The following is a 57,671-nucleotide window of genomic DNA, read 5'->3' as shown; positions in this document are numbered from 1 at the left end:
GATAATTCTAATGTACAAGATAACTGTGTATTACACGTAAGTAAAAATAAACCTGTAAAAATAGGAAAAAATGTATCAATTGGACATAATACAACAGTACATGGATGTACTATAGATGATGATGTGCTAATAGGAATGGGATCAACAATACTAAATGGTGCACATATACCTAAAAACTGCCTTGTAGGAGCAGGATCACTAGTAACTGAAAATAAAACATTTCCAGAAAAATCCCTAATTATAGGATCACCAGCAAAAGCAGTACGTGAACTAAAAGATGAAGAAATAGCAAGTATACGTGAAAATGCAGATGAATATGTACACTTAGCATTTGAAGAATATGAATAAAAGAAGTAGTATTTTATATTAAATTATACTACAATTATTTTTCTCCCCCCCCCCCATATTTAGAATTTTTTTAAATATTATTTTTTTTATTTAGTATAAAGTTTTTTTAGTTATAAAAAAGATAAGTTAAAAGTAGAATATAATAATAAAATTTTTTTTATGTGATTAATAATGGTAAAAACTCGAGCAATTATAGATGAATATGACACATATGTTCCAGGACGATCAAAAAAGGAAATTATGGAAAAATACGGTGTTAGTCCTGAAGATATTATAAAACTTGGATCAAATGAAAATCCATGGGGAGCATCACCAAAGGCAAAACAAGCAATTATTGATGCAATAGATGAAATAAACAGATATCCTGAATCTAATCATGAATACTTAAAAGAAAAAATAGCAGAATATGCAAATGTAAAACCAGAACAAGTAATTGTAACAGGTGATGGAGCAGATGAACTATTTGATGTTTTAGCTAAAACATTAATAGATCCAGGAGATGAATTTATAACACATCCACCAACATATACATACTATGAATATACATTTAAAGTATATGGTGCAAAGCCTGTATATGCAAAATGGGATCTTGAAAGTAATACACTTGATGTTGATTCTGTACTTGAAAATATAACTGATAAAACAAAAGCAATATTTTTATGTACTCCAAATAATCCTACAGGTGGACTTATAAGTCAAGATGATATTATTCGTATTATTGAAGCTACTGATGCACTTGTTGTTGTAGATGAAGCATACTGGGAATTTGCTGAGGTAAATAATATTAACTTACTTGATAAGTATGATAATGTATTAATTATCAGAACATTTTCTAAAATACTTGGTCTTGCAGGTCTTCGTATTGGATATGGTCTTTCAAATCCTGAACTTCTTGAGAAGATGTCAAGAATAAAACCTGTATTTAGTGTAACTGTACCATCACAAAAGGCTGTTATTGCAACACTTGATGATGAGGATTATATTAATAATTATATTAAAAAATCTATTGATGAACGTGAATACTTATATGAAAGTGTAAGTAATATTGATAATCTTCACATTTATCCATCAAAATCTAACTATCTTCTTGTAGATCTTCATGATAGTGGATTTACAGCAGCTCAACTTGCAGATGAGCTTATGAAACGTGGTGTAATTGTACGTGATTGTACAAGTTTCCGTGATCTTGATGAATATTATATGCGTATAAGTATTGAAACACATCCTAAAAATGAGAAATTCATTGAAATTCTTGATGAAATAGTAAATGGATAAAAAAGAGGATTTATTTATTTAAATTCCCCTTTTTAATATACCTTTTTTTTGGAATTATTTTTTACATATCCCCTTTTTTTTAGTATTTCTTTTTTTTAAAATAAGATAGCTCTTTTTTTTAGTAGTTTAAAAGTTTTTAACTAGTAAATTCATATTTTATGAAAAAAAGTAGTATGTTTAGAGGGTGGTTAAGTGTTTTATTTTTTTTTACTTTCTCTTAGTGTCTGATTGGATCATGATATATTAGTGCTGCTATTACGCTTGCTTTTTCTTTTACTGTGTGTGTTTGTGATATACATTCATATTCTATGATTTCAAGGTTTCTTTTTTCTACCATGTATTCTGCCATGAAGCGTGCTTCTTCTTCTAGTTGTTTTAGTGGTTTGTTTATTGCTTTGGTTTCTACTACACATCCCATTTCTTCTGTTAGAGCATATGCTATTACTGCTGTTATTTCATCTCCTGGGTTATCTGAGTATTGGTGTGATAGTACACAGTTTGTCATTTCAGCTGGTTTTAGTTCTGGCATTGGTATTTTTTCAACTTCTGCAGGTAGCATGCTTGATACTGGTATTAGATTTACATTTCCTATGTTTGCATCAAGTAGTGCATTGTCAAATGCATTTAGTTTAGTTGGTCCTTCGGATGCTCCTTTTGTTAGTGATATTTTCATTGTAAGTTTTTCTCCCCATTATTTTTTTTATTGTTATTTTTTAGGTTTGTTATTTGTTGTTTTTATAACTTTTTGAATTAATAATATAATTTAGTTACTTTTTGTTATTAAAATAGAAAAGTATATAAGTAACCTCTTATATATCATATTTTATGGAAACGAAAACTGAGAAAAAACTAGAAAAAACATTTAAAATTCTTAGTAATACTAATCGTTTAAAAATAATAAGCCTTCTTGCAAAGGGAAAAAAAGAAATAACAGTAAATGAAATAGCAGAAAAAAAAAATAACACAACCTGCAGCATCACAACATCTAAAAGTACTACGAACTGCAGAGTTAATAAAATCAGACAAGAAAGGCAATAACATATATTACTATATAAACACCCAACACATGATAAAACAAAAAGAAAATATCGACCAACTTTTCCACAATATAATAAACCCATAAAAAAAAATAAAATCTTTTCTAAAAAATTTAAAAAAAAAATAAACTAATTCCAATTAAGGAGATATGCGATAATTATGAAAAATAAAAAACTCTCATTTACACAAAAACTAAGAAAAGACGAAGAAATAATAAAACCGGAAGATATAAAACAAAACACAACAAAAGAAGAAATGACACAAGAAAATATGAACCAAAATAATGAAAAAAAACTACCAATCCTACTCATACCAAACACAATCCTACTACCACACACAGATATGGTAATAAACCTTGAAAAAAGTCAAGCTGAAAACGTGCTAAAAGTACTAAATGAAGAAGAAAACGGAATCATACTATCACCAAAAAACTTCCCACCAGAAAATGGAGAAGCTGTAGAATTCTATGATGTAGGAACAATACTAGAAATTAAAAACCTACAAGAAACAGAAGATCAATACCTACTAGAACTCCAAATAAAAGATAAAGTACACATAACACAAATCACAGACAACCATGGAATATACTTCGGAGAATATGAAGTAATACAAGAAGAAAACAACATAACAACAGATGAAGCATATACAATAAAAGAAAGTATAGATCAAGCATCCAAAGCAATATCACAACTAATACCAAACTCAGAATACATACTACAACAAATACTCCAAAAACAAAACGTAAATGAAAAAATAGCAGAAGTATTCCCATATCTTAAAGTAACAATAGACAAAAAACAAGAACTTCTAGAAATCAACTCAACAAAAATACGAGCATTTAAAATAATACAACTACTACTTGAACAAAAAGATGCAATGTATCTACAAGTAGACATAGCAAAAAAACTCTCAGACAACATGTCAGAAGCACACAAACAAAACCTACTTCGCGAACAAATGAAAATGATTCAAGAAGAACTAGACATGGTAGATGATGAAACATCACAAACATACACAGAAAAAATCAAAGAAGCAAACTTACCTGAAGAAGTTGAAAAAGTAGCACTAAAAGAAGCACGAAAACTTGAAAGACAAGGACAAAACAATGCTGAAGAAAACATCATACGAAACTATCTTGACACAATACTTGAACTTCCATGGGAAAAACCAGAAATCGAAGAAATAGACATACAAAAAGCAAAACAACAACTAGATAAAGACCACTACGGACTTGAAAAAATCAAACAAAGAATACTAGAACACCTAGCTGTACTTAAACTTAAAAACGAAAAACAAGGAAGTATACTACTATTTGTAGGACCACCAGGAACAGGAAAAACAAGTCTTGGAAAAAGTATAGCAAAAGCACTGAACCGACCATATATACGTGCAAGTCTTGGTGGAGTAAGTGATGAATCAGAAATCAGAGGACATAGAAGAACATATCTTGGAGCACTACCAGGTAGAATCATAAATGGAATGAAAAAAGCAGGAGCAAGAAATCCAGTATTCATACTTGATGAAATAGACAAACTCACAGAATCAATAAATGGAAATCCAAAAGGAGCACTACTTGAAGTATTAGATCCTGAACAAAACGACACATTCTCAGATCACTACCTAGAATTACCATATGACCTATCAGATGTATTCTTCATTGCAACAGCAAACAACCTTGAAACAATACCACCAGCATTACGTGACAGACTAGAAATCATAGAACTTGAAAGTTATACAAACACAGAAAAACAACACATAGCAGAAGAACACCTACTACCTGATGTACTAAAAGAACATGGACTAAAAGAAAATGATATAATACTAGAACCTGAAGTAATAGATAGAATAATAGAAAAATACACACGTGAAGCAGGAGTACGAGGACTTAAACGTGAAATTGCAAACATCACACGTAAAATTGCAGAAAAAATAGTAACAGAAAACATAGAACTACCATACAAAGTAACATGTAATGAAATACGAGAACTACTAGGACGTGAAAAAGCACACTACTCAAAAGTATCAGAATCCAACCCATCAGGAGTAGTAACAGGACTAGCATGGACACCAGTAGGAGGAGATGTACTATTTGTAGAATCACTCATGTCACCAGGAGCTGAAAAACTAAAACTCACAGGACAACTAGGAGATGTAATGAAAGAATCAGCACAAATAGCACAAAGCCTTGTAAAATCAAGATTCTCAAACCTACTTGAAGATACAGAAATTGAACATAAAGACATACACATCCACGTACCAGAAGGAGCAATACCAAAAGATGGACCATCAGCAGGAGTAACACTTGTTACAACAATAGCATCACTAATTACAGACATACCAGTAGACTCAACACTAGCAATGACAGGTGAAATATCACTACAAGGAAAAGTACTACCAGTAGGTGGAATTAAAGAAAAAGTAATAGCAGCACAAAGAGCAGGAATAAAAACAGTACTACTACCTGAAAAAAATATGAAAGATCTTGAAGATGTACCAGATGAAATAAAAGAACAACTAACATTCAAACCAATGAAAACAATTGACGAAGTAATCTATGAAGCACTAAAAATCAAACTACCAAAACCTGAAACACTACATATGAACCTAAAACAAATAACAAACCAACACTAAAACACTAAATAATGGAGAATACTAAATTATTCTCCCTTTAAATACCTATTTAACTATCTTACTTTTTTTTAATACATAAACTACTAGAATTATTACTCTATTTTAAAGAAATCTTTAAAAAAATAAAGTAAATTTAAGATTAAATGTAAAAAATACTTTAAAAATTTAAAATACTACTAAAATAATATATCTAAAGTACAAAAAACGGCTCTGTCAAAAATTGGGTTGGTTTTTTCAAACTTTGTTATTATCATTCCAATATTCTAATTTTATCTCAAATCTGTTTAAAACTCCATATTTCGTTTTCATTCTCTTTTTTTTTAATTGATTTTGGAAATACTTTTTGAAATAAATTTTCAATTTTATTACTTGTAAATGCTATATTTCTATTTTCAATTGCATATGTTAAGTTTTTAAAGTAAGGCTTAATAAATTCATTTAAAATATTGAAATAACATTTTTAATGTCTTTTGTAATATTTTTAAGTTCATTTAATTTCTTTTTATCTAAATTTATATTTTCACAATCAAATATTTTAAAAATATCTTTTTTACGTTTTTTAATTTCTTTTATATATTTTTTTGACAATTTATTTTCTTTTATTTCTTTTTTTATATTTCTATTTATCTTTTGTTTGGTGTTAAAATTACAAAATTAGTGTTTAAATCCTAATTGTGCTATTGGAAGTCTATATTCTTCTTTTAAATCTGTTATTATTGCTATTCTTTTTTGGTTACGTGTTGATTTATCTAAAAACTTTTTTTATTGTTTTTTTAGACTCATTCGAAGCTAAATCAAATGAAACCAATGTATTCTGTTTAACATCAAATAAAGCTAAAATATACTTCCACGAACTGTTAATTTTAGTCCAAAGACTATCAAATAAGTAATAACCTGAATAACTCCAAAATTCTACTTTATTTTATTTTTTATAGTTTTTAATAATGTTTTCTATATTTTAGTGTGAAATATCTACTTTAAACTGTTTTTTTAACTCATACTTAATTTTATAGATACTAAATCCATGAATTGAATAAATTCTTCGAATAATTTCTATTCCAGGAATTGTAATATTACAATTTGGTAAAATAAAATTAAATAAATCTGTATTAAATATTTTATTGTATATTTTACATTTATATCTTTGAATTTTAACTTCTACTTTTCTTTCATTTAAAATGACTAATTTTTTTCTTTTATATGCAAATTTTATAACTTTTTTTGATCCACAATGTGGACAAATATCTTTAACATTTTTTTAAATAATAATTACTCTCTTTTTCAACATTATTTTTTTTGTTTATTTGTTTTTTTAGAGTTATTTTCTGATTTAAATTCTAATTTTACTTTATTTTCAAAATTTTTTATAAAATCGAAAAGATTATAAAGAATTAAGTTAAATACACTACCAGGAGTATTTATTTTTTCTTTTAACATATAAAAATATCTACTCCTTATAATTATATTAATTTTACAGACTTATTTTCTAATTTTAAAACATTTAAAACAAAATCATTATCAAGTGTAAAAATAATACTTTTTTTTAAATAACCCAATTTTTGACAGAACCCAAAAAACAAACAATATAACAATCAATAGTGAAGTAAAATACAAACAATAAGAGTATGATCATATTTAATATGAATATTTATGAATAGCATAACTGATTATTAACTTTTTTTCTAATAATATTTACTAATTGAATATTTCCAATATAAAATTAGAAATTAGGATATAAAATTATAAAAATCAAAGTTAAAAAAAAATTAAAATAAATTAGATAAATTTAAATTATTTAAAAATAATAAAACCATATAAATAAAAAAAGTATCTCAATATATTTTTTTAAAAATCCTATCATAAAACATGTGAATTATTTGATAAATATGTTGTAAAATTCTTATATTAAACATAAATATAAAAAAAACTAGGAGATAAAATTTCAATGAAAAGTAATAAATTTATTATACTTTTAATTTGTTTAATATTACTTAGCCTTGGTAGTTGTTATGCTACATCTAATAATACTGATATTATTTCATCTGATGGTACTGATGACCTATCAATTCAAAGTAATATAAATACAAATGAAAAAAGTAATAATGAATATATCTTCATAGATGAAGATTCCACTTATCCTAAAATAGACACAGATAAATATGATACAACCTATGAAGAAAATGATAACATAGAAACTTCACAAGCTTCTATCCAAAATGTCAATGAACAAAAAATATTATATGTCGATGCAAATACTGGAAGTGATGAAAACAATGGAGATGAATCCAACCCATATAAAACACTACAAAAAGCAGTGACAAGCATAGAAAACAACTCAATAATTAATATGAAAAATGGTGAATATATTTTAGATCAACAAATTGTCATAAGCAAAAGTTTAACAATTAATGGAGAAAATAACCAACAAACAATAATTAACTGTAATAATAATGTTGGGTTTAATATAACAAATACAAAATTAACATTTGATAATTTAAAATTTATTAATGCAAATCAAAATGATGATGCTTCTTATCCAGGAGTAATTATGGCAAGATCCAATGTTATTCTGTTAATTAATAATTGTATTTTTTCAGATAATATTGGAAGAATGGGGTCAGTCTTATTTTCTAATGGTAAAGAAAATAAAATTAATATAACTAATTCACAATTTTATGATAATATCGCTACTCAAAGAGCTGGAGTTTTACATATTGGAGGTAAAGATAGTATAGGACACATATCAAATTGTAGTTTTAAAAATAATAAAGTTAATACTACAGATGTAACAGGAAATAAAGGATGTGGTGGAGCTATCTATCTTGGAAGTTCTAATTTAACATTGAAAGATTGTGATTTTATTAATAATAGTGCAGTGAATGGTAGTTGTATATATACATCTACTAGTTCAACTATTAATATTTCTAATTCTAACTTTGTTAATAATACTGCTAATAATAAAAATACTCTTAATAATGCAAGTCGTGGTGGAGCTATAACACTTGGAAGTGGTGGAGGAATTATAACAAATACAACATTTATTAATAATACTGCAACATTTGCTGGTGCTATTAGTATTAATAGTGGAAATATTACTAATATTACTGATTGTACTTTTATAAACAATTATGCAGGTAATCATGGAGGAGCAATTCATAGTTTTGGACAAACTACTATTAAAAATTCAATATTTGAAAATAACTCAGCAGTAAGACGTGGAGGAGCAGTAATAGGTGTTGGAACTGATGATATGATTATTATTGAAAATTGTCAGTTTATTAATAATTATTTAAATAAAACTTATTTAAATGGTAAGTTTTATTCACTAGGAGGAGCTTTAAGTGGTCATGGACAAAGTTCAAATTGGACTATCAAAAATAACTTATTTATAAATAACTCAGCTGCTTTTGGTGGAGTAATGTTTTGTACAAATGATATTGATTTCATAGACTTTGTAAACAATACTTACATTAATAACTCTGCAATGAGTGGAGGAGTGATAATGTTTAATACATCTGATTTAGGTGTGCATATTAATAATGACGTCTTTAATCATAATATTGCACAACTTGGAGGAGCAATATCATTTAATCAAAGTCATTTAACTGTAGCTATACATGATACAGTTTTCACAAATAATATAGCAGAAAATGGTGGAGCAATTTTTATTCCAGAATATCAACATTTATCAGTTGAAAATGTTACATTTACTGAAAATACTGCTAAGGAAAAAGGAGGAGCTTTATTTATTAATAATTCCACATTTTTAAGATTATTTAAATCAATTATATATAAAAACAAAGCAAACCTTGGTTCTGCAATATATTATAATAACATAAACTCTACAGAAAGAAATTTTGTAGAAATTCGCTCATCTAAAATATATGATAATATTGGAAATTATTCAATATATTCAACAACAAATAATACAGTTACTGCAAAATATAACTGGTGGGGAAGTAATCATGGAAATATCACAGCAAATAATAATGTAGATGCTACCTGTCCAATGGTACTATTATTTACACAATGGAGTAAAGTATGGAATAATAATCAAAGTATGGATTTTGTGATTAACATTAAACTATGTAATAAGACAAGCAGTAATGAATGTGGTATTTTTGATAGTGTATATTATCTTCCAAGTCAAAACTTTACAGTAATAACTTATTATGCAAATGAAACAAAAATACAAACATACGAAATATATAAAAGTGAAGTTATAACAATCCCAGCTCATGTTATAAAAGTAACATTAAAATTCGATAATGAGGAAATAACATATCAACCAGGAGATCCAAGACAATCATATATTAGACTAACTGCAACACAAAATCCTACAAATAAAAGTCAATACATTATACAAGCAGAAGTAGTGGATGGAAGATCACAAAATATTGAAGAAGGTAAATTCATATTTAAAATAAATGGAGTATCACAAGGTACTGCATCTAGTATTAAAGATGCAAATCTAACATTAAATGTAACTAATACAGGAAACTATTCTCATACATATTTAATAACATTTGTATATGGTGGAACTAGTCATTATACAGAATGTAGACAAAATATGACAATAACAATAGAGGGTGCAAAAAGTGCAAATACAAAATCACAAGAAAGTACTTATTGGAATGATACTAATAACACTGTTTATGTCACTGAGCGTTCTGAATGCTGAAAATCCAGATAATATAAGTTCAGATCAAATAACATCTCAAGACATAAACAATTATGATAATAGTATAGATCAAGGTACAATTTCAACAAATATAAATAAAGAAATAAAACAATCATCAAATAGTATAAAAAAAAATACTTCTCATATAATAAGTAATAATAATAATTCAAAAACCAAACAAAGTCAAGATAGATTAGAAAATAATAAAAATTCAACAGAAAAGGAAAATACTGGAAAATATAATATAGAATCAAATACTACAAAGAATATTAAAACAGCAGAAACACAAAATAAAATATACACAATTACAAATGGTACACAATTAAATGATACTCTTAATGATATTGTAGCAAATCAATCAGAAGACCATAATTATATACTTAATTTAGCAAATGACGGAATATATAATCTTTATAGTAGAAATAATAAATTAAACACACCAAAAAAATTAAATATTACAATTCAAGGAACTTCCAATAACGTTATTCTTCAAAATGGAAATTTTAAGATATCATCATCAGTTAATTTAAATATTTCAAATCTTGAAATTAGATGGTTTAGAATGCAAAATAAGGGAACAGTTATTTTAGATAATGTTGAAGGTTTAGTTGATTTATTAAATAATTCAGGAAAAATGAAGATTACAAACAGTAATTTAACAAGTGAGCAGCTCCAATACGAAGAACGTATAAATACTGAAGCTGGTAATGATTATGTAATTGAGCATAATGTTACTGATGATTTCTATATTCATGTAACTGGAGGATTATATAATACTGGATTACTTGAAATAGAAAATACTATATTTAATAACAGTTATTGTAGGGAAAAAACCAACTTCATAGATTACTGGAATCGTGATGAATATATAACAGGTGGTTCACCAACAACTAGTGGTGAATGTGATTGTAAAGGTGGAATACTTTATAATATAGGAACTGTTAAAATAAATAATACAAAATTTACAAATAATTACATACAATCATTAAGCCTACCTTCAGATGGATTTGGTGGATCAATATATAATAATGGAAATATGACAATAAATAATTCCTTATTTGAAAATAATACAGTAGAATCATGTGGAAAAAGTTATGGAGGAGCAATATATAATAATGGAAATTTAAATGTTACAAAAACCATATTTAGAAATACAAAAATTACTAACACATATGAAGGATATAAAGTATCATATTTTGATCCAAAAGGTCTTATAATATACAATAATGGAACATTAAATGTTACTAAATCAGCTTTTATTAAAAATAATAATGATACACTTGCATTAATTTATTCAGAAAACAACAATTCTACTCTAGAAGATAACTGGTGGAGTTCTAATACACCACAATGGAATGAACTACTTAGTAATGTAGATGCACCAGAAAAATGGATCTATCTTAAAACACAAATTGATACAGATAAATTAAATTCAACTCAAACAACTAAAATCAACTATGACTTTAACTACCTAACAGATGGAAACACTATAACTCAATCAACCGGTAACATGCCAGATAACACCATAGTATCAGGAAAATCAAACCTTGGAAGCATATCAGAAAATCAGACAAAAAATGGATATGTACAAAGCACATACACAGCAGTAAACCAGGGATTAGAAAATATAACAATAACAGTAGAAGAAAATAACATAACACAACTAGAAGTTACAATAAACCCAATAAATACACAAATAAAAATAAAAAACCTAACTCAAAATGTGTCAGTAAATGAAAACCTGAAAATACAATCAAACATCTTTGATGTAAATAATAAACCTGTAACAACAGGAGTTGTAACACTTAAAATTGATGGAATAACACAAAAAGACAACAACAATAAAACAATAGAAATACCAGTAAAAAACGGGACAATAACATATCAAATGAAAATGACAAATAACTATGATATCAAAGTACATAACTTAACCCTAGATTACCTATCTAACACACAATACATTGGAAGCACACAATCTGCTATCTTTAACTTATCTAAGCCAACACACCCAGTTAAAAATGTAAGTGGATACAAAGCATTAGTAGATGCAGTTAATAACTTCAAACAACAAACACTAAATCCATATAGTATAGCAACAGTAAACCTTACACGAGGAAACTATAACTGGACAGATCTAATAACATGGGGAAATTCAACATATAAAACACTAAGAATCTATGGAAATGGAAATCTCCTTGATGAAAATAATAAACAATTCATCATAGTAGACCCTGGTTATACTCTTGAATTATATAACTTTAAAATAAGATATGCAACAGCAACTCGTGGAGGCGTAATCTATAATAACAATGGAACAATAAACATTTATGATTCCATATTCTTAAATTGTACAGCAACCAAAAATGGTGGAGTAATATATAATGATCATGGAAAAGTTAAAATACTAAACTCATCATTTTCAAACAACAAAGCATTAAATGGAGCTATAATATACAACAACAATGGATTTGTAAATGAAACCAAATCATACTTCTCATTTAACACAGCAAACCGTGGTGGTGTAAACTATAACATTGGTGAAACTATCATTGTAAAATCCACATATAAAAACAATAATGCAAAAATAAATGGTGGAGTAAACTTTAACGATAAAAACAAACTTACAATTAACAATTCAAACTTCATAAACAACAAAGCATTAAACTATGGAGGAGTAAACTACAACAACAAAAACGCAAAACTTAACATAACAAGCTCACAAATCACAAACAACACAGCAACAAATGGTGGGGTAAATGCAAACTATGGTAGTATGATTATAAGATCATCCAATTTAAATCAAAACAACGCAACACGTGGAGGAGTAAATTACAATTACAAAGATCTAGAAATCATAAAATCCACATTCAAAGAAAATAAAGTAATAAACAATGCAGCAGTAAACTACAATGATCATGGAAATATAAATATAAATGATTCAACATTCAAAGAAAACAAAGCAAACTATGATGGAGGAGTAAACTACAACAATAATGGAAATATAACCATAAACAACACAAAAAACATGTACAACATAGCAAATCGTGGAAGTGTAAATTATAATCTAAAATCAATACTAACAATAGAAAACACAAACTCAACAACAAAATCAAGTAGCATAAACTACAATGAAAAAGGAATAATTAAAAACAGAAATACATACGAAACAGAACAATAAATATTCTACCTTTTTAGATTAAATATAATTTCAATCACCACCATTTATCCTTTTTTTTCAAATTAGATTTTAATATTATATCCTGAATTTTTTGATAATTTACTTATTTTATTACTAATATATTATTAATTATATTAACTTAAAAAAGAAAAAAAACTTAATTTTACAGAAAATAAAATTAGAATTATATTTTTTAAAATTTTAAATAAAGAACTTAGATTTTAGATGTGGGAATTAAATATGAATGATGATGTGATAAATTTTTGGCTTGAAGTTTCAGATACAATTGCTCTTAATGTTGAAAATGCAATAAAAAATGCAGCTAGTGATCCTGAAGTTGATACTATTACAAAAATAGGAGCTGATGGTACTCCTACTCATAAGATTGATGAATATGCTGAAAATGCTGCTATTAAGACACTTGAAAGTACAGGTCATTCACTGATTCTTATTAGTGAAGAAATTGGAACAATAAAGATTGGTGATGATGATCCTGAAATTATTCTTATCATGGATCCACTTGATGGTACAACTAATGCTTTAAAACAAATTCCATGTTATGGTATTTCCATTGCTATTGCTGAAATTAAGGATGATAAGGATATTAATAATATTACTCTTGGAAATATTGAAATTGGATTTGTTAAAAATTTTGCAAATGAAGATACATATATAGCTGTGAAAAATCAGGGAGCATTAAAGAATAATAAAAAAATGAGCATTTCAAATATTTCTAATCTTTCTGAGGCTACTGTTTGTAATTATATTTACAGAGAAGATAAAGAACGTGTTAACAAGTTGCTCTCATCAATACGTAGACTTCGTCTTATTGGAGCTATTTCTATTGAGCTTTGTTATGTTGCTGATGGAACATATGATGCATTTCTTGATACTGGTTCTGTACGTCTTCTTGATATTGCAGCAGCACAACTTATACTTAAGGAAAATAATGGTATTGTTACAGATAAACTTTCAAATGAACTTTCAAGTCAGCTTGATTTAATGGAGACAACATCCATTGTTGCTGTGGCAAATGAAAGTATTCATAAGAAAATTATAGACTTAATAAACTAAAAAATAAAAAAAAAGATAGTAAAAAAAAGGGGATAAGAATAAAAATGAAAATAGGAATTGTATCACGTACAGATAAAGAGGATGCTATTGAACTTGATTGTAGTATAATAAAATATCTTCTTGAAAATAATGTGGAAGTTGAAGTTGACTCATCATTAGTTGAAAAACTTCCTGAATTTAGTATGTATGATGTAGCACTTGATGATATGAGTTCAGATATTGTGTTGTGTGTTGGTGGAGATGGAACAGTTCTTAATGCACAGCATGTACTTTCTCCTAAGAAGATTCCAATTCTTAGTATTAACATGGGAACTGTGGGTTTTCTTACAGAAGTAGATCCTGAAAATGTTTTTGAATGTCTTGAAAAACTTTTAAATTATGATTTTTTCATTGAAGAACGTTTACAGCTTGATGTTTTATGTGATAATGAATGGCATACTGTTCTTAATGAACTTGTTATAATGACAAGTCAGCCTGCTAAGATGCTTAATTTACGTGTTCTTGTTGATGAGGAGGTTGTTGATGATGTTCGTGCTGATGGTCTTATTGTATCAACACCTAGTGGTTCAACAGCATATGCAATGTCTGCGGGTGGTCCTATTGTAGATCCTCGTGTTGATGCTGCAATTATCATACCAATATGTCCATTTAAGCTTAATACTCGTCCTAAAATTGTTCCAGCAGAAAGTCTTATAACTGTCCAGTTTCTTAAGGAAGGAAAACAAGGAGTGGCTGTACTTGATGGTATGCTTACAAGTAGATTTGATTTTCTTGAAGAAATTAAGGTTCGAAAATCTGATCATTCAGCATACTTTGTCAGATTTAAACAAAGCTTCTATAAGAGTGTAAATAGTAAACTTAATATAATATAAATTATTATTATTTTCACTTATTTTACTTATTTTTTTATTTTTTTCTTTACCAGTATATTATTTATCTTTAAAGATGATAATTTAAAAAAAACAGGGAGGACTAATATTTATGTTATTAGATACTCAGAATATTTTAATTTCTGATGCAAATCATGGAGGTCTTATTTTACTTGATGAATATTCAAAATATACTAATGATACAATTTACTTCTATGATACATATAATAAACTTACAACATCAATGAAAGATGAACTTAAGGAAAAATATATGGTTTGTTTTGTTGATCTTGAGTATGTAAAGGAGCATATTGATGAGTTTATCAGTATATGTCCTGTTCATATGAAGCCATTATTTAGGTGTGATTTTACACACCATGAATTTACAGGTTATTTAATTAATGAACATAAAAAATGTTATGGTTGGAATTTTCCTATTGTTGAGATAACTGGTGTTAAGGGTAAAACTACAACTGTAAATATTACATGTGATCTTCTTTCTGATTTTAATGTTTTATCATTAACATCTGAAGGTTTAATTTTTCATAAAAATAAAGATGATATTATATTAGATACATCCTTAAGCATTACACCTGCAAGTATAATTGTTGCACTAAATAAAGCACTAAATTATGATATACTTGATGAGATTGACTTTTTCATATGTGAAGTATCACTTGGTATTACAACAAATACAGATATTGGAGTTTTAACAAATATTCTTGAAAACTATCCTATAGCAGGAAAAACAAATAATGCAGCTAATGCTAAAAAAACAGTATTTAATGCTAAATTAGTAGTATGTGATATGATGACATATAATCAATACTACAAAGATAATATGAAAGATGATAATATTACACAAGTAAGTTTAGATAATATAAATTCTGATATCTATACAACAAATATTAATTATTCTCTTAAAAAAACAGAAATTACAATAAATAACAAATATCAGATTAATTGTTTTGCTTTATCTGACTTTTATGTTAAAAATATTCTTTTTGCAATAGCAATCACACAAAAGTTAGGCTTATCATGGAATGATATTAAAAGAAATATTAAAAATATTAAATCTATAAAAGGGCGTGGATCATATAAAAGTGTTAATGATAAGATAATATTTGAAGATATAAATCCAGGACTTAATACAACATCAATTAGTAAATGTATTGATAATATAAAAAGATACTCAGATAATTATATCATAATTCTAGGTGGAGATTATGGTATAACATGTGAAGAAATAGATGAAGAAAAACTAATTAAATACATGAAAAAACTTACAAAAATACCAATAATTATGGTTGGAGAACTTGGAAGATCATTAAATACTAAATTAAATAATAAATATGAACATTTCATGAAATTAGAAGATGCATATGAATATATTATTTCAAATTCAAGTTATGATATTATTCAAATTATCTATAGAAGTGAGTATAATAGTATAATTAATTATTAAACATGAATCATTATTTAAGTTATATTAAAGCTATTTTAAATGTATTATTAAAAACTTTATTAAATATAATAAATATATAATTATAAAGAGTTAAAAAATATTTTACAAAGGATAATAATAGGTTCTAATTTAACTTAGGAAATTTTTATACATTAAAAAATATAAGAACATAATAAGAAATTTCCAACAAGATAGAATCTAAAAAAAAGATTATAGGAAATTTCTAAATAAAAAAAAAGAAAAATTATTTTTACACACTCATATAATAATATAAAAAAAACTAAAAAAAATAAATAAATAAATGTGGTAGGAGGGTTTATTTTATATGATAGTTGGTACAAGGGGAAGTCAGCTTGCACGAACACAAACACAAACTGTTGTAAAAGCACTTGAAGAAATAATTGGTGAACCAATAGAAACAAAAATAATTAAAACAACAGGAGATAAAATTAAAGATACACAATTATATAACATTGATGCTAAAGGTATCTTTACAAAAGAACTCGACACAGCACTAATAGATCATGATATAGACTTTGCTGTACATAGTTTTAAGGATTTACCAAGCGAGCTTAATGACCAACTTACCATCGCTGCAATACCAGAAAGAGAATCACCAAATGAAGTATTAATATCAAAATACTCATGGGATGAACTACCAGATAATGCAACAATAGGAACAAGCAGCGTAAGACGAGAAGCATTCTGTAAATATCATGGAAAAAATGTTAAGACAATACCATTACGTGGAAATGTAGAAACACGTATAAGAAAAGTAGAAGAAGATGAAGTATGTGATGCAACAATAATGGCACAAGCAGGAATAAACAGACTCGGACTCCAAGATCACATAAAAGAAGTATTTAGCACAGACTACATAGTACCACCAGCAGGACAAGGAGCTCTTGCAATAATGACAAATAAAGATTCAGAATATAATGATATTATTGCACAGCTAAACGATGAAAATACCAGAATTGAAGCATTATGTGAAAAAACCATACTTGAAACTATAGGAGTAGGATGTCAATGGCCAGTTGGAATACTCTCACACATAGATGGTGAAAACATCACAATACATGCAAAACTTCTAACACCAGATGGTGAACTACTAGCTGATATAACCAACACAACAACAAAAGATAATGCCTTTAATAAAGCTAAGGAAATTGGATTAAAACTAAGAGAGGAATCTTTATGAAACAGACAAATGTAGGTGTTATTGGAGTAGGATCAATGGGATATAACCATGTAAGAATCTACTCAGAACTTGAAAATACTAATCTAATGGCAATATCAGACATGATGCGAGGAACACTAGATAAAGTATCAAAAGAATTTAACACAATAGGATATGTAGACTATGATAACATCCTAAAACTTGATGATATAGAAATTGTAAACATCTGTGTACCAACAGTATACCATTATAATGTAGTAATGGATGCAATAGAAGCAGGAAAAAATGTACTTGTTGAAAAACCAATAGCACTAGAAATATCAGAAGCACAAAAAATGATTGATGCTGCAAAAGATGCAGGAGTAACACTAGCAACAGGTCATGTTGAACGATTTAATCCAGCTGTACGTGTTGCAAAACAATTAATTGATGATGGAGAAATTGGTGAAATAGTAACTGCAAACTCAAAAAGACTCGGTCCTTTTCCACCAAGAATACGTGATGTAGGAGTTGCAATTGATCTTGCAATTCATGATATTGACATATTTAATTATATTTTTGAAAGTCATCCAACAACAGTATTTGCAAATATGAGTAGTAAACTTGCAAACTGTGAGTTTGAAGATCATGCAGAAATCATGACAAAATATGATAATGGTGCACTTAGTATACTTGAAACAAACTGGCTTACACCATATAAAAAACGACAATTAAACATTACAGGTGTAGATGGAATAATAAGTGTTGACTACGGAAATCAGACAGTAACACTATATAAGGAAAATAATCAAGTTAAAAATGTAAAAGTTAAAAATAAAGAACCTCTTAAAGAAGAACTTAAATCATTTGTAAATGCTGTTAATACAAAAACAGAACCTGAAGTATCAGGATTAGATGGATTTAAAGCACTTAAAATTGTAAAAGCAGCAATGAAATCATCAAAAGAACAAAGACTAGTACATCTAGACTAATTAGGAAAAAAAAAATAAAATTAATTAAAAAATATAAAAAGATGTGAAATAAGATGAACACCAAATTAATAGAAAAAGCTACAGAACTTAGAAATAAGGGACTTACCACTGGAGAAATTGCAGATGAACTAAACATCTCAAAAGATACAACCAACTGGCTTGTAATGCAAATGACACCAGTAAGTAAACAGAAAAACAAAAATAAAACAAGACCAGATGACTTTGCAATAAACTGGAAAAGTATTGGTTCAAGCTCATCAAGAATGCGTGATATCTCATCAGCACTAGCTGATTATGCACTAGAAGAAGGAGTTCCAGATACAATAGTAGGAATTTCAGTAAGTGGTGTTCCATTTGCAACAATAATAGCAGATATACTAGATGCAGAATTATCAGTTTTCCACCCAGTAAAACATATGAAAAATGAGGATTCAGCACAAGGAACAATAAGTAATAACTTTGCAACACTTAAAAATAAGACAATCTTCATAGTAGATGATGTAATAACAAGTGGTTCAACAATAAAAAATGCAATAGAAGTATGTAAAGCTCATGGTGGAAATCCTGTTGCTGCATGTGTACTTGTAGATAAGAAAGGATTAAATGATATTGATGATGTAGCTGTAAAATCATTAATTAAAATTAATAAAGTAGGATAAAACCTTTAAAAACCACACCACCTAACCCTTTTTTTAATATTTTTTTTCACATGATTTATCTTTTTTTAGCTTTAATAACTATTCTTTATTTAAATAAAATAATATATAGAAAAAACTATATATATTATAAATGCTATTAATTTTAATTTGTTTTTATTAAATAAATAAAAAGACAATACATGAGAAATAATAATACTAAAGATAATATAATTAATTCTTTTACAAAATTATAATACATTAAATTTAAAATTATAACCCTAAATAGCCAAGAAATGGAGGAACCATATTTTGAATAAAAATCATAAAAAAAACAATAACAACCATAACAATAACCAAAATGGAGAACAAAATATTCGTGTAAGATCACCAAGAAAAGGTGAAATTCCAGGAGTAGTAGAACAAATCCTAGGACATGGAAAACTAAAAGTAAGATGTAATGATAAAAATGTAAGATTATGTCGTATTCCAGGAAAAATGAAAAAAAGAATTTGGATACGTGAAGGTGATGTTGTACTTGTAAAACCATGGGATTTCCAAAGTGATGAAAAAGCAGATATTATTTGGAGATACACACGTACAGAGGCTAACTACCTTGAAAGAAGAGGATTCTTAAAAATATAATCCCCCCTAACTTAATTTTATAATCTAAAAAAAAGTATAGATCTAAGATAAATTTTTTTTTATATTCTTCTTTTTTTAATCATTATAATAAAAAAAAGAAAAAGAAGATTAACAGTAGAAATATTTTAATAATATATTTTACCCACCCTAAGGAGAGTTTGAGTAGTGAATAAACATTTTCATGATGCAGATGAGCAGATGCGTAAGCTTGAGGAAACTAAAAGACTTAAAAGTAGTGAAGATAAGCAGGTTTCAAGCGAAGTATTTGATGATAAAACATTAAAAGTTTTATATAAGCTTGCAAAACAAGGATATATTAACACACTTAATGGTGTTATAAGCACAGGAAAAGAAGCCAACGTATTTTATGGTTATGATGATGATATGATGCCTGTTGCTGTTAAAATATATCGTGTTGTTACACTTGATTTTAAGAAGATTAAAGAGTATATTGCAGGTGATCCTCGTTTTAAAACTCATGGAAATAAAACACGTCAAATTATTAACACATGGACTAATAAGGAATTTAAAAATCTTAGTCGTCTTTATAATCTTGGACTTAGAGTTCCAGAACCATATACTTCACTTGAAAATGTTCTTATAATGGAATATCTGGATAAATCAGAGGATGATCATAGTGCAGCACCTCCTCTTAATAAGGTTAAACTCAAAGATCCTAAGATTGTATTTGATGAAATAATTAATTTTATTGATAAATGCTATAATGAAGCAGATCTTGTTCATGGTGACTTATCACAATATAATATTCTTTTATCACATAATCATCCTTATGTAATTGATTTATCTCAAGCAACACTTAGAAGTAATCCTTCAAGTCGTATGCTTCTTGAACGTGATATTAAAAATATTATATATGATGCTAAAAAATATAAGCTTAATTTAAGTTATGATGATATTTTAAATAGAGTACTAAATGGTTAATCGATACTTAAATTATTATCATGTTTATTAGATAATCTGTTAATTTATCATATAGTTTTTTATAATAGCATTTACATAAATAAACACTAGATTTAAACATGAGATGATGTTATTTTATATTTTAAAAAATTTTTTTATTAAATAACATTTATGTTAATTTAAATACCACAAATTAAATAAAGTAAAAATAAACAATTAAACATTTAATAAACTAAAAAAAAAGTTGTATATTATTAGATGCTTATTTTTTATAAATACTTATTATCAAATTTATTTAATTAACTAGAGAATTTAGATATTATCTTATTAAATTAATAATAGAATAATGAATTTTTTTTATATTTATTAATTAAAAAAAAATAACATATTGGAAAAAAACAGAGGAGTATATCGAAAAAGATTAAAATCGAATACTATTGAAAGGAGATAAAAATTTTTCTAAAATCCTCATTATTTTAAAATAGAAAATTAAAGGAGCTTTTTTATAATGGTTAATACAGAATACCTAAAAATACCAAAAGACAGAGTTGGAGTTACAATAGGAAAAAATGGTAAAATTAAACATCAACTTGAGATTATTACAAAAACTGAACTAAAAATTGATAGTGAAACCGGAAATATTTCAATAAGTTCAACAGAAGAAACAGATGACCCATTAGCAATCTGGAAAGCAAGATATATGATAAAAGCAATAGGAAGAGGATTTAATCCAGATATTGCACTTAGTCTTGAAGATGATGATCTTATTTTAGAAATTATTAACCTACAAGATTACGTAGGAAAATCTAAAAAAGCACTTGTAAGACAAAAAGGAAGAATTATTGGAAAAGGTGGAAGAACCAGACAAATTATGCATGATATGCTAGATGTTGAAATTAGTATTTATGGAAAAACAGTATCATTAATTGGTAAAATAGAAAATATTCAAATGGCTCGTGAAGCTATTGAAATGATACTTGAAGGTTCAAGACAAAAAACTGTATATGCATATCTTGAAAAAATGCATGATAAACTTAAAAGACAAGAATTTGATGAAATGATTAATGGTAAACCTGATATGAAAGAAATTCTCCGTGAAGATCTTGATACAGATGAAGATTTTACAGATGCTGAGGATGAATATAATCAGGATGCTATTGATGCTGAAGAAAATGATGAAGATATTGATGATGTTGAGGAAGTAATTGAAGAAGAAGACTTTGAAACTGTTCCTGAAACATTATAAGATGAAAAGTTATTTTTTTTTTTTCATCAATAAAACTTTTTTTTTAGATGAGGATTAAATTTTTAGATTTGATCTTTTTATATAATCTTTTTTTTGAATTACTATAATTTTATAGATTTTTATTTTTTTTTATTATAATTTTTATTTATCTATAAATTTATTTAATTTTAAGCTTGTTTTTTAATGATTGTTTATTTTGTTTCATATGGTATTTTTAGGGATTTTTCTATTACTTGTCATGACCCCCCTAAAGTTGTTATTTTTTCATAAAATAGTATATATTCAATGGTTTTATATTGTATGTTTTACATAAATATTAAATAGAAAACACATGAATTTTTATATAATTCATGTATACTAAAAAGATAAAATCCATCATATTATCCTACAATAATAAGTTTGGCATACTGGATTTTTATCGAAATGCATGTTAACTAAAAAATATAAATAATACTATTAACTAATAAAAGTATTACAAATTTTAAAAATACTACAAAAAAAATACAACCACTATAACACATAATGAATGGAGGTTTGAAATATTTGGAACGAGATACATCCGAACTATTCGAAGAATTTAAAGAACTAACAGCATCAGAATTTTTTAGACGAAACAAACAAATGTTAGGATTTTCAGGAAAAATAAGATCCCTAACAATAGTATTCCACGAACTAATAACAAACAGCCTAGATGCATGTGAAGAAGCAGGAATACTACCAGACATAACAATAGAACTAAAAAGACTAGGAAAAGATCATTACCTACTAAAACACGCTGATAATGGACCTGGAATACCAGAAGACTACATAACAAAAGTATACTGTCAAATGTTTGCAGGAAGTAAATTCAGAAATATCCAATCAAGAGGACAACAAGGATTAGGATGTAGTGGATGTGTACTTCTTTCACAAATGACAACAGGACAACCTGTAACAATCAGATCACGATACAAAGATGGTGACCAAATTAAAGGAGTTGAAATGAAAGTAAAACTCGATGTAAAGAAAAACACAGGAATAATCCTAGATCGTAAAGAATTCGAAACAGAAAGAACTGGATCTGGAATAGAAATCGAATTTAAAGACGTATCATACTCAATGAGTGAACAAGGAGCATATGAATACATCAGACGAACAGTAATAGGAAATCCACACGCAAGAATAGTATTTAAAGACCCAACAGGAAGAAAATACACATTCGAACGTGCAACAGACAAAATACCACCACTACCACAAGAAGTACTACCACATCCAAAAGGTGTAACAGCAGATGATATAATATACCTTTGTAAAAGCACAAACAAAAAAAGATTCAAAAACCTACTAATGGACTCACTATCACGAGTATCACTCAAAAAAATCAAAGAAATCGAAGAAGCAACTGGAATTGACATGAACAAAAGACCAAAAAGCATCACATGGAAAGAAGCTGAAATGGTCGTAGAACAATTTGACAAAATAAAATTCATGGCACCACCTACAAATGGACTAAAACCAATAGGATCAGACCAAATAGAAAAAGGAATCAACGAAATACTACTACCAGAATTTTCAACAGCACTCACCCGTAAACCACAAGCATACCGTGGAGGAGTATCATTCATCGTAGAAGTAGGACTAGCATATGGTGGAAAATCAGGAAGAAAAGTAGGAAACTCACGAAAAGCAGAAATAATGAGATTTGCAAACCGTGTACCATTAACATTTGACCAGGGAAGCTGTGCAATAACCGAAGCATTAAAAAGTATCGACTGGAGAAGATATGGAATAGGAGAATTAGATAATGCACCAATATCCGTATTTGTAAATATTATCTCAACAAACGTACCATACCTATCAACAGGAAAACAAAGTGTAGCACCAGAAGAAGAAATAGTACGAGAAATCAGACAAGCAACAATGAAAATTGCAAGAAAACTCGAAAAATACCTACGTGCTAAAAAAGCTGCTAAAAACGAAGAAATGAGAGCAAAAATCTTCGAAGACATGGTTCCTGTTGTAATTAAACAATGTGCACTACTTGCTGAAAAAGAAATACCAGACTATGAAAAAGTAATGGATGAAGTAACACACAAAGCTAAAATCATGGACATGAAAAACCGCCTACAACAACCTGAAATTGAAGCAAAAGAAGTAATAGTTGAAGAACCAAAAATGCGAGTAAAAGAAGAAATACTAGAAGATGAACAACTACAATAAAAAAAAAAGAAACTTAAAGGAGGTTATGAAATAAAATGATGAAACACAAAGAAGAAGCACTAGCAAAACTACGAGGAATGGGAGATGAAGTACTTGAAAGTGTATTACATGAAAATGTACCAAACATAAAAATACCATCACGTGGAACAGGAAACATCATCTACAACCCAGATAAAAGATACTTTGAACTAGGAGATAGAAAAGGAACAAGATCACTAGGAAATGTAAAACAAATCAAGAAAATGGCACAAATGATGTGTGTAGGAAACTTCTGTAAAGAACTTGTAAACATCCAGAAAACCGCAACAATGAGGGAAATGTACTATGTATCAGAAGGATGGGATGTAGGATTTGACAACCAGCAAGAATCAAACAACATCACAGAAGATATAGAAGTAACACTAGGTGTATCAAGAGAAAACCTAGGACTACTACCTGAAGAAGATGGAGCATCAGTATTTGGAGATATAACACTACGTGATGATGATGTTGAATTTAATGCAAAAAAACTAGGAAAATCAGGATACACAATACCACCAACAGTAGATGATATTGAATTTGTAGATTCAAATGTTGATCGTATAATAGCTGTTGAAACCATGGGAATGTATCACCGTATGGTACAAGAAAAAGCATATGACAGATTTAACACACTCGTAATAGGACTTAAAGGACAAGCAGCACGTGCAACACGTCGATTTATTCGCCGTGCAAGTGATGAATTAAATGTACCTGTATATATCTGTAACGACGGAGATCCATGGGGATTCCACATTGCAATGGTAATTATATCAGGAAGTGCAAAATTAGCACACGTAAATCATGATCTTGCAACTCCTGATGCAAAATTCCTCGGTGTAACAGCATCAGACATTATCAACTATGACTTACCTACAGATGATCTTAAAGATGTGGATGTAAATCGTCTAAAAGAACTAGCACAAGATCCAAGATATAAAGGAGAATTCTGGCAAACAGAAATTAAGAAAATGCTAAAACTAGGTAAAAAAGCAGAACAACAATCATTCTCCAAATATGGACTTGAATATATTGTAGATACATACTTCCCAAATAAGATAAGTGCACTTGAAGGAAAACCAATAGAATGATCACATTCTTTATAAAACCTTATCTCCACCCCTTACTTAAACTTTTTTTTATCTACATTAAGAAACATCTATTTTACACAAACTTTTTCTCACGAGTAAGAAAAAATATTATATTCTCCAGGAAGATACTATAATAAAGAGGTTTAACTAATGGTTTTAAGTAAATTAATAAAAGTAAGTGAAAAAACATATAACTTATTAACTGAAATCTGTCCTAAAAATAAATCATACAATGATATAATTTATAATGCTTTAATTCAGCAATACACAGAAGAAGAATACTTAACTGATGAAGAAGCTGAATATTGTAATAAAATAATAGATAACATCGAAAAAGGAAATAATACTGATTCATACCCCATAGATACTGATAATTTAGACAAAAAGTTAGATAACTTAGAAAAACAAAAGATAATATGAACTACACAATACAATACACTAAACACAGCATAAAAAACTTGAGAAAAAAAGAAAAAACTTACATGCTTACTTCTAATCAATATTATCCTATTTTTTATAAAAAAAATTAGTAAAGATATTAAATAAACATCTTCTGGAGTAAACCCCTCTTATAAGTCTTCATAAGATCTATTTGATTGTTTAATAATTCTATTTTTTTATCTACATATGATAAGAATGATGCAATCTTTTCTTGAACTTTAAATGATGGTAACTTTACAGGAATTGAATTTAATGAATCATTATTCAATGTTACTCCTTTAACAGCCTGAGCACCATATTTCATTATATTAATTGAACTTAAATAATAGTACATGTACTCTGTTGATATATCCTCATTTTTCCATGTGAAATTACATATTGCCTCATTAGTATACATATCTTTTTTTAATATACTAAGTTTTCCAACAGATAACTTAAAACTCATAATAAGAGTTCCTTTCTTAATAATATCTTTATTTTTAGTACCTTCTTTGGTTATTGTCTTTTTTGAATCTATAATATATTTAGATTTATCATTTTCTGACATATCAGCTATAGATAACCATGAATACTCACCATTCCAAAAATCAGGATTATGAGTTGAAGGAGTAAAACCTTTACCAATAATAGCAATATCAGAAAGCTTTTTAACCATCCAATCATCAGATAAATTACTTTTAAATATTTTATTTAGTAAATATGATTTAAATTTAACTAATTTTCCTTGTTTTTGTTCCATTAAGGTAATTTTAGTATCCATAGTCAATAGAATGTTTGATACTTTTTTTTGATGGTCTAACTTATAATATGGTATCAATATTTCTGAAATATCTTTTGTATTAACTACTCCTTGAACTGAACCACCTACTTTAGCTTTTATTTGTCTTTGAACCATAGCACTGTTAAACATGTAGTATAAGTAATAATTATTCATTATTTCTTCATTAGGTTCTATTATAACAACATTTAAACATTGAGCCTTAAAATTATGTGTCCAAATTGATGCTAATCCATTATTTCCATGTCTTGCAATTAATATATCACCTTTATGCAATTGAGATTTTGGATTTTTATTAAAAAAATCTTCAGTTACATACTTAATATTTTCTAAATTAACACCACTATTTGTTAAATTGGTTGTTCTAATCATTGGAATCCTATTTTTTGAATCACAATAATATTTGTTACATGATCCAACAAATCCTACTTTTATTTTATTTACAAGTTCTTTTAAAGAATATTTTTGTCCTTCTTTAAAAGTAGAAGAAATATTTGATTGGGGTTTCGGATGTTTGGAGAATATTTTTATTTTTTTGTTTTTCAGAAGAAAATTTTTTCATTTTTAAAAGTCCCATCTTATTTTTCTAATATAAATATATAGGTTTCTAAATTAATAAAATATTTTAAATTATATTAATTTATTGATATTTTTTTTGCATATGTTTTTTTAAGAAGAAAAATAATATTTTAAATACGAAATTAAGAAATATAAATAATTGTGATTTCTCAAATAGAGAAAAAAAACGTATTTTAAAAGACTTATCATATTGTTCTTTAAACATCCAAAATTATATTTTAAGGATAAAAAATTAGATAAAAAAAAATTATCAGATATTGCTATTATTAAAACTGGATTTACACCTTCAACAACTAATCCCAAATATTGGAATGGTGAATTTCCCTGGTTATCAGTTGCAGATATGAACTCTAAATATATTAAAAATACAACAAAAACAATAACAGACACTGGTACAATGAAAAAAGAAATAGTTAAAAAAGGAACTCTTATTATGAGTTTCAAATTAACTATAGGAAAGTTAGGTATATTAACTAAAGATATGTATACAAATGAGGCAATATGCAATTTCACATGGAAAAATAAAAATATATCTACTGAATTTATGTATTATTATTTAAGTTCAATAAATATAGAAAAATATGGAGTACAGGCAGCAAAAGGAATTACATTGAATAAAAATTCATTAAGTTCTATTCCAGTGAAAATTCCATCAATTAATTCAAAAATTAAAATAGCATATTTCTTATCAGAAATAGATACTAAAATAGCCTTAATGGAACAGAAAAAATCCGAAATAATAAATCTGAAAAAGTGTTTTATTCATAAAATTTTTGATGATTTTTTGAAAAATAATAATGATTTTCCTTTAATGAATTTTTCTGATCTAACTAAGCAAATTATTGGTGGTAGTACTCCTCAGACAAAAAATTTACTATTTTGGAATGGTAATATTAATTGGTTTACTCCCTCTGAAGTTGGAGAATCAAAGTACTTATATGAAAGTAAAAGAAAGATTACAAAATTAGGTGTAGAAAAAAGTTCTGTTAAATTAATTCCAAAAAATTCTATTATTCTAACAACAAGAGCAACAATAGGAAGAAAAAGTATAACAACAGAAGAATCTACCACAAATCAAGGTTGTCATTCATTAATTCTTAAAGATAATGTTGATATTAATTTTATTTATTATTTACTTGATAGTATTCAAAATGAGTTAATTCGAAAATCAGTAGGTTCTACATTTATTGAAATAAATAAAAAGGAAATAGAAAATATATCAATAAAAGTTCCCCCATATAAAATACAACAAAAAATCGGTGATTTTCTAAGTAGTATTGATAAAAAAATTAAATTAACATCAAAACAGGTGGAATTAATGAAGATGTATAAAAATGGTTTGCTTCAGAAAATGTTTATCTAATTTTTAAGGGTTTAAGAAAAATCTTAAATATATAATTTTAAAGATATATAGTAATAGTAAAAAAATATTAAGAGGAGGCTAACTTTAAGTGAATTTACATGATAAATCAAAGGTTATACCACTTAGTATTCTTATTGTAGTAATTCTTGGTATAACAAGTGGATCATATCAATATCCTCTTTTAGTAGTAGCTGGAATAATTACAACATTAATGAATCCAGAGTCAAATAAGAAAATTATAATAAATATCCTCATATCATTTATTATTGGTGCAATTATTGTTGGAGTAATTAATTTAGTATATGCATATTATGGTCTTAATCCATTTCAGGCTATAGCATATGTTTCATATGCCCTACTTAACATACCAATGTATATAATATTTGGTCTTCTTGGTGGACTCATTGGCTATAATATTAATACAGTTGATGAAGATAAATAATAACAATAAAAGAAATTCAAAGGGAGGTAACCTAACAATGGATTTTAATGAAATAGTAAGTGGAAAATGTGTACCACTAGGAATATTATCAATAGTAATATTCTATCTAATAGGTGGAGCATCATCAAGTGTACTACCATTCATATTCCTAACATGTATAGCAGTAGGATACATTAAAAGTATCTCATTAACAGATACTATTGTAGCAGGACTACTTGTATCATTCATAGGCGGAATTATCAACCTACTTATCAGTGTAGGACTTGTATATGTATCATATGGTGCAACATATGCAATGTATATGTTTACTAGTGTATCATCAATAAACTTAATACTAAGTATAATTGTAGGAATCATTGGTGGAGCAATAGGATACTTCATAAAAGATGAAGTAATTAAAAACAATAACAACCAAATAAGAGAATAAAAAGAGAATTATACATTTTAATCTCTTAATTCTTTTCATAAACTTTTTTTATTATATTAAAAAATAATATTATTAAACATATTTAACTCTTTTTATCAAATTTTTATTAAACAACTTTAATAAATTATTAACTCTTTAAATACCAGATATATAATAATATATAAAAAGAAATTAGGAATTTAATAAAAATGAACTTAAAGACACTTACATACGATAAAATTAGTCTTATTGGAATTTTTACGATAATAATAGTCTTTCTTATTCCATATCTTTACCTTGTAACAACAATAACTTCAATATTTTTCATAACAATATTTCTAACAATATTTATGAATTATAATCTTGAAAATTCAATAAAAAAATGTGCAATAATAGCACCAGTTGGACTAATAATAGGAACAATTATAGAATATATAATATTTACAATATTAAACACATCATATCCACTAAAATATTTTATCATCACACTAATAATAAGTATAATTTTAGGTATACTTGGTGCAATTATAGGATATTACATGAATCAAGAAATAAAGAAATTTAACAAAGACCTTAACTATCAAGGAAAACTCTACTTAGTACTTGGAATTTTAATGATAATAATCACATTCATAATAGCTGCAATATATAACATACTAACAGATAAAATACTAAGCATTCCACTATTTATCTTCATAACAACAATACTAGTAGGATATGTAAGAAAAACACAAATATTAAACATAAAACATGTACAAAATCCAGATGTAGAACTTAATAAACATACCAAAAAAATGCAAAAAGTTAACAGACTAACAAAAACACTAGCTGTAGGAATTATTGGATATATTATAGGATCAGGAATAGTTCTCATCATATTTGGAGATAATATATTTGAAGCATTAACTAAAGATACCATATTAATCATAATTTTTTCACTAATAGGTAGTGTAATAGGATTTAAAATCAGACAACAAACACAAAAACAAGACATTAAAATTACACCAATACTTATTGCAATGCTATTTATCATGATGGGAATAATATGTACAAATGATTTAATAATTTCACTATACACACTTTTTGCATGTATATATGTAGGATATATGATGTCAAAATCACTACAAAGATCAATAATAACATCAGCAATAACAGGATCTATCTCTACTTTAATACCATTACTACTAGGAGCATGGTTAATTTCAATAATTGATCCTATCACGACATCCCAAATATATAATTTAATCAATCATATAATAATATCAACAATAATAGGAATTTGTGGAGGAATAATAGGATACTACCTAAAACATGAAACACAAGAAAAAATAACAATAATCACCTCATAATATCCCTTTTTTATTACTTTTTTTTAAAAAATAAAATTAATATAAACAAACTACCTGAAAATAGATAAACTAAAAACAAACATAAATAAACCATATAAAAAGAAAAAACAACATTACTTTTCAGGAGTAGATAGAAGAAAAATGGATTTAGAAAATTTAATAAAAAGAAAAAGCACTCTTGTTGGAATCTTGATAACAATAATTCTTTTTATTATACTATGCTGTTTCAATGGAAATTATTTCCTAACAGATGAAAATTTTGGTAGTATAGGACTTTTAATTTTAATAAGTATTATTGTAGGATTCATAAATAGTGATTCAATAGAAAACTCAATAATTTCAGGAATTATAATATCACTTCCTTACTACATACTTGGTATATTAATGATTATAATTAGTAATTATTATTTTATGAATTATATGATGATTATTATATGTTTGATAATAGTATCTGGTATTGGAGGTTTAATTGGGTATTATGCAAATTATATCAATAATTGTGATAAAGTTAATTTAAAAAATAAAAGTGAAATTCTTGGAATATTAACAATATCATTTATTTACATTTTATCTGGTTATAAATCTAATATATTTCCATTTATTTTAATTATAACCATATTTATTGGTTATATTAAACACAATACTAAAAGTGAAGCAATTCTTTCTGCAACTTTAACTTCTATTACAGGCTCTATTATTTGTTTATTTTTAGTATATTTAGGATATTGTTTAAATTTAATTGGTTACTATTATTATTTTGCTAATACATTATTTATGATAGTATCATTTACTTTAGTAGGTTTTATTGGAGGAATAATTGGATATTATCTTAAAAAAGAAGTTAATGATGTAAGTAATATCAGCAATAATATTACAGAAGGTAAGTATTTACAAATTAGTCTTCTAATAATCATATTTACAGCTATTATTGGAGAAAAAGCATTAACTACTGTTTCATACATTTTCATCATTTGTATTATTTTAAGTTATATGAAAAGAAATACATTAGAAAACTCAATTATATTCGGACTTATAATAGGTATTATATCAACCATTATAACTTTCATTATGGGCAACATCATATTTAATTACACATACCAGTATTATATAGATATTTTATTTTATTTATTAATTACCAGCATTATTTTTGCTGTTATTGGTTGTGTTCTTGGTCGTTATGTTCGTGAGAAGATGAAAGATGAAGAATCTATTAAGAACCATAGCCAGTACCATATGGATTCTCATAAGGAGTATTTCTAGATAAAAAAAAATAATTTCCCCACCTATCTTATTTTTTTAATTTTTATATGGATATTAATTTATAATTAATTGTCATATTTTTTAATAATATTTATTACCTATTATTATCTTATATATTATTATAAAATAATTTTAGAAGAAAAATTAAATTTTATAAATTTTCTTTTAATTTTCTAATTGGACGTATTAATATGGTAAAAAACATCGGAATTAATGGATACGGAACTATTGGTAAAAGAGTAGCAGATGCTGTATCTGCTCAAGATGATATGAAAATTGTTGGTGTAACTAAAAGATCACCCGACTATGAAGCTAAAAGTGCTGTTGAAAAAGGGTATGATTTATACATAAGTGTTCCTGAACGTGAAGCTGAATTTGAAGAAGCAGGAATAGAAGTTGCAGGAACAGCTGATGAATTATTTGAAAAACTAGACTTAGTTGTTGACTGTACACCCGGAGGTGTAGGTGCAGCTAATAAAACAGACATATATGAAAAAATAGGTCTTAAAGCTATCTTTGAAGGTGGAGAAGATCATGATGCTATAGGTTCATCATTTAATGCAGAAGCAAATTATGCTAGTAACATTGGAAAAGATTATGTTCGTGTTGTATCATGTAACACAACAGGTCTTTGTCGTACACTTAAACCTATAAAAGATATTGCTGGTATAAAAAATGTTAGAGCAGTAATGGTAAGACGTGGAGCAGATCCTAATGATGTAAAACGTGGACCTATTAATGCTATAGTGCCAACAACAGAAGTTCCATCACACCATGGACCTGATGTACAAACAATTATAGATGACATTAATGTTATGACAATGGCACTTATTGTTCCAACAACACTAATGCACACACATAACATAATGGTAGAATTAGAAGATGATTCAATAACAACAGATGATGTACTTGATGCATTCCAAAAAGCATACCGTGTACTTCCTGTTAAAAAATCATTAAATCTAGGATCAACCGCACAAATTATGGAATATGCAAAAGACCTTGGACGTTCACGTGGAGACATGTATGAAATTCCAGTATGGGAAGAATCAGTAAATGTTGAAAATGGAGAATTATTCTACATGCAAGCAGTACACCAAGAATCAGACGTTGTACCAGAAAACGTTGATGCAATACGTGCAATGCTTGAACTTGAAGATGATGCTGAAAAATCAATATTAAAAACAAATAAAGCAATGGGAATATTATAATAAAAAACCATGAAAAAATCTTCCCCCATCCAATCCCCCCTTTTTTCATACACTAAGGATCTTTTTTTTACACATATTGAAATCTTATATTTTATATAAAAAAAAATATAATCTGTTATAAAATTTTTTTAATTTAAAAATATGGATTATAATAATAGTTAAATAATACAAATTGTATAAAACTTATAATATAAGAGAGTAAATTAAATAAAATAACAAAATTTTTAACTAAAAAAAGAATGAATTTACATAGAGGATATTAAATGTTTAAAGAAAAATTAATTCTCACAGGACATATAATTGATTCACTTACTCTACCTAAAACACTCGATACAATAATGGAACAAGGTGGAGATTTTAAAATAGAAGAATTAAATGTGGGAAAACTAAAAACAGATAAAAGCAGTGCAATAATAGAAGTTACATCAGATGATGAAAAAGTATTTAACAGAATACTTGATGAAGTAACAGACTATGGAGCTGAAATACTAGAAGATAAAGAAGTACAACTAATAGAATCAGCTAAAGATAAAACAGTACCAGATAACTTCTACTCAACAACTAACTACAACACTAAAGTTAAATACAACGACACATGGCTACCAATAGAAAACATAGAAATGGACTGTGTTATTGTAGTAGATACAGATAACATGAAAGCAGAATGTAAACCATTAAATGTAGTTAAAAAAGGTGAAAAAGTTGTTGTAGGACGTGCAGGTGTTAAAGTTGAACCACTAGAAAGATCACGTGGAAAAGCTGAATTTGAATTTATGAACAGTGAAGCATCAGCAGAAAAACCAACACAAACAATTATCCATAAAATAGCAAAAGAAATGAAGGAAATAAAAGATAAAGGTGGAAAAATTGTAGTAGTAGGAGGACCTGCAGTAATACACACAGGATGTTCAAAAGTACTAGCAAGTTTAATACGTGAAGGATATGTAGATAAAATCTTTGCAGGAAATGCTCTAGCAACACACGATATTGAAAATGCATTATATGGAACATCACTAGGTGTAGATATAGAATCAGGAGAACTAGTAGCACATGGACATAAAAATCATATATCTGCAATTAACACTATAAATAAAGCTGGAAGTATTAAAGAAGCAGTAGATCAAGGAATACTAACAAGTGGTGTAATGTATGAATGTATTAAAAATGATGCACCATATGTACTAGCTGGTAGTATTCGTGATGATGGACCTTTACCTGATGTAATAACAGATTCACAAGTTGCACAACAAAGAATGCGTGAAGAAGTACAAGATGTTGACATGGTAATAATGATTGCAACACTACTTCACAGTGTAGCAACAGGAAACCTTATACCAGCACGTGTAAAAAGTGTATGTGTAGATATAAGTAATGCATCAGTAACCAAACTTTCAGATCGTGGAAGTGCACAGGTTATAAGTGTTGTAACAGATATAGGATCATTTTTACCTATACTTAAAAATGAACTTGAAAAACTAGAAGAAGAATAAAAGATATTATATTTTTTTCTTCTTTCTCCTCTCCTTTTTTTTTATTAAAAAAAAATAATTTTTATTGATCAAATATGAATATAGTAACAATTATAATGCTCCTTGTAGGATTTTTTCTTCTTGTGAAAGGTGCTGATCTTTTTGTTGAAGGAGCAAGTGATCTTGCAACAAAACTTAAAGTACCTGCAATGATTATAGGTCTTACAATTGTAGCATTTGGAACAAGTGCCCCTGAAACTGCAGTATCAATAACATCAGCACTTGAACATAGTAATGCAATAGCAATAAGTAATGTTGTAGGAAGTAACATATTTAACCTTCTTGCAGTTATTGGAGCTACATCTGTAATATGTAAAATAAAGCTTGATTATTCAATACTAAAACAAGATTATCTATTTTTAGTAATTGGAAGTGTACTATTTCTAATATTTATCCTATCTGGACGTGTTATAAGTTCACTTGAAGGATTTATATTTATATTAATAATCTGTGCTTATGTTGGAGCTATTATCTATAAAATAAAACATAAAAATAAAGATATGCCAGTAGGACATGTTCACTTATCTAATATGAGAATAATTCTTTATATTGTTCTTGGTCTTGTATTTATTCTTTATGGTAGTGATGTTGTTGTTGCATCAGCTAAGGAAATTGCACTAAGTCTTGGAATGTCTGAAACTCTTGTTGGTCTTACAATAGTATCAATTGGAACATCACTTCCAGAACTTATTACAAGTATAACTGCAGCATATCATAAAAATACAGATCTTGCACTTGGTAATGTCCTTGGAAGTTGTATATTTAACATATTTATGATTATTGGACTTACAACATTTATAACACCAATAGCTGTTACACCTGTTATGATTATAGATGTTATTATAATGCTTGTATGTGTAATTATAACATATGTTCTTGCATATGATAAAAGTGACTTTAACAAAAAAGATGGTATAATACTACTTATATTATTCATAATATACATGGCATATATTATCATACGAAACTAAGAAAAAAAAAATTATTCATCACCTTCCCTAATTTCATTTTTTTATACTTTTTTTTAAAATAAAAAATATTTTATTAATTTTCATAAATTTATTAATTTAATAATATTCAAGTTATATTTTTTAATAAAAAATAATTCATACTATATAAAACTATTTGGAAAAATATTAAATATTAAAATAAAGAAAAACTAGTAATTACGAAACGAAGAACAGAAATTTATATTTTTATTACAACTAGAGGTGATAATATTAATAAAAATAGAATTTTAAAAATATTTCCAATAATACTTGTTCTTCTAATACTTCTTACAATAAGCACAGCAGCAGCAACAAATGACACAACAACCAACACAGAAAATAACATTGTAAGTACACATGATGTATTAGATGAAAAGACAAGTGTTCAAAAAACCCAAACACAGACAAATAACATAGAAGATAATAATATTAATTCATATTCTCATAACAATGAAATACAATCATCTGATTATAAAAACACTAAAACAAATACAACAACAACTTCTTTAAATTCAACTACAACTTCTAAAAATATTAAAACAGAAACACAACCCCAAAAAGACATTTATGTAAGTACCAAAGGGAATGATAAAAATACAGGAAATAAAGATGCTCCAAAAGCAACAATAAAAAATGCACTTAGTACTGTAGCAAATGGTGGAACAATACATCTTACAGCAGGAGTCTATAAACAAAATGGAATATTCATAAATAAAAGTGTTACAATACTTGGTGATAGAACTCAAAATACTATAATAGATGCAAACCAGAAACATGCATTTACAATAAATGACAAGGTGAAAGTAACATTTCAAGCATTTACAATAATAAATGCAAAAGATACTAATGGAGCAGCAATATATAATAGAGGAACATTAAATCTTAAAGGTATGAAAATAGCAGAATCCACATCAACAAATGGAGCTATATATAATAAAGTATCACTTTATATAACAAAGACAAGCTTCTCATCAAACAAAGCAAAAAAAGGAGCTGCAATCTATAATTTAGGATATCTGAATTCACAATACTCAACATTTAATAAAAATCAAGTATCACACTTGGGATCTGCAATATACACAACAGAAACTGGAAAAATAGTGATATATGCAAATAACTTTACAGAAAACTATAACAGCAGTGTATATTTAGCATCCAGAAAAGATAATGAAATAAGAGCTACACAATTCATAAATAACACAGCAGTAAACGGTGCAGCAATCTATAATGATGGAATTCTAAGAGTAAATAAAACATACTTCTACAACAACAAAGCAACACAACATGGAGGAGCAATATACAACAAAAATCTAATGACAATACAAAACTCCACATTTACACAAAACTATGCAAAAATAAATGGAGGAGCAATAAACACACAATCATCAGCAAAGATAATATACTCCAAATTAAACGAAAACACAGCAAAATATGGTGGAGCTATATTTAACACACAAAATATTACAATACAAAATGATAAATTCAATACAAATCATGTATCAGATCATGGAGGAGCAATATTTAACAGTGTATCAAAAACTGGATATGTGAAAATAACAAATTCAGAATTTACAAAAAATACAGCATCACTTGGTGGAGGAGTATATGTACATGGAAAAGTAACAATAACCATAAACACATGTAGCTTTAATGAAAATAAAAACAATGCAATATACCTAAAAACAAGTGGAGATAAAAACACAATAACCAATACAAACTTCACAAAAAATAACTCCACAAAAAATGGAGGAGCAATATTTAATGAAGCAACAAAACTAACAATAACCAGATCAACATTTAAAGAAAATGGAAACACAGATGGAGGAGCAATATACAACTACAGAGGATATGTAACTGTAACAAACTCCATATTTAAAGCAAATAAACGCATAGATTTACATAATACTCAAGGAAAAATTATTGCAGATAAAAATTGGTGGGAAACAAACACAAAACCAGGATCAACACGTGCATTTAATGTAACAATAAACAACTAGATATATCTAAATTTAAACATGCCAACAAATACAAATACAACCAATATAACAACAATAATATCACTAAACAACTTATATGATGGAAAAACAATAACATCATACACACCAAATTTACAACCAATAACAGGTACATATTCAATATCAGGTTGTGGAGTAACAAAAACAAGTAGTATAACACTAAATAACAAGCCAATAACACTAAAGACAAGCTTTAAAAACAATGGAACAGCAACATTTAAAGTAAATCTTGACGCACAAACCACAACAAAAACAGTTAAAATACAAACATCAACACTAAATTCTAAAATAACATCACTCTTTGTACAAATAGATGCAAAAGTAACAGCATCAAATGTATCTGCTTGGAAAAAAGCAGGAGTTACAGATGTATATGTACAAGCACGAGCATCAACAAATAATGTAGCAAAACTAAAACAAGTAATAAGTCTATGTAAAGGTACAAATATCCGAGTACATGGATGGGTAATTTGTTTTTCAACAAGTAATGGATTTGACATAAGTACAAAACAACAAAATATGATACGAAACTTCATAACAAAAATAGTTAAATATGATGGAATATCAGGAATTTGTCTTGACTATGTACGATATAGTGGAACAAATCCAAGTATTGTAGATCCAACAAAAATTACAAACTTTGTAAAATCAGTAAATCAAATAGTTAAAAAACAAAGCCCATCATTACTACTATCAGCATGTATTTGCAGAAAAAGGTGGTACAAAAACCTATTATGGACAAGACTATGCAGCACTAAGTCCATATGTAGATGTACTACTACCAATGGCATATAAGTATGATTATAATGCAGGAAGAAACTGGCTTAAAGATGTAACAGAATATGTTGTAAAAAAAGCTAAATATTCTAAAGTTGTAACAGTACTTCAAACCTATAAAGGAAGTTCAACTACAAAACTTTCAAAATCAGAACTTGAAAGTGATGCTAAAGCAGTAATGAGTGTAGGATCATATGGATATTCACTCTTTAGATATGGACTTATAAGTTCATATCCAACATCAGCTGAAAAACTTACAAGCTAAAAAAAAATAAGAAGATAAAAAAATTATTAATATCTTCTTTTATTTCATTTTTTTTAATAAAACCTACTTTTTTTTTATTGAGTAATTTTTTTTCTAATTTTAACTTATTTTTTTAATAATCCTGCTTTCTAAAATATGAAAAATTATCTTTTTTTCTAATTTACTACTTTTAATGTTGTATACATGGTTACATGATGGTATATGTAAGTTTCTGATGATTGTATTAGTATTTCATAGATTCCTGGCTTAAAGTCTGAAGGTATCATGTATTTATAGTCTATTTTTCCTCGAGTTACATTCATTGTGCAGAGATTTTTTCGTGATAATTTTATGTTAACTTTGATTGTTTCATCTATATTTTTATTAGATAATTGAATATCAGCTTTTATGTGTATGGTGGTATTTGGTTTTACTGTTATGTTTTGTGATTTTATTTGTGGATATTGTTTGTTTATTATGAGTTTTACTGTTGTTTCTGATCGCTTATATTGTGTTGCTGATGCTACTATTGTTAGATTATGTGTTTTTGCTGAGTATTTACCTGTTAATTGGTATGTGTAGTTTATTATTCCATTTGATGTTTTTAGTGTGGTTATTGTTTTTCCATTAATTTTTATTGCTACATTTACTGCGGTGTTTATTTTATTATTTTTATCAAATAGTTGTGCGTTGATTGTTATTTTCTTTTTTACTAGTGTTTTTATGTTTTGTGATTGTATTTCTAGTTTTTTTATTGTGATGTTTATTGTTCCATTCCATGTTGATTTCATATACAATCCATTTTCTCCACTTATTATTGTTAGTGTGTAGATTTTTGGGTATGTGTTTGTGTATTTATATAGTATGTGTGCGTTTTGTGTTGTATTTTTTTTGTGTGTTACTTGGTTTATTTTTATTGCATATTGTACATTATGTGTTATTGGCTTGTTTGTCAGTTGGTCATATACTGTTGCATTTATTATTGCTGTATCTGTGCATGGTATTTGGATATTATTTGATCTTATGTAGGTTCGTCTTTTATTTAGTTTTAAAGTTATGTTTTTTTTCTGCTTGTTGATATTGGCTTGTTGGTTGTGTTTTTAGTGTTATCTGGTAGTTGTCATTGTAGAGTTCTTTTAGTGGAAGTGTTATTTGTAGTATTCCATCTGTGAAGTATGTTTGTTTTATTGTTTTTTGATTTATTTTGATTATTGTTAGTATTTTACCTTTTACTAGTTTTTGATTTGAATTTAGTGTTGCGTTGATTGTTATGTTTTCATCTTTTGTTGCATGGATATTTGTATTAGTATTTATGTATGTGGTGTTTCGTTGTGTTATTAGTGTTATGTTTCGATTTGTACTTTTGTAGTATGGCATTGGATTTATTATTATTGTTATTGTTGTATTTTCATCTTTGTTGTCTGTTTTGTATTGGTATGTTAGTATTCCATTTATGAATTGTGTTTGTATTTGTGTATTTTTTATTTGTATTGTTGCATTTAGTGTTTCATTTATAGGATTTGATTGATAGTCATTTAGTGTTGCATTGATTGTTATAATTTTATTTGGCTCACTTTGTATGGTGTTGTTTGTTTTTATGTAGATTGTTGTTTTATGTGGTGTGTAGTTAAATTGTGTTGTATTTGTTATTGGTTGATATTTGTTTGTTCCATTGTAGGTGGCTGTTATTGTATGATTGGTTATGGTTTCGTTTTTCATGTCATAAAATATGGAGTTTATGTTATTTTTTATTGATTGTATGTATATGATTTTATTATCTAATTTTATTTGTAGTGAACCTGAGGTTATATTTGAATAATCTTTTGCATATATTGTTGTTGTGATGTTTAGTATGTTTTTAGTCATTAGGTATTGTGATATTTTTAGGGTTGTGTTTATCTTTGATATATTGATTTGTTGATTTCGAGTTGTATCATTAAAACATGTTGAGTTATAATAAAATATCTTCATATTATAAGAATTTGGTGTTATGTTTTTATCAAATATGATACTTATAAGATTTGATGTAACATTAGCTGATGTAATATACTTATCATTAAGGTAAATATCTACTATACCATCTGTTATATTTTCTTTCATATAACTTGAAAGTTGAAGATTAACTTTGATATTTTCATTTTCATTAAATGTTGTATTTCTTATGTATATATTAAGAGGATATTTATGAATATTAAGATTTACTGTTAGATTTGATGAGTTATACCGATTTGTTCCATGATATAATATTAGAAGTTCATGTTTTCCATATTCCAGATTGTCAGATATTGGATAATTGAATGTTATTTTTGTATCATTTATCATCTGTGTTTTTATACTTTCATTTGCTAGTATAAATTCAACTATTCCATCTGCTTTATGATCAACATAGTTTGTAATTGATACTGTAAGATTTATTGTATTATTTTTATATGTTGTAATATTATTTGCATATAAACGTGTGTTTACTCGATTAACAGTTAATGTTGTATTATAGACTGAATCTGTGAAAATATTACTTCCTACATATTGTAGTTGAATATTATATCGTCCTTCAAGGTATTTTGTAAGATTAAAGTTTGCTGTTATTGTTTTTGATGTTACATTCATAGTTTGATATAATGTATCATCTATGTATATGTTTAAAAATCCATCATTCAAATTTCGTGTTGTATTAAATGTAATTGTTGAATTTATTATATCTTCATGATATCCACGTACACTTGGCATGAAAAGTGTTAGGTTATGTTTTTGAGCATAAATTAGTTGTGATATGTTAAGTGATTCTGAATATTTATCACCTGAGTATATGAGTGTTAAAACCTGGTAGTTATAACTTGCAGGTATTGTTATTTTGATATTATTCTCTGTTATATTATGAGTTATTACTTCTGTTGTATTATTATATAGTGTGATTGTTCCTGTATTTTTGTATTGATTATTTGATCTTAGATTAAATGTTATGTCAATGTTATTTTCATCATTAAGTATTATTTTCATATTTTCTGTCTGTATTGAATACTTATATACTCTAAGTGTTGTTGTTGTAAATGTTTTTATATACTTATCACTTGCTGTGTATTCAAGTTTTAAATCATAAGATCCTTCATCATAACCTGTAATATTATATGTAAAAAAGTCATGTTCATCTGATAAGTTCTGAATACCTATCATATTACGATTAATATAATATGTCATTATTCCATCATCTAATGGTTTTGTTGTTTCATATGGAATTTCAATTATATTATCAACATAAGCATCTACATCATGACATGTAAGTTCAACATTTTCACTTCCATCTTTTTTTATCATCTTAGTTTCTGTTGTATCTTCGATGATATGTTGTTTTTCTATGGGTGTTTCATAATTTATACTACTTGTAGGTGTTTCATGATGTGTTTGTAATTTTACATCATCTGTTATGTTATCTTCTGCATTTATTGTTGTAAGTGTTAAGATAACTACAAGAATTATGAGAAATTGAGTAATTATTAATTTCTTATTTGAAATTTCATTCTCCTCCATTAAAATTTTACTATTTGTAAAATAGAAAGATAAAAAAAAAGAATAAATTTTTTTTCTATCCTAAATAAATAATTTGATAGAAGTTTAAAAGTTTGTATAAAATTATGAAAATTTTTATTAATAATTAAATAATATTTATTAAAAAAGGATAAAAAAAGAGGAAAAAGGGTTATTTTCGTGAAAGATAAAAGTCATATATTGGTTTTCCAATATTTGATATAAACCATAGCATGTATTTAAATCCTGGAAATTCCATATCTTTTGATACTTCGCGTAGTGTTCTTGGTATTTGTATATGTTGTGGACATTTTGACAGACATATTCCACAGTTTCGACATTTACTTGCATATGATGATTTAGATCCTGTTATTCCAGATAATACCATCATATATTCATGACTATTTTTATTAAATATGTGCTTGTTGTTATATGTTTTAAAGCATGTTGGTATATCAACACCATATGGACATGGCATACAATATCCACAAGCTGTACATGGTATTTTAATAAGATCATCATATACCTTTTTAACCTTAGAATATACATCTAACATACTATCTGGTATTGAATTTATTGTTGTATTGTTTGTTGTATTAATATTTTCATCAACTTCACTTATCTTATTCATACCTGATAAAATACATGTGATTTCTTCATGATTAAGAAGCCACTTTAAAGCCCAGCTTGCAGGAGTATCAGTTATATTCTCCTGATTCATTATCTTTTGAACCTCACCGGGCACATTATTTGCAAGAAGACCTCCTTTAAGTGGTTCCATTATAAAAACACTTACATCATGATCATAAGCATAACGTATACCACGATATCCTGCCTGTGTATTTGTATCAATAAAATTATACTGAAGAAGACACATATCCCATGGATAACTATCTATAATAGTTTTAAATGGTTCATAATTATCATGATATGAAAATCCAACATGACGAATAAGACCCTCAGCTTTTATTTCATCAAGAAACTCAAAAATACCAAATTCTTTTAGTTGTTCAAATTTTTCAATATTTAAAGCATGTAAATAGTAAAAGTCAATATAATCAACTCCAAGTCTTTCAAGTTGTAAATTCAGATATTTTCTTAAATCTTCTTTTTTATTTACAAACATTACAGGAAGTTTTGTTGAAATAAGAATTTCATCACGTCTTTTTGATAAAATTTCTTTAAGAAATGTTTCACTCTCACCATTATGATAAAAATATGCTGTGTCAATATAATTAATACCATTATCAATTGCATGATTTATAAGTTTTAAAGCCTCATCATGATTAATATGACCACCTTTTGTTGGAAGACGCATAGCTCCAAATCCTAGTGCTGAAGTTTCTGTATTTGTTGATTTAATAATTCTTTTTTGCATAAGAAAAAAATACTCCTTGTTTTAGGGATAATGTAAAAAAAATTCCCTTTTTTTTAGTGTATATTTTTATATTTCATAATTAATAAAAATGCCAAAGAAAAGTTATCATTTTTTTTATAATATTTAATCATGTAAATTAATTTAAATGATAAAAAAAATAATACATAAATAAGAAACAAGATTAAAAAAAAACTTTTTGAAAATAATAATACTAATAATTGAAAAATATTTTTTTATAATAAATGGATGATGATTAAATATGGTAGAAATAGAAGTAAAAAAAATACCAGAACAAAAACTCGCATATGTACCCCACACAGATAGTTTCAGTAAACTTCCAGAATTCATAAAAGAAGTAGGAGAACTAATTGCTGAAAATAATCTTGAAGCTGTAGGACTTCCATATGGATCATATGAAAATGACATGGAAGAAAGAGCAGAAACAACACAAATGTTTGAAGTAGGAATGCCTGTAAAAAACTTTGATATTGATGGAAAACCAGCTGCAAGAATAGGAAAATTAGGACTTAAAGAACTTACAGAACATACAGTAATAGCAGCAAGACATAAAGGATCACATAAAAACTTCGATAAAACAATAAAAGCTATGGTAAATTATGCAATAGAAAATCATTATGATATCGTCGGACCAATAACAGAAATATACATACCAACACCAGAAGATGCACCAATTGAAGATGTAGAAACAGAAGTACATTTACCTGTAATATACATGGGTCCACGTGACTAAATTAATAACCACCCTTACATTTTTTTTAAACTCCTATTCTTTTTTTTTAAATAGATAATTAAAAATAAATTTAAGCAATTATTAAAAGTTTTTTAAGTGTAAAATAAATAAAAAATAAGGATAAAAAAAAGTTATGTAGTTTAATAGAATTTAAAGTATTCTATTTAATTTTAAATGTGTTATCATCAGCTATGAATATTACTTTTTTTTAGCTCAGGAGTTAATTTGAATTGTGTAGATTTATTTTCCCCTTTTGTAATATTTAAAGAAATGATTATAGGTTAGATATTTAAATATTAAAAATAAAAAAAATTATATTTGGTTATTCTCCAACTTTTTTCTTATCATAGTATTTTTTTTGTGTAAATTTTTTTTATAATAATAAAAATAGTTATAATAAAAAAAAATTTTGAAGAATTATACTATATATTAAATGTAACTTTGAATTTATTTCTTATTATTAATTTTAAATACTATATTCATTCCTAGTTATAGCTAATTAACTATTTAATATTTATATAATTCATCATATATATAACCATTATATTAGGTTTACCTAATATTCTGGAATTATTTTTGTTTAAAATTAGTTTTTTAGTTATTTGGTGTTTAAGAATTTTTATTTTTATTTAAAAAAAGATAAAAGGATGTGGAATTAGTTTCCACCTTTTGTTCTCATGATTTTCATGTTACCTAAAGCTTCGATGTATTCTACTTCTCTTCCTTCTGTAATTTCATCTTTAAGTTCTTCAGGTATTGGTAAATCAATTGTTTCGTATGTTTCTAAGTCCATTAGTTGAACTTCATTTCCCATAATAGCTAAAACTTGTCCTACTCTTTTATCAATGATAGGTATGTCTATTTTAGCGTTTACTGGTTTTACAAGGCTTCTTTTTTGGTTATCAAATATTCCTACAGCTTCAATACGTGCTTTTGCAGCTCCGTGTTTACCAGGTGATGATGTTGATATACTGGTAATTTTGGAAGCTTCACCATCTAATACTAAGTATTTTCCTTGTTTTAAAGTTTTAATTTCTGCTACTTTTGTTGCCATTATTTCCCTCGAATAAAAATTAATTAATGTTTTATTTTTTTTCATCTAGCATATTAAGTATGTAACAATTAATTATAAAAGGCTACATCTTCTTTTAAAATAAGAATAGAATATTTTTTCTATTTTTTTTACTAGATAATATTTATTTTGTGTTAAAAAAATTGTATAAAATTTTATACAAAATAGTATTATGATATAATTTATATTTTATCTAATTAATATAATTTATTATATAACAAGATAATAAAAACTATACCCCCTATGGTTTTCGATATTTTTAAATATGATGATTTAAAGAATATATATGGAATTATAAAATTCCTAAAATTAAACTAATATTTTAAAGATTTTAAAAAATAGTAATGGATATATTAAACATTGCTAAAAATTTAATGAAATTAATTTAAATTATAAAAAAAGATTATGTGAAAAAATACTATAGGATAATGAAAAAATATGTAATGATTATCTTAGGAGATCTTTTTTTTATGAACAAAGAAAGAATATTAAAAAATACAACACACTGGTATGAATGGAGACAAAAAGCTGATAAAAAAACCATGCTACTCTTATCACTATTATTTGCATGCTTAACTGGAATAATGGGACAAATAGTATTTACAATACCAGGAACAACAATTATTACCACACCACAAGTATTAGTAGTGCTAATGGCGGGAATTATACTTGGAGAGAAATATGGTGCAATAAGTATGGCACTATTTATGATAATAGGACTTCTTGGAGTTCCATGGTTTAGCTTTGGAAATGGAGGATTTAATGGAGCTGCGGAAAATATAGGATTTCTATCAGGATTTATATTTGCAGCAACATTCACAGGATATGTATTTGACAATTATCAAACATCACACAAACCACTCAAATGTTTCTTATTAATGCTATTTGCAGATATCATTCTTATTCATACATGTGGTTGTATAGGATTATTTATTGTTCTAATAACAAGAGGTGTGAAAATATCATTAATTAGCCTTCTTATAGTTAAATTTGTACCTAATATAGTACGAAATACTCTTGAAGCACTAATTACAACCCTAATAACATCATTAATAGCACCAAAAGATCCAACTAAACTAGATACTCAAAAAACAAAAATAATAAGAAGAAAAAAATAGTTAATTACAATCCTTTTTTTTAATTTAAAAACTGATCATTTAGGAGGATTAATATTTTGTTTATCAATATTAACAAAATCCATGAAATACAATCATCATGGTATAATTGGAGACAAAATGCAAGTACCATTACAATGACATTAATGGCACTTATATTTGCATGTTTCACAGGTTTAATGGCACAAGTATCAATAGCAGTACCATGGAGTCCAGTACTAATAACATTCCAAACATTTGCTGTACTTATGGCAGGAACATTACTAGGTGAAAAGTATGGTGGATTAAGTATGATTTTATATCTCATCATAGGAGTAGCAGGTGTTCCATGGTTTAGTGATGCAAATTCAGGAATATCAGCAGTACTATCAGCTAGTGGAGGTTACCTATTTGGATTTATAATAGCAGCAACATTCACAGGATATGTATTTGATCACTATGAAAATGCACGAAAACCTCTTCAATGTTTTGCACTAATGCTATTTGCAAACTGGGTACTAATATACATACCAGGACTAGTAGGTTTATACTTCTATATGACATCAACAGGAGCAACAGTAACATTAGCTAAACTTCTAATTGCAGGAGTAGTACCATTCATATTTGGAAATATATTTAAAATACTTCTTGCAACAGGAATATCAACATCAATACTACCAAAAGAAGACTAAATCTTCTTTTTTTTAACTTTTTTTAAAGTTAAATTTTTTTCTATTATCTAGATACTTTCTTTAATATTTTTTTTAATTTATATATTATAAACAACAAATAAAGTATTAGACTTTATAAACAAACAACAAAAAAAAGAATATAAATTTAATTTCTTTTTTTTAAATTAAATTAAATGGAGGATTAATATTTTGTTTATCAATATTAACAAAATCCATGAAATACAATCATCATGGTATAATTGGAGACAAAATGCAAATACCATTACAATGACATTAATGGCATTTATATTTGCATGTTTCACAGGTTTAATGGCACAAGTATCAATAGCAGTACCATGGAGTCCAGTACTAATAACATTCCAAACATTTGCAGCTCTTATGGCAGGAGCATTACTTGGTGAAAAGTATGGTGGACTAAGTATGATATTATACATGGTTATCGGAGTTCTTGGAGTTCCATGGTTTAGTCATGGTTTATCAGGAATTGCAACAATACTATCAGCTAGTGGAGGTTACCTTTTCGGATTTATAATAGCAGCAACATTCACAGGATATGTATTTGATAACTACAACAACGCACGTAAACCTCTTGCAACCATGGCTTTAATGCTATTTGCAAACTGGGTACTAATATACATACCAGGACTAGTAGGTTTATACTTCTATATGACATCAACAGGAGCAACAGTAACACTTTTAAGCCTTATTATGGCTGGTGTTGTACCATTCTTATTTGGAGATACATTAAAAGTATTACTTGCAACAGGAATATCAACATCAATATTACCAAAAGAAGACTAAATAAAGTCTTTTTTTATTTTAACTTTTTTTTTAAATTTAAATATAAATTTTCAAATTTCTACTAATTTTTTTTATAAAAAAAAGGATCTTATTTTTTTTAAAAGAGATGAAAAAAAAATGAATGATAAACAAGTACTTCTTAATAATATTCATAAATTACAATACAACAAAACTTGGAATTGATAGAATTAAAAAAAAATCTAGAATTAAATTCAGATAATATAGTGGATTATATAAAGAGTTTAATTTTAAATAAAAATTGTAATATTTATAAAAAGGGTAAGAATTTTTATTGTGAAGTTAATAATACTAAAATATGTATAAATTCATCAAGTTATACAATAATAACAGCACATAAAAATTAAAAGAAAAAAAAGAATTCATCACTCTTTTATAAGAAAAAAAGTTATTTAAAGAAATAAATTATTTTTAGTCTAAAATAATCATTTTTTTTAGAAGATTAAAATTTTACATCAGATTTAAAGTTTCTTCATTTTTTTTTATTCTGATGCTTGTTTTTTTAATTTATCATTTTTACGAATCCATGCATCATCATATGCATCTTTTAATGTTTTCATATCAACACTTGTATAAATTTGTGTTGTACTAAGACTATTATGTCCAAGAAGTTGTTGAATTGCACGAATATCAACACCATTTCGAAGTAAGTGAGTAGCGAAAGAATGACGTAAAATATGTGGTGTAACTTTTTTATTAATACCAGCTTTCTTAGCATACTTTTTAATCATAATTTGAATATTACGTGCTGAAATCATTTCATCATTCTGGTTAACAAATAATATGTCATTTATACTATTACGTTTATCTATGTATTCATCAATAAGTTTATGTGTTTCATCATCAAAGAGAACTATTCTATCCTTATTTCCTTTTCCACGTACACGAATAGTATGATTTTCAAAGTCTATATCATTAATATTAAGTTTTAATAGTTCTGATATCCTAAGTCCTGTTGAATATAATAATGTTAACATTAGCTTATTTCTAAGTTTTATTATATTACGATAATTTAAGTTATTTGGATCATATTCATTATCCATAACATGAAGTAAGTCATATACTTCTTGTTCATTTAATGATTTTGGAAGAGACTTTGTTCTTTTTGGAACTTTAATTTCCTCATATATAGATATATTTGATGTTTTAAGAAATATTCTGATAATAACAGTTACAAGACGCAGATAGTTTGCTGATACATTGTTATCTTTTTTTAAATGTTGTATGTATTTTTTAAATATGTGTAATATATCTTTTTCAGATTTAATTTTCTTTTTTTGTGTTTGAATAAATTTATTAAATCCATTTAATATTGCTTTGTATGTTTCTAGAGTATTTTCTGAATAGTTTTGAATATCAAGATCAAGTAGAAAGTCTTCTATTAAATCTTCAAAATCTAATGTTTCAATATCTATATTGTTCATATTAACAATCTCTTATTAATTAGTTTTGTATAACCTTTTTTTTAGAATTAGTTTTTTTATGTTTTATGGATTAGAAAAAAATATTATGAAAAAAAATGATTTTTTGTGAAAAAAGAGAATTGAGAAGTAAAAAAAAGATTTATTAATCTTCTATTTCCTCTTTTTTTTGTTTTTAAAATACTTATTAGTTTTTTTTCACATTACTTTTTGTGAATCATATTTCTTTTTTGATTTTATTGTTGTTGTCTTTTTGTTATAATTTTTATGGTTTCAGGTTTTTTTACAACTTCACTCATTTTTACTGCTGCTAGCTGTTCTATGTTTTTTTCTTTTGAAATATCAACTAGTCTTTGACTTATAATTCCATCAAATATTACTGTTTTTACATCATCAGTTATTTTGATTTCATCATATATTTGTTCTACTGGTACTTCTTTTAGTTCATTGAAGTTTTCATCATATAGTTTTCCCATATTTGTGTGTGCTAGTTGATTTAGTATTTTCTGATATTTATTAAGTTTCTTTGGCTTGTTTTTTGTATTTTCTTGTTTGTTTTCATGTTTTTTATGTTGTTTTTTGTTGTTTGTGTCTTTTTTGTTATCTTTTTGTTTTTCATGTATTTGTATTTCTGATGTGTTTTTATGATGATTAGTTGTTTGTTGTATATGATGATGTTCTGGTTCATTTTTGTATGTTTTTGGGCTTTTTTGTTTAAATGGATGTTCATCTGTTTTATATTCTGATACTGGTTGTTTCATATCATATACTTTAGTGTCTTTTTCATCATTATTGTAGGAATGTTTGTTGTTGTATCTGTAGTGATTGTGATTGTAGTTTACTTGATTTTTTAGTTTATCTACGCTTGTTTTATTTTTAAGTGCATATATTACCTGATCTTTATCTAGGTATTCTACTTCTTGACCTCTTGGTGCTCTGGTTACATAATCTATATTTCCAACTTGAAGTAGTTCTTTTAAGATCAGATCTCCTCCTCGATCTCCATCTAGAAATGCTGTTACTGTTTTATCCTTTGTTAAGTCGGCAACAGTTTTAGGTATGTTAACTCCTTCTACTGCTATTGTATTTTTGATTCCATATTTTAGGAGGTTTAATACATCTGATCTTCCCTCAACTATGAGTATTGCATCAGAGTCTGGGGTGTTTGGTCCTGCTGGAAGTTTATCTTCTCCAAATTCTATGATTTCAGGTATTCTTATTGATTCTTTTACCTCTTCAATCATACGTGAACTTTCTGGTGTGAAGTCTTCCATCATATCTTGATATAGTTCTTTTGCACGTTCTACTATTGTTCTTCTTTTAACAGCACGTACATCTTCTATTTTTGTTATTCGTAAACTTGCTTCACATGGTCCTACACGATTGATAGTTTCAAGTGATGCAGCAAGTATTGTTGTTTCAACACGATCAAGGCTTGATGGTATTATTACCTCACCTTTTGTTCGACCTGCCTTGTTTGTCATGTCAACCTTGATTCTTCCTATTCTTCCTGTTTTTTGTAGTTCTCGAAGATCAAGGCTATCTGATAATAGTCCTTCGGTTTGCCCAAATATTGCTCCTACAACATCTGGTTTTTCTACAAATCCTTTTGCATTTATTTGTGAGTGAATTAAGTATTTTGTTGTTGTAATTTCATCTTTAACCATATAATAATAATCTTCATCACTGAAGTATTTGGCATTTTTATGTGTCATTTAATCGCCTTTTTTTATTTTTATATAGTTTTTTTGTGTATTTTAATAAAATTTTTGTCTTTAATATAAGTTAATTAAGTTCCCAAATTTTAGTAGATAAAAAGTATTATTATTTTTTTTTGTAATTTCATAAATTATTATTTTATTTTTGGATTGTATGTTATTGTTTTTTTTAAGATATCTATTATTTTTTGTAAATTTATATTCAATTTTTAATATTTTTTCATTTTTTTTTTAGAATTAATAATCTCTATATCTTAATAGTTTTTCATACAAATTAAAAAAAAAATCCAATGTATTTTAAGTTTAATGAATTTTTTCGATAATTATAATAAAACTTTTTTTTAGCTATTTTTTTTCTTTTTTTTAAATAGATTAAGAATATTACTATATTCGAAGAAAAAAAAATGGAACTTTTTTTTTATTATTCTTTTATTTAAATTATTTAAAATTTTTAATGAAATTATTATAAAGATCTAATAAAGTTTATTAAATATTTTTATCATCATTTTAGATGAGCATTTTAAATATACTTAGAACTTTTTTATGATTTAAAATATTTTATTAAAGTGTTATTTTTAAATTTTCTTTAATACATTTTTTAAGTATGTTTTATATATTATATTAAGTTTTATCAAATTTTCATATCAACATAATTATAAAAAAAAAATGAAAAGAATATATTTCCTATAAATATAAGTTATATAAATGATAAATTATTTTATACAAAAAATTATTACAAAAAAAATAAAAGATTTTTAATCGGAGGAATGATTATAAATGGAAAACTCATTAATAAGAGTTGTTCTAGACATACTTAAACCCCACACACCAGCACTTCCATCATTTGCAATGTATCTAAGTGATCTTGATGGCGTAGATGGAGTAAATATTACTCTAATGGAAATTGATAAAGATACAGAAAATGTAAAAGTAACAATGGAAGGAACAGATCTTAACTATGAAAAAATACGTGAAGCTGTAGAACAATATGGTGCATCAATTCATAGTGTAGATGAAGTTGTAGCAGGAAAAAGATTAGTTGAAGAAGTAGAAACACACCAAGACTAAGATGAAAAGAACATGAATTCCAATAATAAAGAAGTATGATATTTTATTCTAATTGGAATTCTTTTTTTTACTTATTTATTTTTTAAAAACTTTTTTAACTATCTTAATTTAATTATTTTTTTTACTCAAATAAGAATAAAAATATTAATAATTTTAAACAAAAAAAAATTATTCTTATTTAAATTATTTTTTTAAAATCTTCACCTCCTCGAAAAAAAAATAGGAATTTTATTATTTATTTTTTTAAAAGAATTTCCATAAAAAAAAAATAGGATTTAATCTCCCCAAAAAAAAGGTGATAAAACATGGCTAAAATAACACCAAAAAGTATCTTAAAACAAAATAGAAAAGAAAAGAAAATTACAGAAAAAAATCTTGAACAAAAAGCAAGTAGTGATAATGTATCAGATGCAATGAAAAATATATTTAATATAAGTGGAGTAATAGAAGGTATTAAGCCAATAGATAATTCATTTAAAGTAGTAGGTAGAATAAGAACAGCACAAACAGATTCAAATGATTGGGGAACATTAATAAAAGCAATCTATGAATGTAAAGAAGATGAAATACTATTTGTTAAATGTTCAGATGATAAAAAAGCTGTATGGGGTGAAATGGCATCAACAGCAGCACTTAAAAATAAACTTAAAGCAACAGTAATATTTGGTGCATCACGTGATACAAATGAGATAAAAGATCTAGGATATAAAGTATTTTCAAAAACAACAAGATCAAATGCTGGACTTCCATCATATGAAGGTACTATAGGTGAAGATATTATAATAGATGATAGAATAATAAAAACAGGAGATCTTCTAATTGGAGATAGTGATGGTGTTGTTATAGTATCACAAGATGATGTGGATACTATCTTAAAAGAAGTTAATAATATCAAGAAGTTTGAAGATAAATGTATTAAAAAATTAGTTGACGAAGATCTTAATTTAGATGATATTTTAGGAATTTAAATAATTATTCTACTTCTTTTTTCTTTTTTTTATTAATCTAATTGAAATACATCTATTTTACTCTTTTTTTAGATAAATTAAAATTATGTTATATATAAAGATACCTAAAACTTTAAATAATAAGAAAAATAAAATTATTATTAAGAATTATAGTTAAGTATAAATAAAACTTAGCTACCATCAATAAAATTAAAAAAAAAATAATATAGTAAAAAAAATAATAACAGAATTTTTGTTTTAATAAATAATAAGTTAAATAGCCACCATAAAAAACAACAAACAACTACAAAATAAGAGATAAAAAAAAATAATATTACCTCCAAAAAAACAATAAAGTACACGATATAAAATAATAAAACTACTCATTTTTTAATACATAGAAACTACAATTTTCATATTTAACAAATAATCTATTTACTTAAATCTTATTAAGATGTAATAAACTCTAGAAATTAACACAATTACTATAATAATAAAACCCCCTAAAAATAAGATATAAAATGTCAAAAAAGAAAAACAAACCAAAAGAACTTGGTATGATAAGCCACATAACAAACACAAACAAACTAATCATACCAACAAAAATAACTCCAAAACTTGGCAGCACAATTATAAATAAACAAAACAAGCCAATAGGAAAAGTCAACGACATTTTCGGATCAACCAAAAAACCATACATCTCAATAAAAACAAATAACAAATACTACACAAAAGCCAAACCTGGAGAAGTAGTTTACTTATCAACTCAAAGAAGAAGAAAAAATAAGAGGAGGATGAAACAACGTCAGGCATACTAAAACGGAAAAAACGATATGGAAGACCTCATAAAACACTAAAATCAGAAAAACAAGCAAAAGCAAAAGAAGAACCAGAAACACCAGAACCAACACCAAAAATACCAAAAAAACGAGGACCAGGAAGACCACGTAAAACCAAAAAAGCAGAAGAAGAAACACAAAAAAGAAAACCAGGAAGACCAAGAAAAACAAGAAAAGAAGATGAAATAGAACATCACCACACAACAATCATCGAAAAACAAGAACCACCTAAAAAACGAGGACCAGGAAGACCACCAAAATCTAAAAACAAAAAGAAAGAAGAGGAAGAAGAAAAACCAAAACGAAGACCAGGAAGACCAAGAAAAAACAAAACAACAGACAGTAAACCAAAACGAGGACCAGGAAGACCACCAAAATCTAAAAACAAAAAGAAAACAACAAAAAAAGACGAAGAAAAAACCACAAACAAAAAAGCAAAGAAAACCAGACCTAAAAAACCAAATCCTCTACTTGAAATCATGGATAACTTCAGAGATGACAATAGCACAACAGATGATATAACAACAGAAACTGATGATATGGATATGATCATTTCAGATCCAAAAAGTGAAGCTGATATAATAATACCAGAAGAATCAGACATTGAACTAATGTCAACATCAGACCTAGATGTTGAAGAAATCATCAAAATCGACACAGCAGACACAGATGAACTAGAAGTAGAACTAGAAAACAACAACAGACTTTCAGAAAAAGAACAAATGAAAGAAGACGTTGCTGAAATGGAGAAAAAAGAAACACAATGTCCAGAATGTGGTTCAACTAAACTCATCAACGACCATGAACGTGGAGAAGTTGTATGTGGAAACTGTGGTCTTGTAATAGATGATAACATAGTAGATATGGGACCTGAATGGAGAGCATTCGACCATGAACAAAGAGATAAAAGAACAAGAGTAGGGGCTCCAATTACATACACAATACACGATAAAGGTCTTTCCACAATGATAGACTGGAGAAACAAGGATATCTACGGACGTGATATTCCAGCAAGAAATCGTGCACAATGGTATCGTTTAAGAAAATGGCAACGTAAAATCAGAATTAGTGGTGCAACAGAACGTAACTTAGCATTTGCACTAAGTGAACTTGACCGTGATTCATCCAGACTAGGACTACCAAGATCAGTACGTGAATCAGCATCAGTAGTATACCGTAATGCTGTTGAAAACAAACTTATCAGAGGACGAAGTATTGAAGGAGTAGTAGCAGCATCCCTATATGCAGCATGCCGAAGATGTAAAGTTCCAAGAACACTTGATGAAATAGCAGATGTATCACGTGTAAGTAAAAAAGAAGTAGGAAGAACCTATCGTTTCCTAACACGTGAATTACATATACGCTTACCACCAACCTCACCAATAGACTACGTTCCAAGATTTGCAAGTGAACTAAACCTATCAGGAGTAGTACAATCAAAAGCTATAGAAATCATCAACCAAGCAATGGAAAATGGATTAACAAGTGGACGAGGACCTACAGGAGTAGCAGCAGCAGCACTCTACATTGCAAGTGTACTTCTAGGTGAACGTAAAACACAACGTGATGTAGCTGACATTGCTGGAGTAACAGAAGTTACAATCAGAAACAGATACAAAGAACTAACCGAACAATTAGATATGGGAGTAAATCTATAAACACTCTCACATCTAATTCTTTTTTTACTAAAAAATAGTTATAACTTATAAGTTAGAACTTATAATTATTTAAAATAAAAAAAATATTCAAGTTATACTTTAAAATAATTTTCTTTAAAAAAAATGTAAAAAAAAAAATAAAATGTGAAGGTGAAGGTTTTATTTTAAATCTATTTTACTTTGTATCTTAATATTCCTGCAATTCCACCAAATGCTTTATCTAGTTGTGTTCCTTCTTCTGTTTCTATTGATATTACTTCTACATCTGTATTTACTTCATCTGCTAATTCAATTAGTTCTTCTGCTGTTTCTTCATTTTTGACTACTTTCATGATTTCATTACAGTTTGGACATCTTTCTTCTGGTATATCCTGATGTTGGCGTATTGTTTGTTGTGTTATTGTTCCACATGCTGGACATTCAAATGTGAGTCTTCTGGATTTTAGGTTTTCTGATATTATAAGTGTTTCTACAGCTCCCATTTGTAGGTTGTTTCGTACTTCATCTTCTCCATATGTTGATAGTCCACTTTCTGATATTAGTCCTGTTAAGAATTTACGCATTAATTTTTTTTCTTTCATGATGTCTAGTTCTTCTAGTGCATCTGAAGATTCATCTATTACTTCACGTATTCCAAAATCTCCTGTATAGGATGTATCTACTATGTTTATGATTTTATCATTTATTTCATAGTTTATGTAGTCTCCTTCTACGAAGTCATTTTTGGTATGTCCTGGTCCTCCTACAAGAACTCCTTTTAGTTCATCTTTTAGTGGCATGAATGCTTCATCTGTGTAGCGTCCAATACGTTTTAAAAATTCGTGTGCTGCAAGTTCAATTACACGGTCAAAACGTCTTTGTGATTGTCCTCCTGCTTTGTGTTTTCCTGGTACTCCACTTGTTAAGTGTTTTACGATGTCTATTCTTTTTCCTCTGAGTACTGCGATTGTTGCTTCTTTACGATCTAATACTAATACTCCGTATACTTCTTTGTATTCTATTATGTCTCGTAGTGGTTCTATGAAGAATTGGCTATCGCAGTGGTATGTGTATGTTTGTACTGGTTCTGGTGGTTGGAATACGTATGTTTCCATTTTTTCAGTTCCAGGTCCGCCTTTTGGTATCATTCCAACGAACATGATTAGTCCTTTTTCTGGTGGTTTTGGGAATAGTTTGAGTCTTTGGATGATTACTTCTATTGCTGATTGTACGTTTTTTCGTGTTTGTTTACTTTTTATGTTTGCACTTTGTCCGAGTTCGTCTCTCATTTGTTTTGCTACATCACTTATTTGTTTTTCAGGTGGGATGTATACACTTACAAGTTCAGTTCCTCGTCCTTTTTTATTTTCTAGTTCTTTTAGTGTTTTTTTTACTTCATATAGTTCTTTTGATGATGCTTCAGACATTTTGTTTTTACCTCAAATGTTTTTTTTTATTTATTAGATTGATTTTATTATTCCACGTTCCGTTTTTTTATGCTTCCCTTTTTTTTTATTAATGTGGAATTTCTTTTTAGATTTAATTGTTACTACTTTTTTTCATGTTTTAGGTGTTTAGTTTTTTAATATTTTTATTTTTTTAAGTAAAAAAGTAGTTTTTTTTTAATAGTATTATTTTCCCCAGTTGATCATCTTTTTTTGTGTTTCTTTTTTATTTTTTAAAGAATTGTTTTGATAAAAAAAATTTCTCATATTTTTTTTGGGGTGGTGTTTAGATTTATATATTATCAAGTGGGTTTGATTTTTAATTTATTAATTTATACTATCTTTTATATTTGTATTTTAATATATTTATTTTTTAGTAAAAAATATATCTATAATGTTTTAGATATATATTATTAATAT

Annotated in this window: 50 protein-coding genes and 1 pseudogene (1 of these 51 running past the window's edge); 39 read left to right on the top strand and 12 right to left on the bottom strand. The window is 26.8% G+C overall.

Translation table 11 applies throughout. The annotated features are described in order from the left end of the window. Both MSCUN_RS07620 and hisC read left to right on the top strand, forming a co-directional pair. Positions 1-348 carry the 3' portion of a gamma carbonic anhydrase family protein gene (locus MSCUN_RS07620; protein WP_095608855.1) on the top strand. It extends 120 nt beyond the left edge of the window, so only the last 348 of its 468 coding nucleotides appear in the window; its start codon lies off the left edge, out of view; the stop codon is at positions 346-348. Positions 349-519: 171 nt separating this feature from the next. Continuing rightward, the gene (hisC, locus tag MSCUN_RS07615; protein ID WP_095608854.1) at positions 520-1,623 is read left to right on the top strand and encodes a histidinol-phosphate transaminase; all 1,104 of its coding nucleotides are present in this window, start codon (positions 520-522) and stop codon (positions 1,621-1,623) included. 217 nt (positions 1,624-1,840) lie between these two features. Here hisC and MSCUN_RS07610 read toward each other — a convergent pair whose 3' ends face one another. Continuing rightward, positions 1,841-2,296 (bottom strand): pyruvoyl-dependent arginine decarboxylase, encoded by a 456-nt coding sequence (locus MSCUN_RS07610; protein WP_095608853.1) that lies wholly within the window; start codon positions 2,294-2,296, stop codon positions 1,841-1,843. A gap of 152 nt (positions 2,297-2,448) precedes the next feature. Between MSCUN_RS07610 and MSCUN_RS07605 the strand changes: the two genes are divergently transcribed. The 3 genes from MSCUN_RS07605 to lon all read left to right on the top strand — a co-directional run bounded on the left by MSCUN_RS07605 (position 2,449) and on the right by lon (position 5,292). After that, entirely contained in the window at positions 2,449-2,661 is a 213-nt protein-coding gene (locus MSCUN_RS07605) for an ArsR/SmtB family transcription factor (protein WP_095608852.1), read from the top strand. Continuing rightward, positions 2,582-2,746 carry an ArsR/SmtB family transcription factor gene (locus MSCUN_RS08505; RefSeq protein WP_109583040.1) on the top strand — a complete coding sequence of 55 codons (165 nt, stop codon included), beginning with the start codon at positions 2,582-2,584 and terminating at the stop codon, positions 2,744-2,746. Before MSCUN_RS07605 ends, MSCUN_RS08505 begins: the two co-directional genes overlap by 80 nt. Before the next feature lie 74 nt (positions 2,747-2,820). Next, complete coding sequence (lon, locus tag MSCUN_RS07595) at positions 2,821-5,292, top strand: endopeptidase La (protein ID WP_211305560.1); 2,472 nt, start codon at positions 2,821-2,823, stop codon at positions 5,290-5,292. Between the two features lie 1,287 nt (positions 5,293-6,579). Here the strand turns inward: lon and MSCUN_RS08365 are convergent. Beyond that, positions 6,580-6,729 (bottom strand): hypothetical protein, encoded by a 150-nt coding sequence (locus MSCUN_RS08365; RefSeq protein ID WP_170104129.1) that lies wholly within the window; start codon positions 6,727-6,729, stop codon positions 6,580-6,582. Between the two features lie 508 nt (positions 6,730-7,237). Here MSCUN_RS08365 and MSCUN_RS07585 point away from each other — a divergent pair. From MSCUN_RS07585 to MSCUN_RS07520, 14 genes and pseudogenes are all read left to right on the top strand, one after another. After that, complete coding sequence (locus tag MSCUN_RS07585; protein ID WP_095608851.1) at positions 7,238-9,973, top strand: autotransporter outer membrane beta-barrel domain-containing protein; 2,736 nt, start codon at positions 7,238-7,240, stop codon at positions 9,971-9,973. Next, positions 9,891-13,151, top strand: a complete 3,261-nt coding sequence (locus MSCUN_RS07580) for a hypothetical protein (protein ID WP_095608850.1) — start codon at positions 9,891-9,893, stop codon at positions 13,149-13,151. Before MSCUN_RS07585 ends, MSCUN_RS07580 begins: the two co-directional genes overlap by 83 nt. A 240-nt stretch (positions 13,152-13,391) precedes the next feature. Beyond that, positions 13,392-14,225, top strand: coding sequence for a bifunctional fructose-bisphosphatase/inositol-phosphate phosphatase (locus MSCUN_RS07575; RefSeq protein WP_170104127.1), 834 nt, complete (start codon positions 13,392-13,394; stop codon positions 14,223-14,225). A 44-nt stretch (positions 14,226-14,269) separates the two neighbouring features. Further along, the gene (locus tag MSCUN_RS07570; RefSeq protein ID WP_095608848.1) at positions 14,270-15,097 is read left to right on the top strand and encodes an NAD(+) kinase; all 828 of its coding nucleotides are present in this window, start codon (positions 14,270-14,272) and stop codon (positions 15,095-15,097) included. Between the two features lie 109 nt (positions 15,098-15,206). Continuing rightward, positions 15,207-16,559, top strand: coding sequence for a coenzyme F430 synthase (gene cfbE, locus MSCUN_RS07565; RefSeq protein ID WP_095608847.1), 1,353 nt, complete (start codon positions 15,207-15,209; stop codon positions 16,557-16,559). Between the two features lie 325 nt (positions 16,560-16,884). Beyond that, on the top strand, positions 16,885-17,760 hold the full coding sequence (gene hemC, locus MSCUN_RS07560) for a hydroxymethylbilane synthase (protein WP_095608846.1): 876 nt from the start codon (positions 16,885-16,887) through the stop codon (positions 17,758-17,760). Then, positions 17,757-18,710 carry a Gfo/Idh/MocA family protein gene (locus MSCUN_RS07555; RefSeq protein ID WP_095608845.1) on the top strand — a complete coding sequence of 318 codons (954 nt, stop codon included), beginning with the start codon at positions 17,757-17,759 and terminating at the stop codon, positions 18,708-18,710. The genes hemC and MSCUN_RS07555 overlap by 4 nt, the downstream gene beginning before the upstream one ends. Positions 18,711-18,763: 53 nt before the next feature. Next, positions 18,764-19,369, top strand: a complete 606-nt coding sequence (locus tag MSCUN_RS07550; protein WP_095608844.1) for an orotate phosphoribosyltransferase-like protein — start codon at positions 18,764-18,766, stop codon at positions 19,367-19,369. Positions 19,370-19,657: 288 nt separating this feature from the next. Then, positions 19,658-19,990 carry a translation initiation factor eIF-1A gene (eif1A, locus tag MSCUN_RS07545; RefSeq protein WP_095608843.1) on the top strand — a complete coding sequence of 111 codons (333 nt, stop codon included), beginning with the start codon at positions 19,658-19,660 and terminating at the stop codon, positions 19,988-19,990. A 165-nt stretch (positions 19,991-20,155) separates the two neighbouring features. Beyond that, positions 20,156-20,932, top strand: coding sequence for a serine protein kinase RIO (locus MSCUN_RS07540; protein WP_095608842.1), 777 nt, complete (start codon positions 20,156-20,158; stop codon positions 20,930-20,932). A 487-nt stretch (positions 20,933-21,419) separates the two neighbouring features. After that, positions 21,420-22,031 (top strand): annotated as a pseudogene (locus tag MSCUN_RS07535) (KH domain-containing protein); the annotation flags it as partial. Between the two features lie 669 nt (positions 22,032-22,700). Next, positions 22,701-24,356, top strand: coding sequence for a DNA topoisomerase VI subunit B (gene top6B, locus MSCUN_RS07530; RefSeq protein ID WP_095608841.1), 1,656 nt, complete (start codon positions 22,701-22,703; stop codon positions 24,354-24,356). Positions 24,357-24,394: 38 nt separating this feature from the next. Next, the gene (locus MSCUN_RS07525; protein WP_095608900.1) at positions 24,395-25,465 is read left to right on the top strand and encodes a DNA topoisomerase IV subunit A; all 1,071 of its coding nucleotides are present in this window, start codon (positions 24,395-24,397) and stop codon (positions 25,463-25,465) included. 150 nt (positions 25,466-25,615) lie between these two features. Beyond that, the gene (locus tag MSCUN_RS07520) at positions 25,616-25,885 is read left to right on the top strand and encodes a hypothetical protein (protein ID WP_095608840.1); all 270 of its coding nucleotides are present in this window, start codon (positions 25,616-25,618) and stop codon (positions 25,883-25,885) included. A gap of 118 nt (positions 25,886-26,003) precedes the next feature. Here MSCUN_RS07520 and MSCUN_RS07515 read toward each other — a convergent pair whose 3' ends face one another. Then, positions 26,004-27,176, bottom strand: a complete 1,173-nt coding sequence (locus tag MSCUN_RS07515; protein WP_275542267.1) for a restriction endonuclease subunit S — start codon at positions 27,174-27,176, stop codon at positions 26,004-26,006. Between the two features lie 277 nt (positions 27,177-27,453). Between MSCUN_RS07515 and MSCUN_RS08420 the strand changes: the two genes are divergently transcribed. The 8 genes from MSCUN_RS08420 to MSCUN_RS07475 all read left to right on the top strand — a co-directional run bounded on the left by MSCUN_RS08420 (position 27,454) and on the right by MSCUN_RS07475 (position 35,794). After that, positions 27,454-28,626: a restriction endonuclease subunit S gene (locus MSCUN_RS08420; RefSeq protein WP_095608838.1), complete on the top strand. Its 1,173-nt coding sequence runs from the start codon at positions 27,454-27,456 to the stop codon at positions 28,624-28,626. Between the two features lie 88 nt (positions 28,627-28,714). Beyond that, positions 28,715-29,068: a hypothetical protein gene (locus tag MSCUN_RS07505; RefSeq protein WP_095608837.1), complete on the top strand. Its 354-nt coding sequence runs from the start codon at positions 28,715-28,717 to the stop codon at positions 29,066-29,068. 37 nt (positions 29,069-29,105) lie between these two features. Further along, complete coding sequence (locus MSCUN_RS07500; protein ID WP_143744866.1) at positions 29,106-29,495, top strand: DUF5518 domain-containing protein; 390 nt, start codon at positions 29,106-29,108, stop codon at positions 29,493-29,495. A gap of 188 nt (positions 29,496-29,683) precedes the next feature. Beyond that, positions 29,684-30,823: a hypothetical protein gene (locus MSCUN_RS07495; protein WP_095608835.1), complete on the top strand. Its 1,140-nt coding sequence runs from the start codon at positions 29,684-29,686 to the stop codon at positions 30,821-30,823. Between the two features lie 141 nt (positions 30,824-30,964). Beyond that, positions 30,965-32,083, top strand: coding sequence for a hypothetical protein (locus MSCUN_RS07490; protein ID WP_095608834.1), 1,119 nt, complete (start codon positions 30,965-30,967; stop codon positions 32,081-32,083). Between the two features lie 191 nt (positions 32,084-32,274). Continuing rightward, positions 32,275-33,294, top strand: coding sequence for a phosphorylating glyceraldehyde-3-phosphate dehydrogenase (locus MSCUN_RS07485; protein WP_095608833.1), 1,020 nt, complete (start codon positions 32,275-32,277; stop codon positions 33,292-33,294). A gap of 263 nt (positions 33,295-33,557) precedes the next feature. Beyond that, positions 33,558-34,784 carry an ornithine cyclodeaminase, nickel-pincer nucleotide-dependent gene (locus MSCUN_RS07480; protein WP_095608832.1) on the top strand — a complete coding sequence of 409 codons (1,227 nt, stop codon included), beginning with the start codon at positions 33,558-33,560 and terminating at the stop codon, positions 34,782-34,784. Positions 34,785-34,858: 74 nt separating this feature from the next. Further along, positions 34,859-35,794: a calcium/sodium antiporter gene (locus MSCUN_RS07475; protein ID WP_095608831.1), complete on the top strand. Its 936-nt coding sequence runs from the start codon at positions 34,859-34,861 to the stop codon at positions 35,792-35,794. Between the two features lie 217 nt (positions 35,795-36,011). Here the strand turns inward: MSCUN_RS07475 and MSCUN_RS08355 are convergent, their stop codons facing one another. Next, positions 36,012-36,158, bottom strand: a complete 147-nt coding sequence (locus tag MSCUN_RS08355) for a hypothetical protein (protein ID WP_170104117.1) — start codon at positions 36,156-36,158, stop codon at positions 36,012-36,014. 451 nt (positions 36,159-36,609) lie between these two features. On the opposite strand from MSCUN_RS08355, the gene MSCUN_RS07470 reads away from it, so the two are divergent. Genes MSCUN_RS07470 through MSCUN_RS07460 form a run of 3 tightly spaced genes read left to right on the top strand, consistent with a single transcriptional unit; the run spans position 36,610 to position 38,869 of the window. After that, positions 36,610-37,809 carry a right-handed parallel beta-helix repeat-containing protein gene (locus MSCUN_RS07470; RefSeq protein ID WP_095608830.1) on the top strand — a complete coding sequence of 400 codons (1,200 nt, stop codon included), beginning with the start codon at positions 36,610-36,612 and terminating at the stop codon, positions 37,807-37,809. 18 nt (positions 37,810-37,827) lie between these two features. Next, on the top strand, positions 37,828-38,622 hold the full coding sequence (locus MSCUN_RS07465) for a hypothetical protein (RefSeq protein WP_095608829.1): 795 nt from the start codon (positions 37,828-37,830) through the stop codon (positions 38,620-38,622). Next, complete coding sequence (locus tag MSCUN_RS07460) at positions 38,612-38,869, top strand: hypothetical protein (protein WP_095608828.1); 258 nt, start codon at positions 38,612-38,614, stop codon at positions 38,867-38,869. Before MSCUN_RS07465 ends, MSCUN_RS07460 begins: the two co-directional genes overlap by 11 nt. A 155-nt stretch (positions 38,870-39,024) precedes the next feature. Here the strand turns inward: MSCUN_RS07460 and MSCUN_RS07455 are convergent, their stop codons facing one another. From MSCUN_RS07455 to MSCUN_RS07445, 3 genes are all read right to left on the bottom strand, one after another. Beyond that, positions 39,025-39,639 carry a hypothetical protein gene (locus MSCUN_RS07455; RefSeq protein ID WP_095608827.1) on the bottom strand — a complete coding sequence of 205 codons (615 nt, stop codon included), beginning with the start codon at positions 39,637-39,639 and terminating at the stop codon, positions 39,025-39,027. A 247-nt stretch (positions 39,640-39,886) separates the two neighbouring features. Then, positions 39,887-42,373 (bottom strand): hypothetical protein, encoded by a 2,487-nt coding sequence (locus tag MSCUN_RS07450; RefSeq protein WP_095608826.1) that lies wholly within the window; start codon positions 42,371-42,373, stop codon positions 39,887-39,889. 169 nt (positions 42,374-42,542) lie between these two features. Next, positions 42,543-43,748, bottom strand: a complete 1,206-nt coding sequence (locus MSCUN_RS07445; protein WP_095608825.1) for an aldo/keto reductase — start codon at positions 43,746-43,748, stop codon at positions 42,543-42,545. Positions 43,749-44,007: 259 nt separating this feature from the next. Between MSCUN_RS07445 and MSCUN_RS07440 the strand changes: the two genes are divergently transcribed. Continuing rightward, complete coding sequence (locus MSCUN_RS07440; protein WP_095608824.1) at positions 44,008-44,499, top strand: GyrI-like domain-containing protein; 492 nt, start codon at positions 44,008-44,010, stop codon at positions 44,497-44,499. 655 nt (positions 44,500-45,154) lie between these two features. On the opposite strand, the gene MSCUN_RS07435 is transcribed toward MSCUN_RS07440, so the two are convergent. Beyond that, entirely contained in the window at positions 45,155-45,553 is a 399-nt protein-coding gene (locus tag MSCUN_RS07435; protein WP_095608823.1) for a translation initiation factor IF-5A, read from the bottom strand. 488 nt (positions 45,554-46,041) lie between these two features. Between MSCUN_RS07435 and MSCUN_RS07430 the strand changes: the two genes are divergently transcribed. The 4 genes from MSCUN_RS07430 (at position 46,042) to MSCUN_RS07415 (ending at position 48,523) form a co-directional block, all read left to right on the top strand. Beyond that, positions 46,042-46,689 carry a biotin transporter BioY gene (locus tag MSCUN_RS07430; RefSeq protein WP_170104115.1) on the top strand — a complete coding sequence of 216 codons (648 nt, stop codon included), beginning with the start codon at positions 46,042-46,044 and terminating at the stop codon, positions 46,687-46,689. A 56-nt stretch (positions 46,690-46,745) separates the two neighbouring features. Then, on the top strand, positions 46,746-47,357 hold the full coding sequence (locus tag MSCUN_RS07425; protein ID WP_095608821.1) for a biotin transporter BioY: 612 nt from the start codon (positions 46,746-46,748) through the stop codon (positions 47,355-47,357). A 189-nt stretch (positions 47,358-47,546) separates the two neighbouring features. Next, entirely contained in the window at positions 47,547-48,158 is a 612-nt protein-coding gene (locus MSCUN_RS07420; RefSeq protein ID WP_095608820.1) for a biotin transporter BioY, read from the top strand. 224 nt (positions 48,159-48,382) lie between these two features. After that, on the top strand, positions 48,383-48,523 hold the full coding sequence (locus MSCUN_RS07415) for a DUF3781 domain-containing protein (RefSeq protein ID WP_245837655.1): 141 nt from the start codon (positions 48,383-48,385) through the stop codon (positions 48,521-48,523). Positions 48,524-48,658: 135 nt separating this feature from the next. Here MSCUN_RS07415 and xerA read toward each other — a convergent pair whose 3' ends face one another. Continuing rightward, positions 48,659-49,600: a site-specific tyrosine recombinase/integron integrase gene (xerA, locus tag MSCUN_RS07410; RefSeq protein WP_095608819.1), complete on the bottom strand. Its 942-nt coding sequence runs from the start codon at positions 49,598-49,600 to the stop codon at positions 48,659-48,661. A 233-nt stretch (positions 49,601-49,833) separates the two neighbouring features. Beyond that, entirely contained in the window at positions 49,834-51,264 is a 1,431-nt protein-coding gene (gene dnaG, locus MSCUN_RS07405) for a DNA primase DnaG (protein WP_095608899.1), read from the bottom strand. An 828-nt stretch (positions 51,265-52,092) separates the two neighbouring features. Between dnaG and MSCUN_RS07400 the strand changes: the two genes are divergently transcribed. From MSCUN_RS07400 to MSCUN_RS07390, 3 genes are all read left to right on the top strand, one after another. Then, the gene (locus MSCUN_RS07400; RefSeq protein WP_095608818.1) at positions 52,093-52,383 is read left to right on the top strand and encodes a DUF211 domain-containing protein; all 291 of its coding nucleotides are present in this window, start codon (positions 52,093-52,095) and stop codon (positions 52,381-52,383) included. 305 nt (positions 52,384-52,688) lie between these two features. Beyond that, a complete protein-coding gene (locus tag MSCUN_RS07395) occupies positions 52,689-53,351 on the top strand; it encodes an RraA family protein (RefSeq protein ID WP_095608817.1) in 663 nt (220 codons plus the stop codon). Between the two features lie 500 nt (positions 53,352-53,851). Continuing rightward, complete coding sequence (locus tag MSCUN_RS07390; protein ID WP_095608816.1) at positions 53,852-54,148, top strand: H/ACA ribonucleoprotein complex subunit GAR1; 297 nt, start codon at positions 53,852-53,854, stop codon at positions 54,146-54,148. A gap of 214 nt (positions 54,149-54,362) precedes the next feature. Here MSCUN_RS07390 and MSCUN_RS08225 read toward each other — a convergent pair whose 3' ends face one another. Beyond that, positions 54,363-54,650: a hypothetical protein gene (locus MSCUN_RS08225; protein ID WP_143744865.1), complete on the bottom strand. Its 288-nt coding sequence runs from the start codon at positions 54,648-54,650 to the stop codon at positions 54,363-54,365. A 241-nt stretch (positions 54,651-54,891) separates the two neighbouring features. On the opposite strand from MSCUN_RS08225, the gene MSCUN_RS07380 reads away from it, so the two are divergent. Beyond that, complete coding sequence (locus MSCUN_RS07380) at positions 54,892-55,827, top strand: transcription initiation factor IIB (protein WP_095608898.1); 936 nt, start codon at positions 54,892-54,894, stop codon at positions 55,825-55,827. Between the two features lie 170 nt (positions 55,828-55,997). On the opposite strand, the gene prf1 is transcribed toward MSCUN_RS07380, so the two are convergent. Continuing rightward, a complete protein-coding gene (gene prf1, locus MSCUN_RS07375; RefSeq protein WP_095608814.1) occupies positions 55,998-57,233 on the bottom strand; it encodes a peptide chain release factor aRF-1 in 1,236 nt (411 codons plus the stop codon). Positions 57,234-57,671 lie beyond the last annotated feature (438 nt).

This window comes from Methanosphaera cuniculi, from assembly GCF_003149675.1.
Classification (GTDB): Archaea; Methanobacteriota; Methanobacteria; order Methanobacteriales; family Methanobacteriaceae; genus Methanosphaera; species Methanosphaera cuniculi.
The sequence above is the reverse complement of the archived record's forward strand: the minus strand, read 5'-3'. Positions and strand labels throughout refer to the sequence as shown.

Bases quoted from the DNA above. Each gene is read 5' to 3' on its own strand.
- MSCUN_RS07465 (WP_095608829.1), top strand. From the start codon at position 37,828: ATGCCAACAAATACAAATACAACCAATATAACAACAATAATATCACTA.
- prf1 (WP_095608814.1), bottom strand. From the start codon at position 57,233: ATGTCTGAAGCATCATCAAAAGAACTATATGAAGTAAAAAAAACACTA.
- MSCUN_RS07450 (WP_095608826.1), bottom strand. From the start codon at position 42,373: ATGGAGGAGAATGAAATTTCAAATAAGAAATTAATAATTACTCAATTT.
- MSCUN_RS07610 (WP_095608853.1), bottom strand. From the start codon at position 2,296: ATGAAAATATCACTAACAAAAGGAGCATCCGAAGGACCAACTAAACTA.
- MSCUN_RS07570 (WP_095608848.1), top strand. From the start codon at position 14,270: ATGAAAATAGGAATTGTATCACGTACAGATAAAGAGGATGCTATTGAA.
- MSCUN_RS07445 (WP_095608825.1), bottom strand. From the start codon at position 43,748: ATGCAAAAAAGAATTATTAAATCAACAAATACAGAAACTTCAGCACTA.
- MSCUN_RS07585 (WP_095608851.1), top strand. From the start codon at position 7,238: ATGAAAAGTAATAAATTTATTATACTTTTAATTTGTTTAATATTACTT.
- dnaG (WP_095608899.1), bottom strand. From the start codon at position 51,264: ATGGTTAAAGATGAAATTACAACAACAAAATACTTAATTCACTCACAA.
- MSCUN_RS07495 (WP_095608835.1), top strand. From the start codon at position 29,684: ATGAACTTAAAGACACTTACATACGATAAAATTAGTCTTATTGGAATT.
- MSCUN_RS07460 (WP_095608828.1), top strand. From the start codon at position 38,612: ATGGCATATAAGTATGATTATAATGCAGGAAGAAACTGGCTTAAAGAT.
- lon (WP_211305560.1), top strand. From the start codon at position 2,821: ATGAAAAATAAAAAACTCTCATTTACACAAAAACTAAGAAAAGACGAA.
- MSCUN_RS07480 (WP_095608832.1), top strand. From the start codon at position 33,558: ATGTTTAAAGAAAAATTAATTCTCACAGGACATATAATTGATTCACTT.
- MSCUN_RS07550 (WP_095608844.1), top strand. From the start codon at position 18,764: ATGAACACCAAATTAATAGAAAAAGCTACAGAACTTAGAAATAAGGGA.
- MSCUN_RS07455 (WP_095608827.1), bottom strand. From the start codon at position 39,639: ATGAAATCAACATGGAATGGAACAATAAACATCACAATAAAAAAACTA.
- MSCUN_RS07500 (WP_143744866.1), top strand. From the start codon at position 29,106: ATGGATTTTAATGAAATAGTAAGTGGAAAATGTGTACCACTAGGAATA.
- hemC (WP_095608846.1), top strand. From the start codon at position 16,885: ATGATAGTTGGTACAAGGGGAAGTCAGCTTGCACGAACACAAACACAA.
- MSCUN_RS08355 (WP_170104117.1), bottom strand. From the start codon at position 36,158: ATGTTATTTTCTGTGTTGGTTGTTGTGTCATTTGTTGCTGCTGCTGTG.
- cfbE (WP_095608847.1), top strand. From the start codon at position 15,207: ATGTTATTAGATACTCAGAATATTTTAATTTCTGATGCAAATCATGGA.
- MSCUN_RS07555 (WP_095608845.1), top strand. From the start codon at position 17,757: ATGAAACAGACAAATGTAGGTGTTATTGGAGTAGGATCAATGGGATAT.
- MSCUN_RS07380 (WP_095608898.1), top strand. From the start codon at position 54,892: ATGAAAGAAGACGTTGCTGAAATGGAGAAAAAAGAAACACAATGTCCA.
- MSCUN_RS07525 (WP_095608900.1), top strand. From the start codon at position 24,395: ATGAAACACAAAGAAGAAGCACTAGCAAAACTACGAGGAATGGGAGAT.
- xerA (WP_095608819.1), bottom strand. From the start codon at position 49,600: ATGAACAATATAGATATTGAAACATTAGATTTTGAAGATTTAATAGAA.
- MSCUN_RS07575 (WP_170104127.1), top strand. From the start codon at position 13,392: ATGAATGATGATGTGATAAATTTTTGGCTTGAAGTTTCAGATACAATT.
- MSCUN_RS07490 (WP_095608834.1), top strand. From the start codon at position 30,965: ATGGATTTAGAAAATTTAATAAAAAGAAAAAGCACTCTTGTTGGAATC.
- MSCUN_RS08225 (WP_143744865.1), bottom strand. From the start codon at position 54,650: ATGATTTCAAGTAGAGGATTTGGTTTTTTAGGTCTGGTTTTCTTTGCT.
- MSCUN_RS07605 (WP_095608852.1), top strand. From the start codon at position 2,449: ATGGAAACGAAAACTGAGAAAAAACTAGAAAAAACATTTAAAATTCTT.
- MSCUN_RS07395 (WP_095608817.1), top strand. From the start codon at position 52,689: ATGGCTAAAATAACACCAAAAAGTATCTTAAAACAAAATAGAAAAGAA.
- hisC (WP_095608854.1), top strand. From the start codon at position 520: ATGGTAAAAACTCGAGCAATTATAGATGAATATGACACATATGTTCCA.
- MSCUN_RS07400 (WP_095608818.1), top strand. From the start codon at position 52,093: ATGGAAAACTCATTAATAAGAGTTGTTCTAGACATACTTAAACCCCAC.
- MSCUN_RS07390 (WP_095608816.1), top strand. From the start codon at position 53,852: ATGTCAAAAAAGAAAAACAAACCAAAAGAACTTGGTATGATAAGCCAC.
- MSCUN_RS07435 (WP_095608823.1), bottom strand. From the start codon at position 45,553: ATGGCAACAAAAGTAGCAGAAATTAAAACTTTAAAACAAGGAAAATAC.
- MSCUN_RS07485 (WP_095608833.1), top strand. From the start codon at position 32,275: ATGGTAAAAAACATCGGAATTAATGGATACGGAACTATTGGTAAAAGA.
- MSCUN_RS07430 (WP_170104115.1), top strand. From the start codon at position 46,042: ATGAACAAAGAAAGAATATTAAAAAATACAACACACTGGTATGAATGG.
- MSCUN_RS07440 (WP_095608824.1), top strand. From the start codon at position 44,008: ATGGTAGAAATAGAAGTAAAAAAAATACCAGAACAAAAACTCGCATAT.
- MSCUN_RS08365 (WP_170104129.1), bottom strand. From the start codon at position 6,729: ATGTTAAAAGAAAAAATAAATACTCCTGGTAGTGTATTTAACTTAATT.
- MSCUN_RS07475 (WP_095608831.1), top strand. From the start codon at position 34,859: ATGAATATAGTAACAATTATAATGCTCCTTGTAGGATTTTTTCTTCTT.
- MSCUN_RS07520 (WP_095608840.1), top strand. From the start codon at position 25,616: ATGGTTTTAAGTAAATTAATAAAAGTAAGTGAAAAAACATATAACTTA.